Here is a 57,671-nt window from a genome sequence, read left to right on the forward strand (position 1 = left end):
CTAAAATGTCTTCTGGAGAATCACAGCCTTCAAGCAGCTGATCGATAAGTTTTTCTGATATTGGCATTCTGATATCCTTCTAAGGAGTTGATAAGAATGCCATTTACACAGATATTTTTACACTCTCCCTATGCCTAATGTATGCCCTTGAAAGCGGGCGTCAACATCGCTGGTCGAACGGTTGAAGCTATTTGCTTAGGATGAGCTGACTCTGAGTGTTACTTTCCCTTATAAAGTGTGTTAACAATATATCATCACTTCTGGCAATCGCTTCGACTACCGGGATTGAATGTGTTTTTGCGCCCTTATTCATTTACTTAGCGTCATTTACGTAGCGTGCTATTTCCATAAGGCTTTCATGAAATATCCAGTGAAAAAACTGCTCATCAATTTTGGTGGATACACATTTTGGGGACTACTTTTTGTGTGGGGAGTCGCCGCTCTTCTGCTGAAAAGCTGTGAGTCGCTGTGTTACCACGAGGTTTTGCATACCGAACACTCTCCAAACGGAGCCTTCTCTGCAGAGATTTATATTGGGGATTGTGGTGGAGCTACGACCGACTTTTATGGTGGCGTCAATGTTACGAGCAAAAATGGGGACGAAGTTTTTGAGCGGTTAATAACTTTCAGAGGACGACCTGAAGAAACTGGGCTAGAAGTTAGGTGGTCGAGTGATGAGGAGCTTGTGATTAGCATTTCAGACCTCCATAAAGTGCGCACGTTAAGACCGCGCAGTAAGTTCTCCTCGGGATTCAATACAAATTATGAATTCAGACACGAAGCCAACTAAGATAACAGCAGAATCGCGTCCACGGCTCTTGCGATTTGCTGCAGCGAACACTGTTTTGACAATAAAAATACGAACGAAAAGGAATAAGTTTTGAATCCAGAATACATTGAAGCAAGCAGACAGTATTTCGTGGGTTGGGGAACCCTCATGTTGATTAATGCGGTACTGGCCCAAGGAAAAAACCGGAGTGGTCTCGTCTGGTTCTTTATTTCCCTATTTATAGGACCCTTTGCAACGCTAATTTTAGCGTTAATTCCCAAATTGCCTGAAAGCCGCTGAAACGGACGGGTGAACGAGCACCCGTCTCAGTATTCGGGAGGCTCCCTGCTCCCCTTAGCCGCGCGCTCGGAATATTAGTTTCCAAATATTCTTTCGTGCATCGACGAGTGCCATCCCAAGTCCCATAGCGAGTAGTAAGCCACTTAACCACAGTGCACTCTCGGCGATGACGGCTGCTATGGTGACTACGATAACCGCGACAGTCGTGCTTTCGGTGGCGAAGAAAATGACACCGAGAATAAGCCAACTTACCAACACGGTTCCCCAAATAGTCACTAGAGCGACCTTTTTATTTAGCTTTTTCAATATCTTCATGTGAATATCCTTTGATATGAATGGGTTTCATGGATATCAGTCGGTAAGCCAGCCAAAAAATAACAAAAATATTTTTGTAAGATTTATCTGAGCGGCACGACTAACGTCGTTGTGCTCATTTTTCTGCTACAGGAAGGCTTCTTTTGAAAAATATGCTCCAAGGCGCGCCAGCTCGCGATGAAATTATCCAACACTATTGGCCAAGGATATCTCGGGCGGCTATGGGCTATGAGCATAACCCCACGTTACGCGAGGAGTTGGCACAAGAAATGGCATTTGAAGTTTGGCGTGCGCTTGCGACCTTCTCAAACCAATGTGCACTCAATACCTACATTTATCGTGTGATGCACAATGTAGGTGTCGATCACATCCGTCGAGCTGGGCGCCAACCTATTACCTGCAACGAAGAAGAGCCTGTGTCGCTCTCCCCTTGCCCTGAACGTGTCGTGAGTGATGCGCAGAATCAAGCGCGGTTGCTAAGAGCGGTGCACAGGCTACCGCTTAGCTTACGTCAGGTCGTATTACTCAAGCTTGAGGATCTCAGCAACATCGAAATTGCTGAGACATTGGGAATTAGCGAATCGAATGTGGGTGTGCGGCTAAACCGCGGGAAACGCCAGTTAATGGAATTAATGCAAGGAACCACGCCATGAAGAACGATGATCTAGATGAATTGAGTGCGCTCTGGCAGGAGCAAGCGCCCAAGGCACAGCTTAACCTGACTGATTTGCAACGCAAATACCGAAAACATCGTTGGCTGATGCGTTTCAATTTAGTTATCGAGCCGATGTTATTGGTCATTGTCACCAGTCTCGCGGTTTGGGGGCTACTGAGTGGTGAGACCTTGCATAAGACGCTTTGGATTGCGGTGTTGGTGATTTGGGGCTGGGTATTGTTCGTTCCCTTGACGGTCAGTCGTTGGCGCAGCTTTAGACTGATGAAAAGTAAGTCGTTGCGTGAATCGGTGGACGACCATATTCATTTGCTTGACCAAGAAATTTTGCGCTGGCGATTGAGCTTTTACGCGACAGGAACGCTCCTTGTGGTGTTGCTGGCGCTTACGGTATGGACATTTATTTCTGAACTCCATGCATATCCCTTGTGGGTGGAGATGATTGTTTTCGCTGGCCTCATTCTATTGATGGCTTTCTTTCGGAAGCGACGTCAGGCGTGCGAGGTGCTAAGAGAAAGTTTTATGCAATAGCATGTAAGAAAATAAATGATCGGACGACTGCTATCCCTGAGTATTCACTTCACAGGGATTTTCAAATGAAAAATAGTTTACATGCCTTTGCACTGGGTTGGTTGGTTTTGTCATCGAGTGCGTTTGCTGTCACCGAATCAGAAACGAGCTCTTCGATTTTATATACCAATGCAACCATCGTTCAACCTGACCAACAACAGGTGACACCGAATGGGTACCTTTGGGTTGTCGATGGACGGTTTCGCGCTGTGGGCGCAACCCGCCCTGAATCTTCAACTGACGCACAAGTGATTGACCTCGCTGGTGCCTATGTCATGCCCGGCTTTATTGACACTCATGCGCACATGAGCCTTGGAGCCGTGTCGTTTTCTATGATGGATGGCGAGTTTCTGTTGCATGCGGAGAATCAACTGGAGATTGGGCAGTGGAACGCAAAGAAGCTCTTGGAATTTGGTGTCACAAGCATACGAAATCCTGGGGGTGATACGCGGGCGAACTTGGCCTACCGAGATGCGCAGATTGCCGGTGAACTTCTCGGCCCACGCGCCTACGTGGCGGGAGCTATCTTGAACACGGATCCTTTTGCAGGGCTAGTGGTCAATGTTGATAATCAGGTCGCGATTCAGTCTGCGGTAACGTATCAGGCCGAACAAGGTGTTGATTTCATTAAACTATATACTGGATTGAATGAGCAGCAGGTGGACGTCGCTGTGCAGGCTGCGAGGGACTACAATCTGCCGGTGATCGGTCACCTGGAGTCATTAAGTTGGACCCGTGGCGCCGAGCTCGGTATTCAGCATTTCGTTCATGCGATGCCTATTTCTCCAGAACTCTTGCCATACCATCTTCGAGAGTCTTATCAAGCCGAGCAACGGCCAGGAACCTTTAGTTTTTTTGAGTGGTATGATGCGGTTGATTTGAGCAGCAATGAAATGCGTACGATGATTGACACTCTGGTGCGTCATGCAGTGAAGGTTGATCCAACACTCATTGTCTTCTACAACGCCTTTTTTGGCGACCAGTTGGACGTCACAGCGCATCCTCAGATGGCGCATGCCCATCCTCAACTGGTTGAGAATTGGCGGGACTTCTATCACTTTAATTTAGGTTGGAGTGAGGATGATTTTGCGCGGGCTCAAGCAGTATGGCCCAAAGTCCTTGAGTTGGTGAATACGTTGTATTTAGCAGGTGTCAAGTTGAGCATAGGAACGGATTTGGGCAATCCATGGGTTATCCCCGGCGTGAGCTATTTTCAGGAAATGAGACTTCTCAATGAGGCGGGCATTCCGCCGTTCGAGGTCTTGAGATTAGCGACCGAAAACGGTGCGCTTGTTCTTGGCATGGGCCATGAACTTGGCAAGCTGGAGGTGGGCTACATTGCAGACTTCCTTGTGTTTGAACAGAATCCAGCAGAGGATCTGAGTCATTTAGACACGCTGCTGCAGGTGATTCAGAGTGGCGAAGAGGTTTTCGCTTCCGATAACAAGCGTGACTCCTATTCCCAATAGGCAAGGCCACCATACTTTGTTACTCTTGTGATGCTATAACAATAACAATCGGAGCTACTCCCTCATGAAGAAATCGCTTCCACTGCTGGCTGCGGTGGTCTTGACCGCGTGCGGCCAGGCGCCTGCCCCAGAGCAGCAAACAGGACATAATTTGACGTATCCAGAAACGCACCGTGGTGATGTGGTCGACACCTATTTTGGACATGAAGTCGCAGACCCTTACCGTTGGCTTGAAGATGATCGCAGTCCCGAGACCGCAGCTTGGGTTCAGGCTCAAAATGAACTGACGTTCTCGTTCCTTGAGCAAATCCCTTATCGGGCTAATATCCGTGAGCGCTTGCAGGACTCATGGAACTTTGAACGGGTCGGCGCTCCATTTGTTGAAGGTGATTACACCTACTTCTATCGCAATGACGGGCTGCAAAACCAATTTGTTTTGTACCGCCAGAAAGAAGATGGTGAGCCAGAAGTATTTTTAGATCCCAACACCTTCAGCGCAGATGGCACAACGTCATTGGCCACCATCAGTTTCTCACGAGACGGCAGCCTTGCGGCCTATGCAATCTCTGAGGGTGGTAGTGACTGGCGCAAGATTATCGTGATTGATGCGAAAACCGGTGAACAAATTGGTGATGTGCTAGAAGACATTAAGTTCAGCGGCATTCAGTGGGTCGGCAACGAAGGCTTCTATTACTCAAGCTACGACAAGCCCGATGGCAGTGAGCTCTCGGCCATGACTGAGCAGCATAAGCTCTATTTCCATCGGTTAGGCACGCCCCAGTCGGACGATCAGGTGGTCTTTGGTGAGGCTCCGGGAGAGGAACATCGTTATGTGGGTGCGCAAGTAACCCGTGATGACCGTTACTTGCTGGTTTCTGCAGCGGTTTCAACGTCCGGCAATAAACTATTTATTAAAGATTTAGAGAATCCGGATGCTGGCTTTACGGCGATTGTAGATACCACGGACCACGATGTGGGTTTGCTCACGGCAAAAGATGATCAGTTGTTCCTGTTGACCAATCGTGATGCGCCAAATCGTCGCGTTGTGACGGTCAGTGCTGCAAATCCGCAACCAGAGCATTGGCAAGATGTTATTCCACAGTCCGAGCATGTACTGCGAGCTTCTACCGGTGGTGGTTATCTTTTTGCAAACTACATTGTTGATGCTGTCACTCAAGTAAAGCAGTACGACTTTGATGGCACGCTCGTTCGCGAAGTCGACTTGCCGGGTGTGGGCAGTGCGGGCGGCTTCTCGGGCAAGATCGACGCGGAAGTGTTGTACTTTAGCTTTGCTAATTACACGACGCCGAGCAGTATCTTCAGCTTTGATCCTGCGACTGGCGAAAGCAAACTCTTTAACCAACCCGAGACCTTGTTTGACCCCGAAAACTATGTGTCCGAGCAGGTGTTCTATACCTCTCAAGATGGCACACAGATCCCGATGATTATCAGCTATCGCAAGGATCTTGAACTCGATGGCACGAATCCTACCATCCTCTTTGGCTATGGTGGCTTTAATATCAGCCTGACCCCTTCTTTCAGTGTGGCAAACGCGGTCTGGATGGACATGGGCGGTATTTACGCGGTGGCCAATATTCGGGGCGGCGGTGAGTATGGGAAAGCGTGGCACGATGCCGGTCGCCAGATGAATCGCCAAAACGTGTTTGATGATTTTATTGCGGCTGCGGAGTTCTTGATTGATGAGAATTATACCAGCAGCGATAAGTTGGCCATTCGCGGTGGTTCCAATGGGGGTTTGTTGGTAGCCGCTGTTTCAACCCAGCGTCCTGAGCTGTTCCAGGTCGCGATTCCAGCCGTGGGTGTTTTGGATATGTTACGTTACCACACCTTTACCGCTGGCGCAGGTTGGGCGTATGACTATGGTACATCGGAGCAAAGCGAAGAAATGTTCGAGTACTTGTTAGGGTATTCGCCGGTTCACAATGTGCGTGAAGGCGTAAATCACCCAGCAACCTTAGTCACCACAGCAGATCATGATGACCGAGTGGTTCCTGCCCATTCATTTAAGTATGTGGCGGAGTTGCAGGCCAAAGATGGCGGTGCAAATCCGCAGCTGATCCGGATTGATGTGAATGCCGGACATGGCGCGGGCATGCCGGTCTCCATGGTGATTGACCAAGCAGCAGATGTGTTCTCGTTTATCCTGTATAATATGGGCTATCAAGAATTGCCCCGATAACGTATTACGTAGGTCGATTCAGGGCACCTCCGGGTGCCCTTTGTTTTGTATCGACTCGTGAAATAAAGAATAGGATCCCTCAATGTCAGATTTTCCAAATTGCCCCAGTTGCCAGTCGACGTTTACCTATCATGATGGCCGGATGTTGGTCTGTCCGGAGTGCGGTCATGAGTGGATTGAGGGTGAGCAAAGTAGCACAGAGTCTGACGCGGTGATTAAGGATGCCAACGGAAATCCATTGGCGGATGGTGATACCGTCACTGTAATTAAAGATCTCAAAGTGAAAGGCTCGTCTCTGGTGGTGAAAGTGGGCACTAAAGTGAAAAATATTCGTTTAGTGGACGGCGATCACGACATTGACTGTAAAATCGATGGCATTGGCCCGATGAAGCTGAAATCGGAATTTGTGAAAAAGGCTTAATATCTCACGCTAATGCTCGCTCCATGGTGGGGCAATGTGTTGGCGCTCCACCCGCACCTGTCTATCTTCCCAGCAACCGCCATACAAGAAAGGAGGTGGTTGCGTGGGTAAAACGAATAGCAAATCGGTAAACCAGACACAGCCATCGGCATCGGTCTCCCAGTAGATCGGATACGTCATAAAGGCTCGCACCATCGCAAATTCCTGATGCTCCCACACGCTTCGCGCTTGGGCATGCGGTGTGGTGAGATGTACCTCCCAGATCAGACTATCTGTTGGCTTGTACGCTGTGGCGGTCTGCCGCATCCAATGCAGTGGCCATTGCAGTGGCGAATTAGCTTGGGTGCGAACATAGGCGACCGCATAGCCATTGTCCCGCTCTTGAATTAGCAGCCAATGAAAGACGGAGAAAGGCTGGGGCCACGCGTGAATATGGGTTTGTTCTGGTAGCGCAGCGTCGCCAATGGCTTGGGCGTTTTCCTTTTGTACGTGCGCGAAGGCGATCCAAGCAATCGCCCCAATCAATGCAGGAATCACGATATGTTTGCGTTGTCGCCAGATCCCCCAAAGCGCGAACAGGAGTGTTGCGGTGAAAATGGGGTCGATCACAAAAAGTAGTCCAAATGACAGGCGCTGATCGAACAAAGGGTAGCCAATTCCTACATCCCAGGCGGTGAGCAGATCCGCACCAATATGACTCAAAATACCCAGTAAACTGACCATGAAAAGCAGTCCAAACGCGGGTAGCTCACGCGCTTTGGAACGCTGAAAATAGTGAAAAAGGGAATAGATACCGAATGCATAGAGTCCTGCCCAGAGCGGAGCGAGGAGGAGCGAATGGGTGTAGGTTCCGTGCCACAACGCATGATAAGCCAATGGGTCGATCAGAAAGGTTAGGATATCGATATCGGGAAAGAGTCCGGCACCCGCGCCAATCCAAAGCGCCTGCCCGGGTGTCATGGAGGTAACCTTCTGCAGACGATGTGTTTTGCGTGCATGCAGGCGCTGAACGCCGACACCGGCTAATGCACCGAGGGCGGCATGGGTCACCGGATCCATATGAGCCTACATCCAAAGGCCGATTCGGTCCCCGCGTTTCAGCAGATTTTTTAGCTTCGCGCGGGTGTTGATTTGGTTGGCTGACTGATCATTTAGCCAATACACAAAGATCCCAATAAACAGACTGCTTAACGCAATTTCCTGACCAATCCGTTTGCCATGACTGGCTTTCAGTTCGGCAGCCTCTCGGAACCATTGGACGGTCCGGCTAATACGCAAAAGACCAGCGGCTTGTAGGTGAAAGTGACCGGGTTCTAGTTTATACAGGAGCATTTCACCGGTTAGCTTGTGATGTGACGCCAAGGAATCAAGCCATGTTTGAATGACCTGATAAAGACGTTCCGCACCTGGGGATGGGCGATCAGCTTGATCATCATTTGGACTTTCCGGGGTGTTGTGTGGAAACTGAGCCAGAGTGATAGCGTCGGCCCGATCGAGCCATGCATCTACGAGGTCATCTTTTTGTGGAAAGTGAGTATGAATCTGCGCAAGAGAGATGTGCAGATGCCGAGCAATCTGAGCCAGGGTGAGTTTCTCCCACCCTGATTCATCACCTAGTTCAAGTGCAGCATCAACAAGGTCGTCGCGCGTGACAGCTTTGCGCATTTTCACGGTCCTCCATACGAAATTTAACCTTAAGTATAGAAGCTCGGGCGCAAATTACTTTTGCCGCTTATCTTCCGTGTTTAATATAAAGTCACTAGCATCGTGGCGTTCATGCAATTGCTCATGCGGCTCACCCCACGCCTTATTCACCATCACACCTCGTTTCACCGCTGGGCGATTCGCTATCTTTTCTGCCCAAGCGCGCACATGCGGATAGCTTTGCGCATTCAGAAACTCCGCGGCTTCATACACTTCGTTGCGAACCAGTGCGCCGTACCATGGCCAGATTGCCATATCCGCAATGGTGTACTCATCACCGGCAATAAAAGGCGTTTTTGCGAGCTGCTGATCCAAGACATCAAGCTGCCGCTTGACCTCCATCGTGTAGCGATCAATGGGGTATTGGTACTTCTCGGGGGCATATGCATAGAAATGGCCAAAACCACCGCCTAAGATGGGTGCGCTGCCCATTTGCCAGAATAGCCAGTTCAGACACTCGGTCCGCTTCTGTGAATCTTTTGGGATGAATTGACCGAACTTTTCCGCGAGATAGAGCAAGATCGACCCTGACTCAAACACCCGCGTTGGGGGCGATGTACCATGGTCAACCAGAGCGGGGATTTTTGAATTTGGATTCGCAGCAACAAAACCGCTGCCAAACTGATCGCCTTCCATGATGTTGATCAGCCATGCATCGTATTCGGCGGCCTGAACACCTTGCTCCAGTAATTCCTCAAGCAAAACGGTGACTTTGACCCCGTTTGGGGTGGCTAGCGAATACAATTGCAACGGATGCTTACCAATGGGTAGGTCGCGATCAACCCGAGCACCGGCAGTCGGACGGTTAATGTTTGCAAACTTTCCACCGTTGCCCGGCTCCCATGTCCATACTTTCGGTGGAGTGTACTTTGTATCAGCCATAACCCTCTCCTTGCAAAAGAAAAAATAAGGATGCGGGTTATGGGTACGCGGTGCAAGCGCAAAAAGTTTCTTCTGTTACGCGTTCTCGTTCTTAAAAAGCACTAGCGGTTCACGCCTCGTCCGAGGGTCAGCAGCACTAATATACCGATGGCGACCATGCCGTTCACCACCCAGATCGGGTGGGCATTTAGTGGGCCAAGATCGAGAGGAACACGATTTAGGCCATAGATGACAGAGACGTTAAAGAAAGACGCGATAAACGTATGTAACAGGGCGCTCGTAAAGAAGTAGAAACGTTCTCGTAGTGCACCGATCAGCGCGATAATAGGCAATAAGATAAAGAGGACTTGCCCCACACTAGTCAGTACGCTTTGCCAGTCTCCGAAGAACACGTTCGGGTATTTCATCGGAAAGGTATAAATACCATACCAGGGAATTGCACTTAACAAGAGCCCAGCGGCCAGTACCACGATTACAGCCCAATAGATGCGTTGCATAAAAATGTCCTTGTCGAATGTTTCCTTACTCACGCACTAGCATAGCGCGTGAATGCTTATCAGACGAAGGTTTACTTATTTTTTAATCACATCGAGAGGAGTCGTTGTAGGTTGAAAATCAATCCACGTCAGTGGGTTGGGGACTTTCGCTTCGGAATGGGTGGAAATTTAACGCATCAACTATCATGGTTATAAGACTTGTTTTTGCATGAATTCGGAACCCGTTTCTCGTTGTCCCGTTCGTTCGTATCCGCGTTTGTCCATGGCTTCCAGTTGCATTGATTTGGGTTACACCAAACGGAGGCTCTCATGAAAATTAAACTGTCCGCTGCCGGTGCCATGCTGACATCAAGTCGCGATCAGGCGCGTTACATCCCGCTTGGTAAGCGCGTGCGCAGCAATCGAGTCAGTCAGCGCGATCGAAAACGCCTGATGCGCAAAGAATCCGGAGTTCCTGAGCGAATTTGGGGAACGCTCGGTGGCTGGGAATCCCGCCATCCACCGCTTCGCGGCATGATTGAATGTTCTGATTATGGCTGTACGCAAAGCAGCGCAGAGCTCTCTGGTGAGGCGACCATGGAAGAAATCCGTTTGGTGCGCATGGGGCGGGCGGCACATTTCAATCAAGATGAAAATGCACCCGTTATTGAGCGCTATGTCAGCTTTACGCCAGCCCCACTTCCACAGTTGAAAGCTGGATTTACCCTCGACGATCTCCCGTATTTACGGCTCACTTTATTCGTCAAACCCGATGAGGGCGCCCTCGTCTTCTACCAACGCATCGAGGCGGGGCCATGGAAGGAGCGACTTAAAGAACCTTATGACACCGCGGTCGAATATATCTTACCGGAAGCTACGGAGAATCATGATTGTGAGCATCGAGACCGGTTGAATTACCGCATTCCATTGTACCCTTCGGCAGACTTTGAGGCGGTCGAGACGGAGGATGGAATTCGTTTGAAAAGTGCCGCTCGCTCACGCTCGAAGTTAATTGTGAAGGCCCTGATTTTTAAACGCCAAAACAGCACAACCCATGACATTCTGAATCGCGTGGCAGAGCGCCTGAATCTGAGTCGTCATACACTTTTGAAGTGGAACCCGATTCCTGGCAGCTATTACTTTGAGGAAATCGATGCCAATGATATTCGGTTTGACCAACGCACCTTACTTTTACTGCACGGCACTTTTTCTTCCACTCGCGGCACGTATGGCGGCTTGTATGAAAAAGCAGATGAGCGTTTTGCGGACAGTCCAGTATTCCTTCAGTACCTATTGGATGCTGGCCATTTCGAGCAAATCATTGCGTTCGATCACGACACGATATTTTCCTCGCCGCAACGGAATGCAGACAAACTTGAGTCGATTCTCGGTAGCCATGTCTTTGAACATCCCGTGACGGCGATGGGCTTTTCACGCGGGGCTCTCTTATTGAAGTGCCTCGCTACCCGGGGTCATAATTTTCAGATTAGCCGAGCAGTCACCGTGGCCGGAGCCAATCATGTGGAGTACACCCGGCTTCCGCAAAACTTAGCGGCGTTTTGCAATGCACTTCGACGTATCACGCCGCCGAGTACTATGCTGACGTTTGTTAATGCGTTGGCGCAGCATTCGGGGCGCGCACTGAACTACTTGGAGGGAATTCGGGCAATGAATCGCGATGACCCAATGAATCAGGCTATTCTCGCACCGGAGACACCACCACAAACGATACTCGTGCCGATTGCGGGTCGATTCACACGGGATACCGTGCAAGGTGGACGTATTCGCCGTATCGGTGCGGTGGCGTTGCATGGGGTGTTGTCTATCTTGCTGCGGACCTTGCGTCATGACTGGGTCGTGACCGAAGAGCGGCAAAGTGAAATTGCCCCATGTGCTGCGCTTCATGTCGACCCAGTCATTTATGTGGAAAGTCGGCACACCAGTTTTTTTGGGCAGAACTTAGCGAATCGTTTGCTACTAAAAGCGCTGACGGGAAAGGAACGATAAGCAAGTGCGAACCGAGTTCATTGTGTGATCTTTAGGTGCTTGGTAAGGCAACAAACGCGCCGCGATTGCGATCCACCACCGCTTTCATAAAGGCGGCAAACTGAGGGGCGTCGCCCCAGCGCTCGCGGTGGAATCCCACTCCATGGATGCGCCAACGGGGCTGTCCATCAGGGCCGCGATTTAGATCCGTAATTTCGGTCACAATGGCATCCATGGTGCCAGGGCGGAAGTCATCCCCGAACACATACATACTAATCTTGCCGGGGGAGTTTCGATACAGCTGGAGCGCCCGCTTCATCCCAACTTCGGGCGCACTGCCGCCGCCGCGGAAGTTTTGTAACCCTTGGATAGTTCGGCGCCGCATACTTTCGGAGTCCGTTAACCAGCGGCCTGAGGTATTCGAGAACATAAAGTCGCCATCTGCGGACATCACTTGAAAACCCTTCAGCTCAGGATGGTTACGAATAATATCACCGACAACACTGGTTACTTGCTGCCACCCGCGACCAACGGACATAGAGCCGGAGGTATCAATGACGAAAATCACATATTCCGCATCGGTAGGGATTCCCCCGACGTTAAGCGATGGCGTCTCGGGCACACTTGCAACATTCAGTCGTGCTTGCTCGCGCCGGATTTCTTCGCGCAGCGATTGGGCTTGTCCCTGCAATCGAGCCAGACTTTGTTGAGCACGCGGAATGGAGGATTCAAGCAATTGCTCGGCGTCTAAGGTGCTTGCAGCTTGGGTTTGCGCGCTGATTAACTCATCTTGTTGGGTTTCAAGTTGGCTTTGTAGGGCCGCCACCCGATTCTGTGCCGCCATCAACTGCTCAATGCGAATCGCCACATCTTCTGCTGAGAGCTCCGCAGGTACTTCATTATTTTTAGCGAGCAAGACGAGCAACACAATGGCACCAAAGGCACAGGCGATAATATCCAAGAACGACAGATTAAAAATCTCAATCGGAGGGCGCTTGATGCGCTGGCGCTTACTCATTGTGGCCATTCCTCACTGGGGGCAAGTAGCCGACCTTTGGATGCATTAGTCCATTCCCAATACATGGAGGCTGCGTACGGGTCGCCTTCGAGCGGAAGCAGAATCACGTTCATCCGATAACGTCCGGCAACTCGTTGGACGGTCTGCACGGTCAGTTGTCGGCGACAATCTGAACTGATGGAGCGCGTTCGCGAGATAAAGTTGCGACAGGCTAAACTCAACCCCTCACCCAACGAGGGTAACCCGTCGGTGACTAAGTAAATATCGGTCAAATTTGGATTCGCATCCAATAGGGTGCGCATTCCGAGCAATAAATTGGTGCCGCCATCGGGTACCAGCTCATCGATTTCTCGGGCGATAGCGGTCAACGCGCTGCTGTCGCGCCCAGGACTGGTGGTGCGTGGACCAAGCACTTCTGCTGTGTCCGAAAAAGCGACGACGGTCACATTCGATGCCTCGGGTACTCGCGCCAGCAGCCATTTGCTTGCTCGCACGGTTCGTTGCCATTTCGGACGCTGTTTTCGCTGCTCTGGTGCTAATGCCAGTGAGCGGAGAATCGACACGAGGTTGGTGTCCATCATCGAGGCGGAGCGATCAATTAAAATGCCGATTTCTCGGCCTTCGACCACCATCCCAGTGATGTAATTCTCTTCCCCCGTCCCAGCCAACTCAATGGCTGAATCAGGTGTTTCAATTTGGGCTAATGCATTGAGTTCTTCTTGCAGCTCGGCAATCACGGCGAGTTGGGAAGAGACTTGGTTCAGTAGTGCTTGTTGTCGCTGAATTTGCTCATATTGTGCTTGTTCAGAGTCGGCTTGTTGCGCTTGCGCTTCGGCAATGGCATCGAGGATATCGGCCACCGCTTCGTTCATATCTTGTTCGGCAGCGGAAGCCGAGGCAATTTCTGCATCAAGACGCGCGAGCTCGTCACTCGGATCAACCCGTGCTGCATAAAAGTCGACCAGGATGAAAATCAAAATAACCGCGCCAAGGCCACAGGCCATGACGTCAATAAATGACATATTAAAACCATCGGTTGCGCGGCGTTTCTTCGACATGATGCTTACCGGTGCAAGTGAGACAGCAAGCTCTTCTCACAGGAGTTTTGAATATTGAGAACCATGGTATCTTGGCGGTTGTTGAGAAGATGCATCAAGTACATCAGTAAGAGCGAAATCAAGAGTGCCACCAGGGTCGAATTAAAGGCTAAACCTAACGAGGCGGTCATTCCCGCAATGTCGCCCGCCAGTGCATCATCCGCCTGCGCCAGCGCTTGCCCTATACCGCGCACGGTCCCCACAAAACCAATACTTGGAATGGCCCAAATCATGTAACGAATCATGTTGTTGCCATTTTCCAATTGCGATGCCACGTTCTCGACCGAAGACTCAATAGCATCTGCGGCATGTTGCACATTTTTGGTGTGCTTAAAGCGTCGAATACACATGATCCAGGTATTTAACGCGGGGTTGTCGCGGTAGCGCGAGCCCTCAAGTTGTGCCAAAGCTGCATTGACGTTCAGTGGTTTATCCTTGTCGTGATCAGCCAGGAAATCCCGCTGATAGAAGGCTTCCTCATCGACCAAACGCCAAATTTTGTAGCCCATGAGGAAAATAGCGACGAGCATGAGTGAGATACAAATTTGTTGCTCGACTCCATTCAAGATCACCCAAATGGACGCGACGGACATGGTTCCCTCGGCTGCAATTACTTGATCGGCCGCGGGACGAATGATTCCTGCATACACCAATTGCACCACAGTAAAGGCAATCAGCAAGACAATCACGCTGGTGCCCATGCCGGGATTCATGGCCGCATCGTTGCGACTCGGTTTCATAGTCCGTTCCTTCTTAGATGTTTACGGGAAAGTCTTGAGGTGCATCGAGGGAAACAAAATAAGCTCCCGCAGTTGCTGCAGCGAGCAACAACACAATACCCAGTATAATAATGATCCGGCGTTTCATAGCGCCCTCCTATCAATGATAACGCGCAATCCGAAAGCCCACGTCAACCATGGGCTCGGTGCCTTGATAGCGCACGCTTGCGCGTAATAAGTTCATCTGGCCCGTGAGGTATGACGCACCCTTAATCACATGGCCACGACCACTTTCGGGACCTAAAAAGTCACGTTCCGACGGCAGGGGTCCAGCAGCGTTTACTGGAATCAGACCATAGCGGTCGTGTACCCACTCTCGGACATTGCCATCTAGATCGTAAAAGCCATTGCGATCCGCTGGATAGCTGCCGACTGGGGCACGCTCTTTATGGTCATCTTGATAGCCCATCAGAACTTGCGGTTGTTCATTTCGACGGGCTTCATCCGCAAAGTTAGCCATGTTGTCCCGAAGTACTGATTGATTGCCCCAAACGTATGTGGTGCGGGCAGCGCGGCGAAAATGTTTCGCGATAAACTCCCACTCGGCCTCGGTGGGCAGTCGATATCCCCGTGACTCCCGCCGCACACCGACGAGCTCATTCCCACGAATCTCGTAGAAAGGAATGAGGCCCTCCTGCTCACTGAGCCAATTGGTAAAGCGAGCCGCATCAAGCCAGCTGATGTTGGTCACAGGAAGTGTGCTGTTGGTATCCCCTTGGCCTCGGAAGCGTGCAAATTGCCCTTCGGTGATGTGCTGACTGGAGACCCATATTTGTGCCCGCGAGAATGTGACGGGACGCTCAAGTTCGTTTCGTTGGCGCCCTGCTTCGTGCATGGGAGCGCCCATGGTAAAGGCGCTGAGTTGCACGGGGAGGAGTTCAATGCCCATGCCCGTCGCAACGAGCGGCTGATTCTCCCGGCGACGCGCATCAAACTCCTCGAGTAAGTCCACATGGGTGCGTCGTGTGGCCCCCGCTTCAGGCAAAACCGAGACCGTTTGCGCACGATAGTGCGGATGGCTTACGCGAATATCGTGAGGAACGGTTTGCAAGCGGATGGTTTGGGGTGCGGTTCCACGTGTTTGGCCATTAATCGTAATGGTCGCTGGAACATTGGCAGTAATCTGAACCTCGCCATATTCTGGTTCAAGTTGGAAACGCACGTGAACGTCCCGATTTGGAGCAACTTCAACCGTTTGTGACGCAGTTCGATACCCGGCTTTGCTGTACTCAACCCTCAGCGCTTCATTCGCATTTACGCGCCCTGGGTTCGCAATCGGACTTCCGTTGACCGTTAAGACACCCCCACTGGGCGTGACATCCGCTCGAAGCGTCCCACCGAGCAACTGCAGCTGATAGTCTCGCGAATCGAACGGACGGTCCTCTCGGATGAACAGCGCATCATAAATGGGTTTATAGCCGGGCGCTTCGATTTGCACTTCGTACCGGCCCCCGGGCTGTTCAAGCGCGAGCGGTGTCTGCCCTGCCTCGGTGCCATTTATCGTCACGGTTGCACCGGTTGGTTGGCTGGTAATGCTCAGTTCGCCCAGAACCGGTTCGGGTTGAATATGGCGATTGATCACCTCACCTTTCATGGCGTTAACCAGCAATGTATAACTTTGAAAGTACGGATGGCCGAACGTGATTTCGTGAGTCCCCTCGGCTAACTCTGCGACTAGCTGCTCGCCCTCACCGGCGAGATGATCATTGACCCACCAGCGGGCGTCTTCAAGTGCTGGATTACTGGTGACTGTGAGTTGAGCGGGCAAGGGCTCAAGTTCAAGATCAATCCGGGATGGACTGCGGCGACTAACTTCCACTTGTTTTGAGTAATATAGGGGTGCGCTCGCCTCCAGGGTGACGGATCCACCAAAGGTGTAGACCGTGTGACCGCTGGTGAAACCGACCCCGTGAGCTACCCGAATGCTGGCCTCCTGCCGTGCGTCTTCGGGCGCAATCACGACTTGGTACCCTTGCAGCAACATCAGCCAGCTCAGATAGCCGAACAGCAGCGCAGCTAGCACCGACGAGCTGATGATGACCCAGCGCCGGCGTTTTCTCTGATCATGTTCAATGTCGGAATCAAATACGCTCATCACACACCACATGGACTTGGACCGGTGCATCTTGATGCGTCACCGTGACCGAAACGATTTTAGAGCGATAGCCGTCGCGACGCCCCTCAAACTGATATACCCCAGGGCGCAAACTAAACTGGTATTCTTGGTGCACCCCCACATTTCCAACGCCCAAAACGCGTACAAAGGTGCGACCGTCACTGGTCAGGACGACGGACACTGGGCGGTTGGCTTCTTCCACCAAGTCATGCAAGCGGTCAATATCAAACGCGAGTTTGGCACTGTCGTTGGCCAGGGCTTCGGCATTGCGCAACGCCTGCTGCGCATTTTGCAAAATACCAAGATCCGTTAGCCGTTCGGGCCGCTGAATGTAGCTTTGCAGACGCGCTTGAGTTTGGGTGATTTGCTGGGCTTTGCGTTGGGCATTTTGGGATGCTTCGTGGCTTGGGTATTTTTGCAGTGCATTTCCCGCGACCATCGCGACTGTCGCCCATTCGTCCGCCGCCATAAAGGCCGTCAATTGTTGTTCGATTGCGGCAAGCTCTCGGGCGGTTTGCGCGGCTTGAATGCGGGTACGGACATCACGGACTTCCGCGCGTCCCGATATAAGATTATCGGCGCGATTCGCCGCACTGGAAGCCTGGGTCAACTGCCCTTGCTCAAGGTGGCGTACCGCATCATTCAATGCGGAAAGAAATGCGCGTTCTTGCAAGGTTGCTTGCACTTCGGCTAAGGCTTCTTGCGCATCCTGATGTGCGGGATCAAGCAAGACAACTTGTTGCAAGTAGTCTCGTTGTGCATCGAAGCGATTTTCCATCATCGCCACATGGGCCCGCTCAAGGAGTGCTTGAACATCATCATAGACATCAAGACGTGCTTGTAATGCGAGGGCCGGGGCAAACTCTGGGTTGAGCGTTAAGGCGCGTTGGTTGTCCCGCCGAGCGCCGGAAATATTCTCCGCTGCAAAGGCTTGTGATGCGGCCTCGTAAGCCTGAGTGTAGGCGCTTTGATACCGTTGTGTTTGCGTCCGTAAACCCTCTTCAATGAGGTTAAATTGTGCAAGTGCTCCTGTGTAATCCCGCTGGGTATAAAGAATGACACCCTCATCGAGTTTGGCTTGCAACGACACAAAGGCATCGGCCATAAAGTTCACAAATGGCCGCTTTGCCTCAGTTTCTTGCAGTCGCTGACGCATTGCTGCAAGACGTTGCTGTGCTTCAGCTCGAAGCGCTGTGTCCTCAGCGCTTTCTTCGGTTTGTACAGGTGCGCGCTCCCGTGCATCGGCAGAAGGGCTTGCGTCACGATCCCCAATCAAGCGCGTTGACAGGATCAGCAGTGCCAGCACCAGGATGGCTGCACCGAGAATGATACCAACTTTTTGCAGACGAGCACGCCGCAGTGCGTGCTCTTGTTCAATCGTATGGTCAAAGTCTGCCACAGGGACTCCTTACAACGTGGTCGACACGGCGGAATATATCGCCTTAAAGCTGCTGATCAGGGGTCGCTTCAAGGCGGTAGATTGCCTGGAGCTGCGCCCGGAGCTGCGTGTATTGCTCAAGCGCCGTTCCCTGCAGTTCAATCCGTTGATTATTAAATTCGACCACCTGTGGGGTCACCTTAATATCCAGACTGTTGCCCATCTCACTGAGTTGCTGTCGTTGGAAACGCAAGTTCCGGTTGGTTTCTATCGCTTCACCCAAGTTGTAAAGTGCAGTGGCTCCGAGCACATAGGCACCAATTTCACCTGCGGTAGAGTCGGAGTTGCGCACCAGTAAAGCGGTCCCAACTGCAGCTAACAGGACATTGAATTGCTGTGCAGAACGACGCGCTTTTTCACGGCGGATTTCCGCAGCAATCGGCAAGGTTTCCCGTTGATAATCTTTGTAGCTCGCATCGCTTTCGCCATGAAAGGCAGCATAGTTTGCTTGCAAGCCGTCGAGGAAGGCTTGATCCTCTGCTTGAATCAGCTGAATACGCTGCCACATTGGATCTTCTTCCGCCGGCATGCCGTTGATCCGATAACGCACGCCATTGCGTGTGCTGCGCTCTTCAAGGTAGGACGCCATCGATTCTGGACTATACATTGCTGCGTAGCGTAATGAGGCAACCCGTTGGACGTGGCGGCGATCTTCGTCTGATTTCCGCATTAAGAGATCGTACACGTACCCAGCAATGCTCTTAAACATGGGCTCATAGGGGTCTTTATTTTGATTGAACGCATCACGATAAAAGCCTTCGTGGACACGGTATTCAAAGGTACGCTCACCCCAGACTTCATTGGTTGCATCAACGACCCGGATTGAGAGGTTTAAGGTCTCGGTGTCTGAATGATTTATCGTTCCGAGCACATACACATCCGCTGCTGCGTCCGCACCGGGCGTCACAAAGATGGTATTGAAGGCACGCGTTTCTTCCAACGCCGTTTTGGTATCAACCGCAAAGCGATTGGCTTCTAACCGACGCACTTGTGGCCAGATATCGAGCTCTTGGACTTTCCCATAATCAAGGTTTCCTTGACGATCGAGAGGAAGGCCTGGGTCGAAAACTGGAATTGCCACATTCAGATACACTTCGCCTGGATAGTCATAGGTGCGGGCTCGCGGACCGCCAATGGTGTTTCCCGATGGGCCTGTGATGCTCGGACCGACACTTTCGACCCGGTGTGGTGTGCTTTGACAAGCGCTCAAGAAGAGGCTGATCAGGAGCACGCCGAACATGCGGAAACTGGCGTTTGATAGATTTATGTCGATTTTCATATTCACTCCTTGAATCGCCCAATGGCGATCCTCGTCTTATTCTTAGCACCCGTATTCTTTGGCGAGGGCTTCAAAATGTGCTTTCTCTGACTCGGTGGTGGCAGAGTCGAGTCCAGTTAAAATGGCATCGCAAACTGCCGTGGTTCCTTGCCGACGATCACTCCCTTGATGCGCACGCGAGCTTTCAGATGTTTCCCGTTGGTCCTGCTCAGTCGTTTCCTGCTGTGATTCCGCTTGCTGAGCTAACGCAGTTTCTTGTGATTCGGTTGATGCTTGCTCGCTTTGCGCTGCACTGCTTTGATCCGAACCACTTTGATTGGATTGCGAGACGTTGGCAGCGGCACGCATTCGTTGCTGACTTGAACTCAGCGCGGCTTCCATACAGGCTTCGTAGTTTCCGACGTTGGCTTGAATATCCGCGTTCAAGATGGCAATGCGCTCGCTCCGGGTCAGCTCTTCGCCCTCATGGGAGTCAAACAGTAAATGCGAGCAATCTGAGAAGAAAAATGGCAAAGGCTTGCTTTCAGTGGCTGCATTTGCTGACTGAGCCTGCACAACAAGCGTTCCCGAGAGCGCGAGACCCAAAAAGCTGGCGGCAAGTGTATGATGCACTCGCTTGGTTTGCTTCTTTTGCTGTGTCACGTTGCGCATAATCAACTCCTTAGTGCCGAACTTGAAACGCATCACTATTTCTTGGGCTCGATGATTTCAGTAAAGCACTGCTTGGTTATTCTGGCGAGTACCGACGCGATTACGAGTATCTTTGTGGTGACTTGCTCAGATTTTCCACCTGTTTAAAGTGAAACCGACTATTCGGTATATAAACACTTGGATACGCTTATAGTAGTCGAAGTTCATCATCTGTTTCATGTGACAATTTGTATAAAAATGTAGAGCACCTCGACGAAGGTTGTACTGTAAGGCCTGCAAGGGTGTGAGACACTTACCAAATGCATGAATTCTTCATGGTTTGTGCACATTTTTACTGGGTTTACGCCGTGTTTGAACGCAAAACTGAGGAGCAAACATGAAAGCTGTTGGATTTTTCGAATCAAAGCCAATCTCAGAAAACGATGCCCTTGTGGATATCGAAGTAGCCAAACCTAAAGCATCGGGTCGCGATTTGTTGGTAAAAATTGAAGCGATTGCGGTCAATCCGATCGACTATAAAATGCGTCAACGCTTGAAACCAACGCCGGAGTCTCCCGCCATTTTAGGTTGGGATGCAGTGGGAACCGTGGAGGCGGTCGGCTCCGATTGCTCACTTTTTAAACCTGGCGATGCGGTTTACTATGCTGGCGCTTTGACTCGCCAGGGATCCAATGCGGAGTATCAGGTCGTCGATGAACGCATTGTAGGTCGCAAACCAACCACATTGAATGCGACGCAAGCGGCTGCACTCCCCCTTACGGCATTGACCGCATGGGAGCTTCTATTTGACCGGCTGCAATTGGATGTGCCCAACCCGCAGTTACCCAACCCCGTACTCCTTGTGAGCGGCGCCGCAGGTGGCGTGGGTTCTATTTTGGTGCAATTAGCGGTGGCAAAAACCAACGCGATCGTCATTGGGACAGCTTCACGACCTGAAAGTAAAGCATGGGTGGAGAAACTGGGCGCGCACCACGTGATTGATCACAGCAAGCCATTGGCAGATGAATTGAAACGGATTGGTATTGCGTCTGTCACTCATGTGGCAAGTTTGGTCGATACCTCGGCCTACTATGACGCGTTTATTGAGGCGCTTGCACCCCAAGGGCGGTTGGCACTTATCGATGATCCGCAGGAGCCTCTTGATGCGCGTCCACTCAAGCGTAAAAGTCTTAGCTTGCATTGGGAGCTCATGTTCACGCGCTCATTGTTTGCCACTGAGGATATGCAGGCCCAGCATGTCATCTTGAATGCGGTAGCCGATTTAGTAGATACGGGCGTAATTCAGACCACCTTGGGTCAGGCGCTTGGGCCGATTAATGCGAAGAACTTGAAAAAGGCCCATCACATGCTGGAGGAAGGTCGAACGATCGGCAAATTGGTGCTGACGGGCTTTTAGTGGTCTGGCAACGTCAAGGTAAAACGAGCCCCGCCTAAGGGGCTCGTTCCAATAACCATGTGCCCATGATGCCATTCCATAATGCGTTGAACGATCGTGAGCCCAAGGCCGACGCCGCCACTGTGTCGCGATCGGCTCGGCTCGAGGCGCACGAATGGCTTTAAGATGCGCTCTCGTTCGTGCTCCGCAATGCCCGGACCGTCATCATCAATATGGATCATGACCGTTTTTGCGCGTCGTTCCAGTGTTACGCTCACTCGCCCTTGTGCGTGGCGGCGTGCATTCTGGATGAGATTTTGAATGGCGCGTTCCATGTAATGGCCGTCGCATTGCCAAATCAGCGTCTCGGGAACATTTAGGGAAATTTCGGGGCCCGGCAACGGATTAAGCTTTTCCGCGAGGTTCTCCGCAAGTTCGCTCAAGTTGACGGCACTTAACTCCAAAAATTCTTGCTGTCCCTCAAGTCGAGCATAATCTAGCAGGGTATCGACCAAGGTTTCCATTTCTTGCACATTGTCGCGCAGCGCTTCGCGAAACTCCGGGCTATCTTGCATCTCGAGAATAAACTTCATCCGCGCTAAAGGCGTCCTTAAATCATGGGACACGGCACTGGTGAGCTCTCGTTGCAACCCGAGCAGATGCAAGATTTGCAATCGCATTCGCTCAAAGCTCTGTGAGAGCCCTTGAACCAGACTCCGCTTGGGGAGATGTAGGGAGCGAGCGGGATCCTTCGCAAAGGTGTTCAAACTGCTTTCAAGCGCACGTAAATCTCGAGCAAGCGGGCGCAGCCACAGGGTCGTCAAAAGCGCGAGCAACACAAAGAACAGAATGTGATACCAGTAATTCGACGATGGCGTTCCATCAGCAATTGGGCCGATACGCCATACTTCCTCTCCCTTTTTCACGTAAAGATAGAGTGATTGATCGGCGCTAAATACGGTCAGTGCCTCGCCACGATCTAAGCGTTGTTGTTCTGTTTCAGGCCACCCGATCCGGCCATCCCCAACGACGAGCACCGACAAGTCGAGGGTGCTCTGCAGCGCTTCGGGCGATTCAGCTTGTTGTGTCAGGGTCAACACACTCTGTTCGAGAGCGGAAAACCAAGGAGGAATCTCGGGTTGGTAATCCCGCCAGACTTGCTCAAGACTCCAGCCGAGCCCGATGATGGCAAGCAGCAGAAATACATAAAAGTGAACAAGTAAGCGGCGCATGTTTGATTATTCCCAGGCATCCGGCACAAAGAGATAGCCTTTACCCCAGACGGTTTTCAGTCGCTCGGGTTGTTTATGATCGTCACCCACTTTTTTACGCAGGTGAGATACCCGCATGTCCACGGTGCGATCGAGCCCATCGTATTCCCGACCGATCACGTCCCGATGAATAGACTCCCGCGTAACAACCGATCCAGCACGCTCGCCCAAATACCAGAGCAATTCAAATTCGTGACTCGTCAGCGATAAGGTCTCACCGGAGAGGCTCGCCGTTTGAGATCGTGCATTTAAGCTCAGTTGTCCAAAAGTGAGTGTTTGCTTGTCATCGGCTCCGAGACCTCCCGAGCGTCGCAAGAGTGCGTTCACGCGCGCCAATAAAACACGTGGCTCGACCGGCTTAACCACGTAATCATCGGCTCCCAGCTCCAGGCCGAGGACCTGATCAATATCGCTCTCGCGCGCGGTAAACATCAAGATCGGCCCACGAAAGCTAGTGCGCATCGCCCGACATAAGTCAAAGCCATCGCGGTTTGGCAACATCACATCAAGAATAAGTAGGTCAGGCTCATGCCGTTTCACCGCCGCTTGCACACGATTGCCATCAGCTTCCCAAAAAACTTCGAAACCATTCTGTTTCAGATAGTCGACGATCAACTTCGCCAAACGGGTGTCATCTTCGGCAATTAAGATTCGTTTTGTCATTAAAATACACTCCAAGGGGAGCCGAGCCGACGCCGCTGGCGAGGGCGTAAACTTTGAATCGATAATTCGAGGGAGATTAAAGGCTGCCCGTGTGCATTGGTTAAGGCGAGCTCTCCGTGTTGTGGCCAGTCAATCTTCTCTTGATAAGAACCGGTTTCAACATCACTCCAACACGCGAGCGCCTCCCCTTGTAATGATAAACACAGGGGCTGGATCTCTGTGGCGATCCAATGCACACGCAGCTCTTGTTCACATCGATCTCCGGCTCGCTGAACGATGCAAACTTCCGGCGTCGCCGACAGGCAAAACGCCTCCTCGCACAGCTCGGTAGCCTGAGATGAGGTGGGTAATAGGAACAAGAATAATCCTAAGGGGGTGTAGTTAAAAGCGATAACTCACCCCCGTGAAAAAGGTCGAAACATGCCTCCGCTCGGCCAATGGGCTGTCACTCATGCCTGATCCGAGCCATTGCAATCGCCCAGAACTGACCCAAGACCATTGGGCGTTTAATGGGTAATGCCACGATGCGGTGAGCGCCGGTTGCCATACCGCACGGCCCTCGTAATAAAATGCAGTCGGAACCCCGCTATCACGTTCGTTTACACCGTAGTAGTAGTCAATCAGGTCGCGGCTTTTCCAATTTAGTTCTGCGCCAACCTCAAGCAGGCCAAGGTGACCTTCCCGTGCTGTGGCCAAGCGAATGTTCATTTGCTGCCCATGATGCACACCGGTGAGATCTGTGAGGAGTTGCATGCGCACATGAATCAATTTATGTGGATACATATCGAGCTGCACGCCCCCGTCAAGGGCCCAGCGACGAGATGCAACATCGTCAATCCGCAGCGGTCTGATTTCTGTCTCATCGCTTCCACCCGGGGGATCCGTCGGGGGCATCAGCGAGACGTCACCGGACCCTGATGTCTGATTGCCGAGCCAAATTCCAGTTAAGTTGCTTGCAAAATAAGCACGCTCCAGATTCAATTGAGTCACCAAGCTGGTTTCCACCCGGGACCGCTGCTGAAGACTGAGACCTAGGATTCCGTTGTCGAAAAAGAATCGATCACCATAGTAATAAATATCAGGGACGAGATAGATAGGGAGCGCCTTGCCGCCCCGCAACGGATTGCTCCGCTCGCCATAGCCGATGGATGCAGAAAGATGCCAGGTGCGCGTATCTATGCACCCGGTCTCGTATTCCTCGCAGGGGACTTCGAGCACCTGCTCTTGTGCGCTTATCGTGGCAGAGAACAGCGCAAGCATACTGATCAGCAGCACAAGTGGGGCCCGTTTCACACCGATATCCTTGTGTGAGAGTCCTTGAAGGGTGTTCCTTAACAAAGGTTTGTTTCCTTTTGTCTGACTCGTGTTTGTGAGGCGCAGCTTAAAAAATTGCTCGAGCGCGAATGGTCAAAACTCTATCAGACGGGCGGTTTTTCTGCATCTGTGGGTGACAAAGTTTTACAAACAAGTGGGTAGGTATAAATAAAAAACCCTCCATGGAGCAGAAGTCCTGGAGGGTTTCTCTGGTGAATTAAATCACCTCGTTCGGAAACTCAAAACATCTTGAATCACGCCGCGAACCGCTTTGTGATGATCTTCTTTGAGGGCATCGGAGTCGGTAAACTGCTCATGTGCTTTGCCGAGAGCGAACTGGGTGGGCGCGACCCACATGCCCAGTTTCGCGAGTTGGTCGCGCAGCAGCAGGAGTGACCGTAAACCACCAAGCGCACCGGGCGAAGCTGAACAGAGGCCCGCGACTTTTCCTTTGAAGAGCGCTCCACCGGATTCACCGTCCGCTTGTTGCCGAGAGATCCAATCCAACGTGTTTTTTACCAATGCTGGGACCGCACCATTGTACTCAGGCGTTGAAATCAAAAAGCCGTCGTGGGCCTTCATTAAGCTTTGCAGTTTTCGCACATTATCAGGCATCCCCGCATCCTCAATGTCACCGTTGTAAATGGGCAAAGGGTAGTCATTGAGATCCACATAGGTAATTTGTGCACCCTCAGCTTCCGCTGCGCGAGCAATATGCTTCGCGAGTTTTCGGTTGAGTGACGCTTTGCGAAGGCTTCCTGCAAACACGAGTAACTTCATGGTTCCTCCAAGTTAGTTTGATTTTTCGCGGCGCGATTTTTTCTTGTTTACAATGACATTGTAGACCGGCTTCATTTGCGGGATGTGGCTGATAAACACCATGATCACTGTCATAAGCGGTACGGCAATCAACACACCAATTGGCCCCCATAACCATCCCCAGAAGAAGATGGAGACAAAAATAATCACCGGATTAACCGCAAGCCGTTGGCCATGAATGTAAGGTTCTAAAAAGAACCCGACGATACTGGTGATTACGGCAAAACTCGCCGGCGCGATCAGCATCATCCAATAGGTATCGAAGGTTGCGACCGAAACAATGGTCAGTAGGCCAAAGGCAATGAATACACCAATGTAGGGGATAAAGCGAGTCAGTGCAGCCATAACGCCGAGGACAATAGGGTTGGGTAGTCCTATCGCCCAACTGACCAATCCGATAGCGATGCCGATACTACCATTGACGCTAGTAATGACCGCAAGGTAGCGGGCAATTTGTTCCTGACCGCTGCGTAATATCTTCAGGGTAATTTGACGTTTGGGTCGATCCATCTGTCGTGCGAGGTTTCGCACCAAGTTATCGCCACTAATGAGGAGGAAATAGGTTAACGCGAGTGCAAGAGCAAGACCGGCCACCGCTTCATAGGCGCCAGCGGCTAATTGGTTCCGCCAAGAGTCGGTTTGCAGCACGACTGTTTGGGCACTTGCCGCATCGTCGCCATTCCCGAGTTGCTCCTCAAGCTCTTCTTCAACCCGTTCGGCAGTCTCAGTCAGTTGATCAAGTTGACGCTCGACGGCGCTGTCCCCCGGTAACAGCTCACCGAGGGTTGCCGGGGCGCGCTCAGCCCACTCGGAGATAGGCTGCAGCATGGCGTAACCCACGCTGATCATGCCAATCACCAGCGCAGCAAGAAACGTAAGTGACGAAATAGCACGATGAACTTTCCAATGCTTTTCAAGCCACGCGACAGCTGGTGAGAAGAGCAAAGTGACTAAGATCGCGAGTACGATCGGCAGGAGAATGGCGTGCGCCAAATAGAGTGTGTAAAGCAGTGCGAGAATAAATAACCCATAGATGGGCGTTCGAAGTTGTTTCGGAATCGTCGACTCAGAATCTGCCATAAAAGCCCTATGCTCAAAGAATGATGAAAGATGTGCGGACGGCATCTCATTGACGTTAAGTGTGGTCTATTTTGCTCAACTTTTCATGGTGATAGCGATGAATAGTCGGTGCTGCACGCGAAAATAAATAGAAAACTTCAAGAATACAGCGTACCGGTGATATTCTTAACTTATTGATTTAATTGAACTGTCATAGAAGTGGCGTATGTCATTTATGAGTCAGTCACTAAAGTGTCGGCGCGATCTTTAAGCGAGCGTGTTTCACTTGCTAGCGTCAACCCCACGCTTACAGGAGCATATGACATGAATTCAAATGATTCAAAACAAACCCCAGAAGTCGAGTCACCCAAGAGTGGTTACAGCATCAGCAAAGGCGGCAACGTTTATTTTGACGTGCAAGGCCACCCGATTCGGGTCTGGTTCTCGGGTTGGAGCGGAGGCGAGCGCGTTTACGTGAATGAAACGGAGGTCTCGCGCACGCGGAGCTGGCGGTTTATGACCACCCATCACTTTGAGATTGAGGGACAACCACATCGCATCGAACTCGGTGTTGACGGCTGGAAAGATCTGTTTGGCGGCAAATATTTTGCTCGCTTGTATGCGGGCGACGACCTGATTGACCAAGATTGGGTTTTGATCATGGGCAAGGACAAAAAAGCTTTCTCTTGGAAAAGCTTTATCGTTTTCTTGCTCGCAGGCGCCGTGACTGGATTCCTGGTCGGAGGCTTCGTCGCGACCTGGCTTGGTTAACGGAGACCGGTTATGGAATTACAATCAAACGTCATCCGTGAAGCGCGTATTCAAAAAGGCTGGACCCAGCAACAACTGAGTGAAGTCGCCGGTTTGAGTTTGCGAACGATCCAGCGCGTTGAGAGTGCGGGTCAAGGTTCGTTAGAGACGTGCAATGCGTTGTGCGCGGTCCTGGACATTTCACGGGATGATGTGTTGCAACCTGAGCGGTCCGATCCACTGAACCCAAAAGGACTGATTTTTCCCATTGTGATGATGGCCACGGTGATTGGCTTTGTCTTAGGTGTCATGGTCACGCTGGCGGTCCGATAAATGGAATAACGGGCCGTTGATGGACGGCCCACTCACTGCTCATTCAAATTATGCCTCGCCCGCGACACGGGTGCGGCGCTGCCACTGTTGAATCAGTAGGCCGCCGACTATCATCATTAAACCAATTACGGTCGCGGGATAAATAGTTTCCCCAATGATTAGGGCGAGCAATAGCAATGAAATAAACGGCGAAATAAATATCAAGTTGCTTATTTTAGCTGCATTTGACGTTAACTTCATGGCATTTAGCCACAAAATAAAGGTCACTCCCATCTCAAATAAGCCCACATAACTGACCGCGAGCCACCCCTGCCACGGGATATTTGACCAGTCTGACCATATGAGTGACGCGACAACGGCAATGGGGAACGCAATGCCAAAACACACGGTAAGTGTAAGAACAGGGTCTGTTTTGTGGCGGGTATTTAGAATCCAATAACCCGCCCAAAGAAATGTCGAAAGCAACGCGAGTCCAACCCCAAGTGGATTGGTGAATTCGAGCCCGAGTATATCCCCCCGAGTCGCAATCACGAGGACGCCGCTATAGCCCAACCCGCAGGCAATCCAATCACGCTTCCGGATTTTTTGCCCTAAGAAGAGAGCGGCCATCAGCGTCAACGCAATCGCCCAGGTGTAATTTAGGGGTTGTGCCTGTGATGCGGGGAGTAAACGGTACGCCTCAAAGAGGATCAAGTAATAAATGAGGGGGTTCATAAGCCCGAGGAAAAGATAGTACTTTCGATGCGTGTTGAACTCAGGCCCAATTGCACGCAGTCGCCCCTGTTTCGCAAGAATTAAAATAAACAGACCGAGAGATACACCGCTCGCTGCTGTGACCATTTGCAACGGGGTGAGGTACGTCAGGGTGATTTTGAAGGCGGTCGCCACGGTGGACCATAATAGGACCGCGGTGACCGCAAACAGCAGGGCTTTCTTATCTGGCTGCATAGTCCGCGCTTACTGAGGGGGTGCTGATGCGGTAAACGTCGGATTCTGCTGTGCAGTCTTCAATAATGTCAGAAGGTTTGGGTAGGGGGTAAGGTCCAGTCGATTCCGAAAAAGTACCCAGTCGAGATAGCAACACAGGCGTAACATCCCATCATCTGTCACGACCACTTTGTGATCGGTGGGCCAAACCTGACCATTCAGATTCTCTAGGGTGGTCCCCAAGCGGGCCAATTGACGCGCCAAATACGGTGTATTGTCCGGTGTGCACCCATCTTTTTCTAACAAAAATAAATTGATTGTGGTGTCGAGCAAGGTATTGGCGGTTGCGTAAAGCTCACATTCAGCAAGCGAGGGAAGAAAGTCCTGACTTTGCTGTGCACGAATAAACTTCAAAATGGAGGTGGAATCGGTGAGTTTGGTTTCTTCCCATTCCAGATAAGGAACACGCTGAGTCGGCGACCCTTGGGCACTTTGCTGGTAGTTAGTTTCGACGAATTCGTAAGGCAATCCAGCTTGTGCAAGTGCGATACGACAATGACGCACGAAGGGTGAAGTAAAACTTCCAAATAACCGAATCATGTATGCAGCCTCTTTGTATCTGAATGGTCTCTTAGGTTCAGCGAGTCAGGAAAACCGCCACATCATGCCTTGAGATGTGGGGAAGCACAAGCGCCGTTGAGACGACCGGCTGTGTGAAATTTCACCAAATCATCATCCCGGTGTAACAAAAGTGTCACGCATGACGCCTAGACTTGCCGCAACAACCGATATGAGGATTGCCTGATGAGATGGCTTGCCCCGATCCAACGCGCAGATGAAGCGGCTTTTTATTGGCTTAGTACCCAGTTAAGACGCCCAACCGGTGGAACGCTGGCCCGATGGATTTCTCGCAGCGGCGATGGATACGGATACCTCATTGCTTGTTTACTCGCCTTTGCTCTGCAAGACCCCGATGCCACACTGTTGCTCATTTTATTGCTCGCCGCATTCTTGGTTGAAATCCCGGTGTATTGGGTTCTTAAAAACACCCTCCGACGCACGCGTCCCTATGAGCGAGTCAAGCATTTTACCTCCCTGATCCAGGCCAGCGATAAATTTAGTTTTCCTTCTGGCCACACAACGGCTGCTTTCATGTTCGCTGGGATCTGCGCTGTGATCATGCCATCGCTCGCGCTTTGGGTTTATCTCTGGGCGGTGGCTATTGGTCTCTCTCGCATTGCACTTGGGGTGCATTACCCCACGGATATTGTCGCTGGCGCATTACTTGGCTCTGGCCTGGCTACCTTCGTTCTTAGTTTCGCAGCAGGATACCTCGGATGAAAATATTGATCGGTGTGCAAGGAACCGGAAACGGTCATATTAGCCGCTGCCATGCGCTGGCTGAAGCCCTCGAACAGCGTGATGACATTCATGCCGACTATTTGGTTTCGGGTCGTTCTCCAGAGAAACTTTTTGACATGGAAATTTTTGGCGATTTTCAATGGCGGCAGGGACTAAGTTTTGCAGTGCGCGACGGACGCGTGTCTATGTTGGATACCTTGAGTACGAATCCGTGGAGTCAATTTTGGAGTGACGTCCGCGCTTTAGATTTGTCCTCGTATGACCTCGTCCTGACTGATTTTGAGCCAGTTACCGCATGGGCGGCCCGACGTCAAAAAGTTCGTTCCATTGGTATGGGGCGGCAGTATGCGTTTTTTAAAGCAACCCAGGCGCTCGCGCCAAATATCCTTCAACGGGCGATGGTCAAGCAGTTTGCACCATGCGATACGTTACTGGGAATGCACTGGGAAGATATTGGACCGCATGTGATTCCACCATTGATTCATGGCGCACAACACGCGCAGCCCTCGCTGCATAAAGAAGTTTTGGTGTACTTGCCCTTTGAGCCTTTAAGTGAAGTGACGGCCTTGTTAAACAATTTTCCGGAATATACCTTTGTGGTGTACCACCCCGATGCCCAGCGGGCAGAACAAGGACATATCCAATACTTTCCACCTTCACGGACAGGCTTTGCTCAGGCATTTGCACGGGCTGAGGGGGTCATTTCAAATGCCGGATTTGAAACGAGTAGTGAAGCGCTCGCGCGTGGGAAAAAGCTCTTAGTCAAACCGCTTCATGGTCAATTTGAGCAGCTAGCCAATGCACGTTGTTTGCAGAATCGTCAGTTGGCATCGGTGATGGATAACCTCAGCGCACATCATGTCGAGCATTGGCTTGAGCAAGATAGTCAGGTACGCATGGAGTGGCCGGACGTCGCGCCTGTGATAGCGCAATGGTTGGCCGAGGGTGCGGTGGAATCGGTTGAGAGTCTGCATCGTCGTTTGTGGCAACGAACGGAACGGATTGTGGCGGTAGCCTAACCACTAGGGCTTCTTCAGGCATTAAAAAAGGGAGGCGTTTGAGCCTCCCTTCGTCGTTCCAAGTGCAAGGAATTAATTGCGACGGTCTTCGGTTTCGAGGCGAAGTGCTTCGAACTCGTTGCCGGGTGCCCAACGAGGCCACGCGCGACTATTGGCCAATTCATGGCCGACACGGAAGTAGATCCATAGGTCTTGATGGACGCCACGCAAATCCCAGTCTGGGTTATATTCATCAGCAGGCTTATGGTATTTCTCTGCGTATAGACGAGCTTGGTTTGCTTCGCCGTACTCACGCCCATTGAAGAAATGATCGACACCACCTTTCGCATACAGCACTGGGATGCCTTTCTTGGCCATGCTGAAGTGATCAGAGCGATAGAAAATGCCGGCCTCTGGGTTGTTTTCCGGAGCGAGATAGCGGTTCTGTGCGACGACATGCGGCTCGGCATACGCTTGCATATCTGAGTTATTCCAACCGACCACGACAAAGTCTCGGACAGGGCCATACATATTCAGCATGTCCATGTTAATACCCGCAACGGCTTGATCAATGGGCAGCAAGGGGTTGTCTGCATACCAAGCGGAGCCGAGTAAGCCGCGCTCCTCCGCACCGACTAACGCAAACACAATCGTCCGCTCAGGCTGCGGTCCTTGCGCAAACTTTTCTGCAATTGAGAGCACACCAGCGGTACCGCTTGCGTTATCTTGTGCTCCGTTGTAGATGTCGCCACTGATCGGATCGACACCGAGATGATCCCAGTGAGCCATGTAAATCACATGCTCTTCCGGATAAGTCGACCCCTCGATATAACCGATAATGTTGTGTGTATCGATATAAGAAAACTCATTCTCGACAATCATCGACAATGACGTATTCAGGTCCACAGGCGCAAAATCGCTGGATAATGCGAGTTCATGTGCTTCAGCCAATGTCATTCCGGCGTTGGCGAAGAGCTTTTCTGCACTGTCGGCAGTGACCCAGCCTTCAAGCTCTACACGGTCCATGTTGTTGTTTTCGGTCTTCATCATAAAGCGAACTGGCGAGCCACCCGCGATCACGCCCCAACCATAGCCGGCAGGGCCGTCTTCGTGAATGATAATAGCGCCGGTGGCGCCTTGGCGGGCCGCCTCTTCAAATTTGTATGTCCAACGACCATAGTAAGTCATTGAATTCCCGTTGAAGAGTGCTGGATCTTGCGTTGCATAACCGGGATCGTTGACAAACATGACGACTGTCTTGCCTTCAACATCAAGGCCTTCATAGTCATTCCAATCAAACTCAGGGGCAACAATTCCGTATCCGACAAACACCATGTCGCTTTCTGAGACTTCAATGGCATCGACCACGCGACTTGTCCAGCCCATCATTTGGGACCGATAGGAAAGTTCACTGGTTTCACCTTCATGGGTCAGCGTCATATTGGTCACGCGACTTGGAGCAACGCGCACCAGTGGTACAGGTTGTGTGTAGTCTTCGTTGGTAAACGACTTAATCCCATGCTCACGAAAAACGTTTGCGGCGTACTCGATGGTGAGCTCTTCACCGCGAGTCCCCGGAGCACGGCCTTCGAATTCATCAGAAGCAAGGGTACGTAAATGGTCGCGATACGTATCGCTAAAGTGACTATCAACTAATCCATCCGCATCGGTTTGCGCGGGATACAACGGTTCTTCCACTTGGGGAGCTGGAGAGCACGCTGTCGCGAGCACGAGTGCCGATGCGCACAAGGTAAAGTAGCGCATGAAGATTTCCTCTTTCTCGTTATTTGAACGGGCATTGTTTCATCAACACTTCATCATACCCGAAATCCATGCGGCGGGCATCTCCCACTTGATGGGCGACCTCGCGGGCGTCTTGTCTCGATAGACGCGCACAAAAAAGGAGGGCCGAAGCCCCCCTTCATCATCACTTCCCAACAGGGAAAGAGGAAGTTAGATGATTAGTACGAATCAGACTCACGCATTTCTTCGACAGCCTGCTGGATCTCAGGATCGTTTTGCAGACGATACGCAAGCGCGTTGTACTCTTCGACGGTCAAACCTGTGTCTTCAACGGCTTCAACCATTTCACGCTGAGCGTTAATTTGGAGCTCTTGCGCTTGCTCCTGAGTCTCTACACTTTCCAGTGCAGTGACAAACTCTTCATTAATGCGCTCGATGTGACCAATCGCATAAACAAACTTTTCCAGTTGTTCTTCGGTCACTGGCTCGTTCGCCATTTGCTCCATTTGCTGCTGAGCATATGCAGCTTGGTCATCTTGCTGAGCAATCGCTGGCATAGAAAACATTGCAGCGGCAATCGCAGAGAGTGCAAAAGTACGTTTCAACATAGTGTCCTCCTTCAAGAACAAAAATAATTTTATGTGTTCACTGAAATACGTTGCGAAGACCGTGCCAACTTTCATGTATTTTTAATAAATAATTGATTTGTATGGATTATGTTTTGTTTTTCGAATTGTTTACGCTGCGCCACGCCTTAAAAGAACGATGTTATGTGTATACTTTTGTCACATGTGTCATTTTTATACGTGTCAATTTGTGTCACAATAGCCCTGCTGATTATTTTTTCATCAGGGAGAGTTTACCCACCTCAAAGTACTAAACAGAGCATTAATTTATGGAATCGAGCACATTGCAAACCGCCCCGCCCCCACGTCCTCCTGTTTGGCGATTGACAGGCATTCAGCGAGCCCTCCTTTTATATGTTGTTCTGCCAATTTTGGCTGTGATAGGGATTGGTTTGGGTGTCGGGCTCGAGCGAATGAATAGTCAGGAAACCGAGCGATTGAAGAGTGATCTTGAATTGCTCGGGCGCGCAATTCGCTTGCCTGTTCAAGAAGCATTGATGGCGGGTGATTTTGAGGCGGTGGAACGCGCTTTGGATTCGGTTTTTGATATTGGGCGGGTATATGGCGCCTCCGTTTATGACATCAACGGAACGCAAGTTGCCGCCGCGGGGATTGCCTCACGGGATCTCACTCGAAGCCGAGTGGCACAAGAAGTCGTTGTTACGGGGGAGCAGCAAGATCGGGTCCGTGAGATATCAGGTGTTGATATGTACTCGCAATTTTTGCCAATTTTTGATGCGCTTGGACAGCCCAATGGATTTATCCAGATCAACCGACAAGCAAGCGACTTTGATGCGAGCTTTCGCCGTTTGAGTCTATGGGCTTGGACTATATGGGCGGTGATGGCAGTCCTTACCATCACGATTGTCATTTTCGGTCATTACCGAGGGCTTGGGCGGCACATGGATTCGCTGAAACATACCATGAACCGGGTTGAAGCTGGCTATCGTGAATCCCGCGCACCGGAACAAGGGCCAAGTGAATTGGCCGACATTGCGCGTGGGTTAAATCAGATGCTCGATAGTATTGAGCGTAAAGATGAAGCGCTTGAACTCTCCCGTCAGCATGAAGAGGAGATGGCCCAACGGCTCCAGCATCAAGAGCAAATGGCCGCGATTGGCCGCGTTGCAAGTGGCATCGCCCATGAGCTCGGGGCGCCATTAACAGTGATCGACGGACGCGCTCGACGATTACAAAAATCGACCGGCGATGAGGAGCAATTGCGTCAATTGAATGCAATTCGCGGGCAAGTTGCCCGCTTGACGCGAATCGTTCAACAACTTTTGAATTATTCGCGGCCCGGTCAACTAGGTGACCCGGCCGTTTTCACGCATGTTAAGCTCGAGACCTTGCTCACCGGTGTACTGGAAAGCGTCCGCCATGAGCTCCCCGAGGAAGCGCCGAAGTTAACGCTGCATGCCCCAGAAAAATCAGTACCGCTCATCAAAGGAAATAAGGCGCGTCTCGAACTCGCGTTGGTGAATCTCGTTCGAAACGCGGCTCAAGCTGCTGAACATCATGTGGATGTCGCCATTGAGGCGATAGGCGTGGAGCCAAGTTTGCACGAACGTCGCCAGTCGGAGTTGCTTATTTGGGTGCTGGATGACGGTGCTGGATTACCTATCGATGTGGATGCAAAAAAATTGATGGAGCCGTTTTTTACAACCAAAGGTCAAGGGGAAGGAACAGGACTCGGATTAGCGATCGTGGACAATGTGGCGCGAGAGCATGGTGGTTTTGTGCAGATTCGGAACCGGCGTGACCGGCAAGGGTGTGAAGTCGTCATGCGATTGCCGATCCATTTGGATGTGGCGAGTTAGATAATTGAGACTATATGAAAGAGCGAATCGTTGTAATTGAAGATGACCCAGGACTTGCAGAGCTTCTCGTCGAAGAGCTTGAAGCGGAAAGTTTTGAGGTTTGGCATGCAGAATCCGTAGAAACCGGTTGGCCGCTGACCGAAAATCACCAGCCGAGTTTGGTGATTAGTGACTTGCGTTTACCTGGGGCCGATGGGATGAGCTTAATACCGCGATTAAAAGCCTTACCCGATGCGCCAGCCATGCTTCTGATCACAGCGTTTGGAACGGTGAATCAAGCGGTCGAAGCACTGAAGCAAGGAGCCGACGACTTTTTAACCAAACCGCTCGATATTGAACATCTCTTAATCAGCGTACAGCGCTTGTTGGACAATCGCCGTTTACGAACCGAGGTGGCCAGTATGCGAGCGGAACAACGGGCAGATGACTTTCATGGAATGCTCGGTAAGAGCCGTGTGATGCGCCAGCTTTATCAACGGATTGCTCAAGTCGCTGGGTCAGACGCGCCGGTTCTAGTCCTGGGTGAGAGTGGCACAGGGAAAGAGCTTGTTGCTCGGGCAATTCATGCAGAAAGTCAGCGCGCTGAGGGGCCCTTTCGGGCGGTGAACTGTGCAGGTATTCCCGCAGAGCTCATGGAAAGTGAGTTTTTTGGCCATGCGGCAGGGGCGTTTACCGGCGCGCAAAAAGCGCGTGCAGGCCTGTTGAAAGAAGCTGAGGGGGGAACGTTACTGCTTGATGAAATAGGCGAAATGCCGTTGGACCTTCAAGCGAAGTTGCTGCGTGTCCTGCAAGAAGGAAGTATGCGACCGGTTGGCTCGGACCGTGAAGTAACGGTCGATGTGCGCATTGTTGCGGCGACCCACCGAGACCTCGAAGCAGATGTTGCAGAAGGGAAATTTCGGCAGGACTTATTTTATCGTCTCGAAACACTGAGCTTACAGGTTCCTGCATTGCGTGAACGGGGTGATGACCGAGAACTACTCGCCCAAACAATTTTAGCGAACTTAACCAAAACACAAGAAAATCCTCCGGTCTTCAGCCCGGAGGCAATGGATCGCATTTACCGTTATCCATTTCCGGGAAATGTCCGTGAGTTGCAGAACGCAATTGAGCGTGCTGTAACCTTCTCAGAAGGACCGGTTATTGAGGCTCATCACCTGCCGGAGCGGATGCAACAGACACTCGAATTTCCAGAACCTGCGGCAAATGAGACACAAAAACAGCCGCTGCGAAGTCTCGATGAAGTACAACAGGAATATGTGCAATACGTACTGCGAGAGACGGGAGGAAATAAACGAAAAGCCGCCGAGATTCTTGGGGTTACTCGGCGGACTTTGTATCGTTGGTTAGCGCAGACCGAGGAGTCAGAGTCCGATACGGATGACTAGCTAAAAGCGGCGTGTCAGCTCGAATCCAGCGAGCCAGATCCGACCGGGTGCCGGTTCAAACGAGCGACCGTTGCCTTGATTGACCACCACGGAACCCACATAGGTTTTGTCCGTCAGGTTTTCTAACCGGAACCAAGGTAAAACCTCCCAATCACCCCACTGCATTGGATGCTGGACCGCTGCGCTCCAGACCGTTGCGGATGGCGCATATTCATCGTTCGCATCCGTGGTCGCAACGCGCGAGCGATACTGTGCGGCTAGCTGGATACGGAGTCCACTTTGAGTCAGCGGACGCCACTCAACTTGCGTATACAGATTCGAGCGCGCGAGCCCAGGCAGACGATTCCCATCGTTCGCTTCCCCAACATAACGTGCATCGAGCCAGGTATAAGCACTGCGCAAGGACCAGTTCGGACTCCAATCCCACTGGAGACTTAACTCCGCACCGTCGCGGCGAGTGCGCGCCGCGTTACGGTAGGTCGTCCGACCGTCGATACTTTGGTCTACGACAAGATCATCTCGCGTGTCGATGGTAAAGATAGACGCCTGACCACGAATTGTGGAATAAAACCATTTGAGGCCAAGCTCATGTTGATCAAGTTGTGCAGCACGGAGCTCGGTGTTCAATCCAGTCCCTTCATTTTGATAGGCCATTTCCGTCAGCGTTGGCGTTTCAAATCCGCGTCCCGTTGCTACAAAAGCGCTCATTGTCTGCGAGATCTGATAGTTCAGACCGGTACTCCAACTCCACTCAGCGTATTGCGTTTCTCCGCTATCGTCCGGGTTGCCGGGCACGATAAAGCGGTCATCGACACGAAAATCAAGGTCGCTATAGCGGACACCAGCAAGCCAAACGAGATTGGAGGTGAGCTGCACATCACTAATGATGGAACCGTCGTAACTGCGGACTTTTCCAGTCTCATCGCGACGGAGATCGCCCCGTACGCCCATATCATTGATAAAACCTAAGCGCTCATCGGTTTGTCGTTCGAGATCAACACCCAGGGTGAGACGCCAATCGATGTCGCGCAAGGGCTGCCACGCGTAACTTCCATGAAGTCCTGAAAAGCTGCGTTCAAGGTCGACAACTCCTCCGCTTGCGGTGATCGCAGAGCCCGGAAAAGCGAGATACTGCACCACATCCCGCTGTCCGTTCCACACCCCCACTTGCCATTCATGCTGGGGAAGACGTTCCCGCAAGGTAACGGACTGCTGTCGATGGCGAATGGTTTTGCGCGTTCCGAAGGTGAGGGCCGGTGCTGCTATTTGATTTGGATCGGCGCGCCATTGTTCAGGGGTTAAGGCAAGGGGATCTTCAAGCAATGGTGCATCATTGTCGTCCCAGCGAACAATCAGCTCCATGCTATCGGTGAGGTCGTAGTACCATCGACCGGCCCATTGATCGCGTTTAACCTGACTATTCGGGCGATCCCCAGCGGTGCGGAAGCGCACGTAATCCAACGTGACGGCGGAACGATCCGTACTGTATACACCCCGCGCTCGTTGCTTCTCGCGGGACGCGGAGCCTGCACTTCCATCGAAGCGGACGAGACGCTCTTGGGGACGTTCACTTTGTAGATCAATCACGCCACCGGCGGAGTTTCCATAAATTGCTGCGAAGGGCCCCCGAAGTACCTCGACCCGAGCGGGTTCGTCGAGCAAAATGCTGGACGTTTGTGCTTGTCCATCGGGCATCGACAACGGAATGCCATCGAGGCGCAGACGCACACCTCGAACTCCGAATGCCGCACGGGCACCAAAGCCTCGTAATGTGATGCGTGTGTCTTGGGCGAAGTTATACCGCGTGTCGACTTGAACGCCCGTTAATCCTTGTAGCAGCTCCGCTGCATCGGTTCGTTGGCCAGGAAGTTGCTGATCGACTTCCACGCGCTCAACCGAAGCAGGCGTTGCAAGCCAGGGGCGCTCTGAACGGGTTGCGGTGACCACCACATATTCATCGGCGCGTGCTGCCGCGTCGGATTCCTGTGATTGCTCTTGTGCTTGTGCAGCCGCCCCAGAAATAAACAGGCTCGCCAAGATAGCGAGCCTGATCGGGTTGACGGCGAAGCTGCTTAGACTCGGCACTACAAAAGCCTGGGTCATTGCTTACTCCTTGGTCGGTTTAATTCGCTGGACGCATCCGCAGTACTTTGGCGTTTTCGCGCTCATCGGTCAGCAGGTAAAGATAACCGTCGGGACCTTGACGGATTTCTCGGATACGATAGTCCATATCCATACGCTCTTCGTGAATGACGCGGTCGCCATCAATTTCGAGACGCGCGATAACTTCACCTCGTAAGCCTGCTGCTAGCACATTCCCTTGCCACTCTGGGAATGCATCACCGTCGTAAAAGGTCATTCCAGCAACGGCAATGGAAGGTGTCCAATGCCAAACGGGCAATTCGGTCCCTTCGACATAAAAGCCGACTGTCTCGCTCATTTGCCCACCACCGTAGGCCTCTCCGTGAGTAGCCAGTGGCCAACCATAGTTTTTACCAGGCTCGGGCAGATTCAGTTCATCTCCGCCTTGAGGGCCATGCTCAACGGCCCAAACTCGGCCGGTGCTAGGTTGAATATCAATGCCTTGAATGTTCCGGTGGCCGTAAGACCAAATTTCAGGCAGTGCACCCTCGCGTCCAACAAACGGGTTATCCTGTGGAACGTCGCCGTTTGCATAGAGACGGATCAACGTCCCGGTATGGCTGTCGAGATCTTGCGATTCCATCATTTGATGACCGCGGTCACCCAAGCCGACGAAGAGATAACGACCGTCTTGGCTAAAGACCATACGTCCGCCATAGTGACGCCCGCCTTCCACTTTTGGATATTGGCTGAAGATGCGTTCAAAGCCGACAAGCTCACCATCCCCAAGAACGGCATGCCCAACAGCTGTGCTGGTAATGTTGCTGCCGGATGCTTCAGGTTCAGACCATGAGATGTAAATTCGATTCGATGTTTCGAAATCAGGTGCTAAGGCGACATCAAGCAGGCCACCCTGATTCCGCACGATCACTTCAGGAACACCACGAATCGGATCGCCCAAGGTTCCGTCTGCTTCAATAATGCGCAAACGGCCTTCCATTTCAGTTACGAGCATCCGCCCTTCTGGCAGAAAAGCGATACCCCACGGGCGGACCAAACCATCAGCAACCGTTTCAACTTCAACATCGGCCCAACGGGTTTCGATGGTTTTCGCCTCGGCTTGGGAAACAAGCAATGCAGATGTGCCGAGTGCGAGGGATGTAGCCAACGCAATGGATGCGATTTTCATGTGTCACTCCTTGGTTGAAAACTTCTCAGTTTTAGAAGTAGTCAGCGCCATCTTTGGCGCTGACTTGGATTAATAACAATAGATCATTACCATTTTCCTGCAAAATTCGATCAGTTCAGACGTTGACTCGACGATTTTTTAGGATGGTTCGCAAGGACTTACTTTAGTGTTGAGATGGGTAACAATGCAGCCAACTCCTCTGCAAGTTTTCGAAACGTCTGACGACGGCTGGTTGTCGGGCGGAACACCAAACCAATTTCTCGATAGGCTTCACCATCGGTTGGGTCGACCGTGGTCAATTCGGTTCCATTGAGAATTCCGGCATCGATCGCCATTTGAGGGACAAAGGTTGCCCCATTGAGGGATTCTGCCATTTGTACGAGGCTGTGGAGACTCGAGGCAGTAAAAGGGTTTACTTTCTCGCGATTACCAAGACGACAAGCCGTCACCGCGTGCTCCGTCAGGCAGTGTTCTTTCTCAAGCAAGAAAATGCTTTTATCAGGTAGCTTGTTGTAGATGACAGGATCCCCCGCGATGCTCGCCATTTCTTCAGTGAGTACCATTTTGAAGGGGTCTTGGCCAATAACCCATTGCTGATTTCCCTGCAGATCGATCGGCAACGCCACGATAAGCACATCGAGTTCACCATCTCGAAGTAAATTCATGAGCTGCTGGGTGGTGTCTTCGCGAATCAGCAGTTCGAGCTTCGGGTATTGGTCTCGAAGCCGGCGACTCAAAGGACCGAGCATAAATGGGCCTATGGTGGGAATGCAGCCAACGCGGAGTGGGCCCTCCATAATTTTTCCCTGACTTTGCGCATGATTTACGAGCTCTTCGGTGCTGGTCAGGATAGCGCGAGCGCGCTCCACAATTTCCTCACCCATGCCCGTGAACAAAAAAGACTTATGATCACGTTCAATCAGCTGGCATCCGAGCTGCTCTTCTAAATTTTGAATCCCACTACTCAACGTAGACTGGCTTACAAAGCACGCCTGAGCTGCCCGGTTAAAGTTTTGGTGTTGGTGCAGTGCCAACAAATAGCTAAGGTTTTTCAGGCTGGGCAATTTACTCATATTTCACTCCGACGGTGACGCTCAAAGCAAGGCCAAACGTCTAATCATAATATCCGATTATATTAATAGCTTTTATTCGTTTTAATCAATAGTCACTGATCGCTACTATGCATCCCGAGTTTAAGACCAACCCCAAACTTTTGGAGAAAATACAATATGTTAACAATTGGTGATACGTTGCCCGAGTTTTCTGTAGTCGCCGCGAAGCCTGGCTTTAACATGCCAGAGGAAAACGGTGAGAGCGCGTTCGAAACTATCACGCAGGACAGCTTCGCAGGGAAGTGGAAAGTCATTTTCTTCTATCCAAAAGATTTCACCTTCGTGTGCCCAACTGAAATCGTTGAGTTTGCGAAGCTGAACGAAGAGTTCGCAGACCGTGATGCAGTTGTACTCGGCGGCAGCACAGACAACGAATTCGTGAAGTTAGCATGGCGCCGTGAGCACCCAGATCTGAACGGTTTGAACCAGTACTCATTCGCTGACACGGCAGGTGATCTGGTAGACGGCTTAGGTATTCGCGACAAAGCGGAAAACGTTGCGCTGCGTGCGACCTTCATCGTCGACCCGCACAACGTTATTCAGCACGTATCGGTCAACGCCTTGAACGTGGGTCGGAATCCAGCGGAAGTCCTGCGGATTCTTGACGGTCTGCAGACTGACGAGCTGTGTCCATGTAACCGCCCTGTTGGCGGTGACACCCTTCAAGTCGCTTAACTGCAGCTGATGGCCAGCGCTTCGGCGCTGGCCCTTTAAAAGATGAACTAGACACCCCCCAACACGAGATTGAGAGACATCATGGCAATTGCAGAATACAAGCAGAACCTGGGTGACCACGGTAAAGATATTAAGCTGAACCTATCGAATTTGTTCGGCAATGTTGATTCCTCAGGCATGACCCCAGTGCAGTTTTATGGAACTGCCCTCTCTCTGGTCTATGCCCTCGACAACCGCGAATTGATCGAAGCGGTTGAGACTGAAGCCCACGATAAAGTGGATGCCAACGTATTTGGAGCGGCAAAAATTGCTGCCACTTTGATGGCGATGAACAACATTTACTATCGTTTTGTCCACCTCAGTACCGATAAACAATTTGCGAAACTGCCTGCTGGCTTGCGCATGAATGGTATGGCGAACCCCGGTGTGGACAAAGCGGATTTCGAACTTTATTCCCTCGCGGTTTCTGCATTGAACGGCTGCGGGATGTGCATTGATTCGCACGTCGGTGTGCTTTTGAAGCACGGCGTGAGTGCTCAAGCCATTCAGACATCGGTGAAGCTGGCAGCGGTCTTGAACGCTGCGAAAACAGCGCGCGCATTGTCATAATTTTGCAATCCCAGGGGAGTACGCTCTCCACACATGTTTCCCCTGGGGCAAAAACTGCGGTTTTCCCCAAAGACCGTGAGCTTTAGCCCGTCACCCCCTGACGGGCTTTTTTTTGGGTGGCTTGTCAGGGAATTCCATGCCGGCGTTATCCATAAATCTCAATCGGTTACGTACCATCTAGGTACGCGCCCTCAATCGCTTCACGGATGCCTTGGCCTGAAATCACCTGCCTGCGCTTCGAGCCAAGATGGGGTGGCTTGTCAGGGAATTCCATGCCGGCGTTATCCATAAATCTCAATCGGTTACGTACCATCTAGGTACGCGCCCTCAATCGCTTCATGGATGCCCCTCAAAGAACGTTGGTATCGTTCATAATTTTGTAGGGCTCTGGTACACTATGCGCACAGGTTTTCATAGAGCAGCCGTGGGGGCTGCTTTTCTCGTTGTAAAAGGTTTTTAATGGATTACATAACCGCGTTTTGGCTTGCCATTGTGCAAGGATTGACGGAGTTCTTACCCATTTCTAGCCAAGCGCACCTCGTGTTGGCGGGTCAGTGGCTTGGCGAGGTGTATCAAGGTCTGGACTTTGATGTGATATTGCACGCGGGGTCGCTCGTCGCGGTAATTACTTATTTCCGTAAGGAGATCTTCACCATGATTCGGGATTGGATGGGCGCAGTCAGTGGTGGCGAAAAAACCAAAGATTCGAAATTGGCGTGGTGGGTCATTATCGGAACGATCCCCGCCGGTGTTCTCGGATTGATTTTCAAAGATGCCGCTGAAGGATTGTTGCGTAGCGAAGTGATCATGGGTGTCGCACTTATCGTCTTTGGTTTGTTGCTCGGTTTGGCTGATTGGAAGGGACGTGGCGATCGGGACGAGTATTCGCTAACTTTGAAAGACGTCTTGATTATCGGGTTTGCGCAAGCCATCGCCCTGATCCCAGGCACGTCACGTTCGGGTATTACCATGACCGCAGCGCTGTTTTTGGGAATGTCGCGGGAGGCCGCAGCACGCTTCTCATTTTTGTTGTCGATTCCAATTATTGCGGCAGCGAGCTTACTTTCAGCGGTAACGCTATTGCGCAACGGCACCGAAATGCCGTGGGACATTCTGCTGTTAGGTTTCGTGGTTTCTGCTGTGAGTACCTATGCATGTATTCACTATTTCCTCGCGTTTATTAAGCGCATTGGTATGCAGCCGTTTGTGATTTACCGCCTTGCGTTAGGCGGCTTATTACTTTGGTTCTTTTTGTAAACCATCCCGTTGAGAGGGTTTCGTGATGATGAAGTTGAAAACTGGATTCCTGCTACTCATTGCCGTGCTCCTATTGAGCGCTTGCGGACCACGGATGGAACCTGCGCCAAAGGTGCTTGAAGGGCGAATCTTTGGGACGTTTTTTCAGGTAAGCATTGGTACACAGCATGACTTCGATGAAACTGAGATCAAAGAAGGCGTTCTCGCAGTACTGAATGAAGTAGACCGCCAAATGTCGACCTACCGAGATGATTCGGTACTCAACCAAGTGAACCGTGCTCCATTGGGAGAGGCTGTGGAAGTTCCAGAAGCACTTTTTTATGTGCTGCAACTTGGGTATGACATCGCTGAACTCTCGGACGGTGCATTTGATTTCACGGTTGGTGGCTTGGTGAATCTGTGGGGATTTGGGCCGCAAGGCCGGATTACTTCGGCTCCGGACGAAGATGAGCTTCAACAACGGTTACAAGAAGTCGGATATCGATTTGTTACATTAGATGCGAATAATCGCACGGTGACTCGACATGCCGATGTATTTATTGATTTATCAGGTATCGCCAAAGGTTATGGAGTTGACGCGGTAAGTGAGTACTTACTTGAGCAAGGGCTTGATAATCATCTTGTTAACATCGGGGGCGACTTAATTGCTCGGGGTCAACGGAACCCAGATCGGACGTGGCATATTGGGATTGAAGCCCCGAATGATGCACAACAGGTTGTCCGACATATTTTGCCGTTGTACGACATCGCCATGGTTGGTTCCGGAGATTATCGAAATTACTTTGAAGAAGATGGGGTTCGTTATTCCCATACGATCGATCCAACCACGGGCCGACCGATTGCTCATCGGCTCGCGGGTGTGAATGTGCTCGGAGCGAACACCACCGAGATTGATGCGCTTGCAACAGTATTCATGGTTCTAGGAGAAGAGCGCGGACTTGCGTTTGCCAACGAACATGACATCGCGGCGCTCTTTCTCTACCGAGCAAATGGGACATTCGAGTCGGTCGCATCTGATCGATTTGAACGTGAACATAGCGACAACATGGTTGTTCCCGAGGTTCACTGATATATTGCTAGCTCACAGGTTTAAATAATCGCGCAGGCTCGTTTTGACGGGCCTATAATCGCCCATGACAGAGGAGCAAAGATGTCATGACATATGAAGGCTATGAACATCTGATAGATTTGATTGCTCAAGGCGATGAGCAAGCATTGCGCAATGCATTGGAAGAAATCCCTCCTGCGGATATTGCCGAATACATTGACCAGAATTTTGAGGTGTACAGCACCCTCACTTTACTCGAGAAAATGGACGCTGAGCAGCAAGCGGAAGTTTTCGGTTATTTGCGTCCGCAGAATCAGCAAGAACTCGCCTCTCATATGGAAGTCAGTGTGCTCGCACAACTATTCCGCGATATGTCTTCGGATGAGCGGGCGGACGTGTATGCACTGCTTGATGTGAAACTTCAGGACGCGGTTATGCGTCGGCTTGCCAAACGTGATCGGGAAGACCTGTTGCGTTTGGCAAGCTACGAAGAAGGGACTGTTGGTGCCGTGATGACGTCGGATTATGCGACTATTCCGGAATCTGGTGTAGTTGAAGATGCGGTCCGACGATTACGCCAATCTGCACCCGAAAAAGAAACTATCTATCAAGTGTACGTGGTGGATAAAGACCATCGTCTTGCCGGTGTAGTCTCGTTGCGAGAACTGATTACCGCGGCCCCAACGGAAAAAATTCAGGATTTGATGACCCGTGATGTGGTCGCTCTAAAGCCGGAAATGCCTCAATCAGAAGCCGCACGGATCATCAGTCGTTATGACTTGATTGCGATTCCTGTGGTCTCTGAGGAGGACGTGCTGCTCGGTATCGTAACCTTCGATGACGCGATGGACGTGGTCCAAGAAGAAGACACAGAGAGCATGCACCGCTCGGCAACCGTTGGAAAGCTCGAGTCGAGTATTAAAGAAGCAAGTCCGGTGTTGATTTATCGCAGCCGAATTAACTGGCTAGTGCTTTTGGTGTTTGCCAACATCTTCTCAGGGCTAGGGTTGATGTATTTCGAGGAGACGATCGAAACCCACATTGCCTTGCTGTTTTTCTTGCCGCTTCTGATTGCTTCGGGGGGCAATACCGGTGCACAGGCCGCCACTCTGATTGTGCGGGGGATGGCGACCAATGATGTCGAGCGACGCGATTGGCTGTATATGCTTGGGAAAGAAATGTTGGTTTCGATGGGACTTGGAACCACCATGGCAATTGCGGTTGCTACAGTCGCGTTTTTCCGTGTGGACTCAGTGATTGTACCCATTGTCGCACTCAGTATGTTGAGTATTGTCCTCGTGGGGAGTCTGATCGGCGTCTTATTACCGTTCATTCTCAAACGTCTTGGCTGGGATCCCGCGGTTGCTAGTGCGCCCTTGGTGACGACCATTGCTGATGCGAGTGGTGTTCTCATTTATTTTGGTATTGCCGCGTCGTTCTTAACATTAACACCGCCTGCTTAATTGTTGATCCAGATCTTATCGATAGCCCTGATCTTTGAGGGGAATGGGCGTATAATGAGCCCATTCCTGAAGATGCAGAACGGCGGTTGATAACGTGGTGAAGCAAACCATTGAAGTACAGGATGCCCCTCCCAAGAATCATGGGGTACAGATGCAACGACCTGAAATCAAAAAGCCAGACAAAGGCTCAGGTCGGGGTAAAAATCATATCTATGTCCGTGAAGCAGAGGGGCGTGTGGAAACCACTCGTCGGGCACTCGGCTTCGTTTTGATGGCTCTTTTTCTGATCCTGCCTTGGCTGACCTGGAACGGTGAGCAAGCCATTCTTCTGAACCTTCTTGATCAACGCTTTCGTATTTTCGGCATGACCTTGTGGCCACAAGATCTCACTATATTGGCATGGATCTTTATGGTCGCAGCCTTTGCGCTGTTTCTTGTGACGACGCTATTTGGCCGGGTATGGTGCGGATTTACCTGCCCCCAAACCACATGGACGTTCATTTTCATGTGGTTCGAACGCAAGATTGAAGGGGGGCGTCATCAGCGCATGAAGCTCGATGAGCGGCCAATGGATGCGGACAAGTTTTTAAGAAAGTCAGCGAAACACACCGCTTGGGTTCTAGTTGCCTTATTTACTGCGTTGACCTTTGTCGGCTATTTCACGGATATCCGAACGCTCTTTCAAGAATTCTTTATTCTTCAAGCCTCTGCCTGGGCTACCGGCTCCGTGCTGTTCTTTACCTTTGCGACCTATGGGAACGCGGGATGGATGCGCGAGATTATGTGCACGCACATGTGTCCTTACGCGCGGTTCCAATCGGCCATGTTCGACAAAGACACTTTTATTGTGGCGTATGACGTCGATCGGGGCGAGCCGCGAGGACCGCGCAAGCGCAAAATCGATCCAAAGTCCGAAGGGCTTGGCGATTGTGTCGACTGCAACTTGTGTGTTCAGGTGTGTCCGACCGGTATCGATATTCGCAACGGACTACAATACGAGTGCATTAATTGCGGTGCCTGTATTGATGCCTGCGACAGTGTGATGGAGAAGATGGGCTACCCGAAGAAGCTCATTAGCTTTACCACTCAGCGTCGACTCGAAGGGGGCAAAACGAAAGTGTTCCGCTTCAAGAGTGTGGGCTATGGCGCTGCCCTTCTGGTGCTCACCGGCCTCTTGGTGGCGGATATCATTCTGCGGGTCCCACTTGAGTTTGATGTGATTCGGGACCGTGCAAGTTTGTACCGGGAAAATCAAGAAGGATGGATTGAGAATGTGTACACCTTGCGTGTGATTAACAAGTCACAACAGGCGCAAGAATATAGCTTCTCAGTCAGCGGTGTAGAGGATATGCAATGGTATGGCCCACAATCTTTGGTACTTGAGCCCGAGAGCTCGGAAGTGGTTCCGGTGACGATTGCGATTGACCCGTTCTTCTTGGAAACCCCGATCAAAGAAATCACTTTCACGATTCAATCGGTGGACGAAGAACGGATCCGGCGCCGTGTGCGCACTAACTTTATTTATCAATAGCGATTGATTCCTATACAACAAACAGGGCGTATATATTGTCGGATTTTAGTTTTCAAGGAGTCACCCCAGATACCATTTTGGATGCGATCGAATCCATCGGGTTGTATCCAACGTCCGGGCTTCTGCCGCTGAATAGCTATGAAAATCGGGTCTATCAGTTTCTTGCCGATGATCAAAAGCGTTACGTGGTGAAGTTTTATCGGCCGCAACGCTGGACGGATGCGCAAATTCTCGAAGAGCATGCGTTTACTGAAGAGTTGGCCATTGCAGAAATCCCTGTCGTGTGTCCCCTTAAGCTGGAGGGTCAGACCTTACACCATTGGCAAGGCTTTCGGTTTTCTGTCTTTCCTAGTATTGGAGGGCGGGCGCTCGAACCAGAGCAACTCGAGCAGCTCGAAGATCTTGGGCGTCATTTAGGGCGTTTACACTTGGTGGGCAGTGCGCGACCTTTTTCATCGCGACCCGCATTAATTGATGCAGAGAACCTGACGGAGGCTGTGCACGTATTAAAAAACTGCCCGCTGATCCCGGATTCGCTACACGTCCCATTTTTCACAATTTTAGATGTGGTGGTGGCGCGTTTAAAGGCGCTGGATTGGACTGCATATCCCACGGTGCGACTGCACGGAGATTGTCATATTGGTAATTTATTGTGGCGTCCAGAAGGTCTGACATTGGTGGATTTTGATGACTGTCGACAAGGCCCTGCGGTGCAGGATCTGTGGATGATGCTCTCGGGCGATCGGATGCAACAGCAAATGCAGCTTGAAACGCTGGTCGAAGGGTATGAGGAATTTATGCCATTTGATACGCGTCAGCTGCGCTTAATTGAACCTTTGCGTGCATTCAGAATCATTCAATATATGGCATGGTTAGCACGCCGATGGGAAGACCCCGCGTTTCCCCACAATTTCAGTTGGTTCGCGGAAGCGCGGTACTGGGAGCAGCAAATACTTGCGTTGAAGGAGCAACTTGCCGCTCTGGATGAAGCTCCTCTGCGCTTGCAGCCGGGTTTCAACTGACGGCATAATGCTATACGGATCGTATGAACTTAATTATTGGACGTTGTTCGTTCCATAGGACTTAAGAAAATGCAGAAACTCGCAGTCGTACTTTTGGCCATCGGCCTGTTTTTTACCTCACTTTACGCAGAAGCGTCATCAAGCCGTTTCCAAGAGGGTGTGCACTACACCGTCATTAGTGATCAGCGCAGCCGGAATCCAGAAATCATCGATTTCTTCTCACTGTATTGTAATGCGTGCTATCAATTTGCAACCTTCAGTGACACGTTAAAAGATGAGTTTGGTGACGCGTTCCGGAAATATCATGTAAATATCGTGGTGCCAAACAACACCATGCGCGATAACATCATGCAGATCTGGGCTACTGCTACCGTGCTGGGCGTTGATGAAGCCTTTGCAGAGCGTGTATTTCAGCGTCATTTCGTGCGCAATAGCTGGGTGAACTCAGTTTCCGATGCAAAAGCCGTATTTGCCGATCTCGGTGTCGATGAAGAGCGCTTTGATCGTGCGTGGAACAGTATGCAGGTGCGCAGTCTGACGAATCGGATGCGTTCGTTGCAAGATACCTTTAATGTACGTGCAACTCCGACGTACATCGTCAATCGGAAATACCAAATGAATCCACAAGGATTCCAAAACTCACGTAATTTCTTTGACGAATACTTGGCGCTGGCGCGTTACTTGATGGAAAAAGAATAAGCGACTCGCCAGAAATACCTAATTCGGCTGATTTGAGGCGCGGTTATGGATGACGTCATTACGGTTGTCACAGACTCGTTGCAGTGGTTAGAGCAACACCCTGATTTGCATATGGCAGCGGGATTGTTTGTTCTCCTGATCGTTGCATGGTTTGGTAACGCCGTTGTGAAGCGCCTGCTTGTGCGGGGCTTGATGAGAGCCCTGCGTGCATCGCCCCTTGGCCGCGATGAAACCCTCTCCAAAAACACCGTTATTGCTCGCATTGCTAATGTTATTCCTGCATTGATTATCGCAGTCGGGATTGCCCATGTCCCGAATTTACCGGATGTTCTGATTGCAATTATTCAGAATGTAGCCAATGCCTTTGTGGTATTGACGGTTGCGCTTGCCATCGTCAATGCATTGACGGTCATTAATACCATCTATGAGAAGCGCCCCGGCGCACATCTCAAACCCATTAAAGGGTATATCCAAGTTCTCAAGATTGTCGTGTATGTGGTTGCTGCCATCTTGATCATTGCAACACTGATTGATCGTTCGCCAGTTATTCTGCTCTCCGGGCTAGGAGCGATGGCGGCTGTGTTGATGTTGGTTTTCCAAGATACTTTGTTATCGCTTGTTGCGAGTATGCAGATCTCCTCAAACGACATTGTGCGTGTTGGTGATTGGGTCGAGATGCCATCACTGAATGCGGATGGTGATGTGATTGATATTGCGTTGCATACAATCAAAGTGCAGAACTGGGATAAAACCATCACCACTATTCCGACTCGGCGCTTTATCACCGACTCGTTTAAAAACTGGCGGGGCATGCAAGAGTCTGGAGGGCGCCGAATTATGCGAAACCTCCTTCTTGATCAGCAGAGCATAGGGTTTCTGGAGCCAGAAGAGAAAGAGCGGTTGAGCCAGTTTCGTTTGCTGCGGGATTATCTTGCGACCAAACAAAAAGATATTGATGAGTGGAACGCTAGTCTTGAAGACGATGGAAAGGTACCCATCAATACCCGTCGAATTACGAACCTTGGGACATTTCGTGCCTATGTACTGAACTACCTGAAAAACCACCCAGGTATCCATCAAGAAATGACGATGATGGTGCGACAGTTGTCGCCAACATCCGATGGTTTACCGTTACAGGTGTATGGTTTCACCAACACCGTTGCATGGGTAGAGTACGAGGCGATTCAGTCCGATATTTTTGACCACCTCTTGTCGATCCTTCCGGAATTTGGCTTGCGCGCATACCAACACCCAAGTGGCCTTGATGTGCGCGAGCTTGGTGAGCGCATCCGTGGCTCTGGTTTTACGTCCTTAAAAGAGTCGAGTGCAGATGAATAAAGGGCTGTGTTAGAGCCCTTTACTTGTTTACTCAATGACCTCTATTTTTACTTGCACCAGTCCGGAATTCAGATCCCCTATCCGACTAAATGCCGAGCGTGAAAGATCAATAATCCGACCTTCAATAAAAGGGCCTCGATCATTAATTCGCACCACAACACTCTGATTATTTGTGAGGTTTGTAACGCGTACGCGAGTCCCAAAAGGCAGCGTCTTATGCGCAGCGGTCATGGCCAGTTGATTGAAACGTTCACCATTCGCGGTTTGCCGGAATTGATACTTCATGGCGTAATAAGAGGCCACTCCTGTCTCGGTATATCCGACTAGTTCAGGGTTTGAGCGTGGAGGTGTGCTCGAACAGCCGCTTAACAGCGCACTCAATAACACGAACCCAAGTAATAGGTATCGAGACATACAATGTGTTCCCCAACTGATAAAAGCGACGCTGAATCTAGCATGCGGCTTTTAGGGATGCATGAATCTATACAGAATTTTGACACTTGGGATTAAACGGACTCGCGCTCGAGGACCTCTTGAATGCGCTGATCTTTGAGACTCCAGCGGCCGTTGAGCCAGTTTTGGAAATGATCACGAAACCTAGGATCATTGAAGTAATCACCGCGTAAATCATCGGTGACGGGGATGCGGTCGATATAGACGTATATCTTTTTTAGGCGCCCGGCTAATAGGTCCAAAACGATCGAACGTTCTTCATTACGCTCGGGGTAAACCAGGGTGATATCAAGAATTTCTTGGAATTGATTACCCATGGCTTGCAAAGTGAATGAAGTTCCACCGGCTTTTGGTGGCAACAAATGCTGAAAAGGACTTTGTTTCTTTTGATGTTTCTCGGGCGTGAAACGTGTGCCTTCACAAAAGTTAATGACCGTGGTTGGGATATGCCGAAACTTCTCGCATTTCTCACGAGTCGTTTCGATATCCTTGCCTTTCAATGCTGGATTTTTCTCAATTTGCTCTCTGCTGTAGCGCTTCATAAACGGCATGTCTAACACCCAGCAGCCCACTCCAATCACAGGAACCCAGAACAATTCTTGCTTCAAAAAGAAGCGTGGCATAGGGAGCTGTTTGCGGGACAAGTGCATCAAAGCGGGAATATCAACCCAACTTTGATGATTACACAGAATCATGTACCAGCCATTTCGGTCGTCGGGTAAGTCACCCTCAATAATCCACTCAATGGGGTAACTGATTTTAAACATCCATGACACAGAGTATGCCCAGCCTCGGAAAACACCATTCGCTAACCGAGAAACAAAGCGTTGGAATGGAGGAATTGGAATTAAAAACTTAAATATGCCGAGCAAGATGACGGTAAGCCCTATCACTAGGGTCGCAATTGCTCCCCAGAGGAAATTAATCAAGACGCGCAAAGGTGCGGGTAGAAAACTGAACATGCCGGCATTTTCTCCATGATCTTATTCTTTTCTTAGATGATACCTGAACTTAGCAGGAACAGGAGAGCACTGCTTGCAAACAAAGAATATTTCTCTACACTACACTGTATAAACATACAGTATTGAGGTGGTTATGCAGCCGCAGTTACAGCAGTTAATGGAGTCGGGTGCTTTATGGCAAGGCCATCAAAGTCAGGCACATGATGCCGTGCGTGCCTCAACCGGTGATGCCCTACTCGATCAAGCATTGGCGGGTGGCTGGGTTCGTGGTCGCGTGCATGAGTTACAACTTCCTCACTCCTTTTGTGGGGAGCTGACGCTATTTGGACCCGCCATGCAACAAGCCGCAAAGCAAGGAGTCCCGATTTTTTGGATAGCACCTCCGGCCATTCCTAATGCGCCGGCATTAGCGTCGATGGGTGAAAATGCTCAGCATATTGTGTTATCTCCCATACAGGCTTCAGATGCGCTATGGGCGGCAGAAACCATTTTGCATAGTCGCCAAGCGGGTATGATTTTATTGTGGGCCAAGGATCTTTCCGCCACTGCCACACGGCGCTTGCACTTGGCGGCCAGTGAAAGTGATGCGTTTGTATTTGTTCTAACCGGATGGCAGCCAGAAGATGCACGAAGCTACGGAACTCGCCTTCGGTTACATCATGAGAATGAATATATCCAGTGGCAACTTCTTAAGCGCCATGGAGGGTGGCCGATTCGCATGCCACGCCAGCCATTGCCGACTTGGTTGCGTTACACCGACAAACCATCCTCTAACACTGCGGGTGCAATGATAAACTGAGAGTGGCAGGTGATGTGGATGTATCTTGATTTCCCAACGCTCTTGTTGGACCGGATGCAAGTTTTGCAGCCGGAGTTGAAAGAAAAACCTGTGGTGCTGTTTCATGAGCAAGAGCAGCGTGTATTGCAAATGAATGGGCCAGCCGAAGCGCTAGGAATTCAGTCGGGGATGTCGCTTTCCGATGCGTGGTTGCTCAGTGATGCGCTGTACACATTGCGTTGGCGAGAGGCGCGACAACGTCATGTACTGCAGCAAGTGGCAACCGATTTATACCAAGTTTTTGCTGTCATCAGTTTGGATCCTCCCGCAGGGCTTTGGCTTGATTTGACGCCCATGCAAAAACTCTATCCTGATCCGCAGCAGCATTGTGTACAGCTGCAACAGCAATTGTCCCCATGGGGAGTCCGTTATCATGCTGGGCTTGGGAGCACTCCCCTACAAGCCAAAATGCTCGCTCAATCCGGTGTTTCTACGGTGGGTGATATCCCAGTAGTGTACTTACCTTGTTCCCCAGTTTTACATGAAAAATTGAGCCGTATGGGGCTACATACATTGGGCGCCTTGCAAGCGGTTCCTCGCGCATTGGCAGGCCGACGGTTAGGAAAAGAACTCGTACTTTTACTTGCGCGGGTGCAAGGAGAACAAATTGAGAAGCTCCACTTCTTTCGCCCCCCAGAGTGGTTTTTTCAACGCTTAGAGCTCTTGGCAGAGGCGAGCAGTTGGCAAGCCTTGCGATTTCCGCTGAATCGTTTACTGCAGGATTTGGAGTATTTTCTGGAAAGTCGCCAGCAGGAAACACGTCAGCTAAAACTTTGTTTTCACCATCGCGATATGGAACCTACGGTACTGGACCTCGGCTTTGCCCATGGTAGTTACCAGGCACAGGAATTGGCTCAGTTTTGTCAGCTGAAAATGGAAAATTGCCAATTAAATGCGCCGGTTCTTGAAATCAGTATTCAGGCGCGCCAACTCGCGCCGCGGACGACAGGACAAACTGATTTGTTGCGAGGTCCTGGGCGTCAGAATAAATCGCTTCCTCGTTTATTAAATGAATTGCAGCTTCGGCTTGGGCAGCAGCGTGTGTGGGGTATTCAAAATCAGGCCGAGTGGTTACCGGAAGCTGCATGGAAGCGGGTACCTGCTGGGCAAGTCATTGGCGTTGCGCAAACAGAACAACGTCCCCTTTGGCTCTTGCCTGATCCTTGCCCCATCGATATTCGCGAGTGGCAGCTACTAAAAGGGCCTGAGCGACTGAGTACACCCTGGTGGTCGCAAGAAGTAGCAGAAATTTACGACCGTGATTATTGGTATGCGCGCCATCAGAAAGGTCAACCGGGTTGGGTTTTTTACGATTATCGACAGGGTTGTTGGTGGTTGCATGGATGGTTTAGTTAATGGCTTACGCGGAACTTCATTGCTTAACCCATTACAGTTTTCAGCGGGCGGCCTCAGCACCTGAAGTATTGGTCGAGCGAGCTGCGGAACTCGGCTATGCCGCTTTAGCAATCACCGATGAGTGTTCTGTTGCCGGGGTTGTAAAAGCATGGCAGGCAAGTAAAGCGCATAAAATGAAGCTGATCTACGGCAGTGAGTTTAACTGCCCAGAGTTGGGTTTATTTGTGGTGTTGGCGAAAAACCGGCAAGGATATGCCCAGCTGAGTGGCTTGATCACTCGGTGTCGGCGCGCTGCGGACAAAGGAAGTTATCAGTTCTCTGGCGCGATGCTTTGGGAGCTGCCGCTGAAGGATTGCATTGTTCTTTGGCGCCCTACTTTTGAAACTAAGGTGGATTTGTCTGCATGTGCGGCACAACTAAAGGGGGCTTACCCTAAACATCACTGGCTGTTGTATCACCGGCAACTTACGGTGAAAGATAAGCAGCAAACGAGACAGCTTAAAGTGTGGAGTGAGGCGTGGGAGTGGCCTATTGTTGCAGCAGGAGGTGTGCTCATTCATGCGCCAGAACAATTACCGCTATTGCACGTAATGCAAGCAATACGAGCCCGCTGCAAAGTGACGGATTTGGGCGCCAAGCGGTATGCAAATGCTGAGGTTTCGTTGCGCTCTATCGCGGACTTAACCCAGATATTCCCCGCAGCATGGCGCGAGGCGTCTTTGCACATTAGTGCGCAGTGCCACTTTGATTTAGGTTCTCTTCGTTATGAATACCCTGCGGAAGTTGTGCCACAAGGTTTCACGCCAAATGAGTATTTGCGGCAGTTAGGATATCAAGGGTTACGCTGGCGATATCCGCAGGGTGCTCCCGATAAGGTCCGAGACCAGTTAGAGAATGAATTGGCATTAGTTGCAGAGTTACATTACGCCCATTTCTTTTTGACTATCTACGATTTGGTGGTTTTTGCTCGGCAGCAAGGCATTCTTCATCAAGGCCGAGGTTCAGCGGCGAATTCTGTCTTGTGTTATTGCTTAGGCATTACAGCGGTAAACCCTGCCCAATCAGATCTCCTTTTTGAGCGTTTTATTTCGCGCGAGCGTAATGAGCCGCCTGATATTGACGTGGACTTTGAACACGAACGACGCGAGGAGGTGATTCAATATATTTATCAAAAGTATGGTCGTGAGCGTGCAGCATTAGCGGCGACTGTGATTACTTATCGTGTGCGCAGTGCTCTCAAAGATGTTGGAAAAGCGCTTGGGTTTCCAGAAGCACGGATTCAACAGTGGATTGACCGCTTGGATCGGCGCGACAAAGAGGATGATTGGCGCACGCAATTGCAAGAAATGGGGGTGATGAATCACCCGCAGGGGCATCATTTACTTCGGTTGACTGAATGTATTTTACGCTTTCCTCGGCACCTGTCTCAGCATGTGGGTGGCTTTGTGATTGCGGCGGGTAACCTTTCTGATTTAGTGCCTGTGGAAAATGCATCGATGCCGGAACGGACGGTGATTCAATGGGATAAAGACGACATTGAAGCCCTCTGTTTATTGAAGGTCGATGTGTTAGCGCTGGGAATGCTGACTGCCATTCGCAAAATGCTTGCCCTACTCCCGCGCTTCTATCAGATGAACCATACGTTGGCGAGTATCCCGCAAGGCGATGACAAGGTGTATCGCATGCTACAGAAAGCGGACTCGGTTGGCGTATTTCAGATTGAGTCGCGCGCGCAAATGAATATGTTGCCTCGCTTAAAGCCACGTTGCTTCTATGACTTGGTGATTCAAATCGCCATTGTACGGCCAGGCCCCATCCAAGGTGACATGGTGCATCCGTATTTAAGGCGTCGTGAAGGGAAAGAAGCTGTGACCTATCCGGGGCCGGAAGTTAAAGATGTGCTCGAACGGACTCTAGGCGTGCCTATTTTTCAAGAGCAGGTGATTAAGCTTGCTATGGTCGCGGCAGGGTTTACCGGGGGTGAGGCCGATGCGTTGAGGCGCGCGATGGCGAGCTGGCGCAGTAAAGGGAAACTCCTCGTATTTGAAGATAAATTGATTCGTGGGATGCTTGCCCGAGGATATACCCGTGATTTTGCCGAGCGTTTATTCGCTCAGATCTGCGGGTTTGGAGAATACGGTTTTCCTGAATCGCACGCCGCTAGCTTTGCCAATTTGGCTTATGCATCTTCATGGTTAAAGCACCATTGCCCTGCGGCTTTTTATGTCGGCCTGTTAAATAGTTATCCGATGGGTTTCTACTCCCCATCACAACTTGTGCAAGATGCGCGTCAGCATGGTATTGAGATTTTACCGATCTGTGTGAACCACAGTGAGTGGGACCACCAACTGATAGCGCGTGCTGGGGAGCCAGCAATTCGGTTGGGCTTTCGTTTGATCAAAGGGCTCTCACAAGTTGAAGCTGAGGCCTTGGTTCGAGTACGTCCGGCACAAGGGTTTTCAGATATCGATGCATTAGAAACGCGGCTAGGCGCCGCCAATCTCAGTCGTCGAGCTTATGAACATCTTGCGAGCGCGAATGCTTTTGCTGCTTTGGCAGGTCATCGGTATCAAACCCGTTGGGATATGACCAAGCTTGAGTCTTCAAAACCAGACACAAATCAACTCTCGTTATTGGCAGTTGCAGAGAACATGCGAGGTGATTACACCTTACCTGGTCCCACAGAGTTAGATGATATGTGTGAAGACTACAGCACGCTTGGTCTTACATTGGGCCGGCATCCGGTTGCATTACTTGATGAGATGGGAGAACTCCCTGTTCATCGCAAAGCGCATGAGTTAAAAGCACTCAGGCATGGTCAGTTGGTGACGATTGTCGGTGTCGTTACGAATCGCCAACGGCCTGGCACCGCATCAGGGGTTACCTTTATGACACTTGAAGATGATACGGGCACGATGAATGTGGTGCTGTGGCAAGATTTAGCGCGCCAACAACGTCGTGAGTGGTTAAAAGCATCGCTACTCAGCGTAAAAGGAATCTTAGAAATGGAGGGAGATGTCATCCATATTGTTGCGGGTGATATGCGGGATTTAAGCGCACGCCTGCCGGTCGCGCGCATTAAATCACGGGACTTTCATTAGCCTTGGGCGTTTTCGCGCAAGTACTCATTCTTTAAATAGACATAGTTCTCGGCGGACTTTTGTAAGAATGCCCTCTCCTGCTCATTGAGTGGCCGAGCTTTTTTCACTGGGCTCCCCACATAAAGATAACCACTCTCTAAACGCTTGCCTGGTGGCACTAATGAACCCGCCCCAATGATGACATCATCCTCTACAACGGCACCATCCATGACGACAGCAGACATGCCCACCAAGATGCGATTACCGATGACGCAGCCATGTAACATGCAGTGGTGTCCAACGGTTACATCGTCTCCAATCAGCAAAGGATAGCCATGAGGGTCATCTGGACCTGTTCGGGTCACG

54 protein-coding genes (1 of these 54 running past the window's edge) are annotated in these 57,671 nt (G+C 51.0%); 26 read left to right on the forward strand and 28 right to left on the reverse strand.

The window, feature by feature from the left end; genetic code table 11:
* Window positions 1–358 precede the first annotated feature (358 nt).
* Complete coding sequence (locus CWE11_RS09525; RefSeq protein ID WP_126777392.1) at window positions 359–790, forward strand: DUF5412 family protein; 432 nt, start codon at window positions 359–361, stop codon at window positions 788–790.
* A 333-nt stretch (window positions 791–1,123) separates the two neighbouring features.
* On the opposite strand, the gene CWE11_RS09535 is transcribed toward CWE11_RS09525, so the two are convergent.
* Window positions 1,124–1,384 carry a hypothetical protein gene (locus CWE11_RS09535; RefSeq protein ID WP_126777394.1) on the reverse strand — a complete coding sequence of 87 codons (261 nt, stop codon included), beginning with the start codon at window positions 1,382–1,384 and terminating at the stop codon, window positions 1,124–1,126.
* 152 nt (window positions 1,385–1,536) lie between these two features.
* Between CWE11_RS09535 and CWE11_RS09540 the strand changes: the two genes are divergently transcribed.
* The 5 genes from CWE11_RS09540 to CWE11_RS09560 all read left to right on the forward strand — a co-directional run bounded on the left by CWE11_RS09540 (window position 1,537) and on the right by CWE11_RS09560 (window position 6,717).
* Complete coding sequence (locus CWE11_RS09540; RefSeq protein WP_241971774.1) at window positions 1,537–2,037, forward strand: RNA polymerase sigma factor; 501 nt, start codon at window positions 1,537–1,539, stop codon at window positions 2,035–2,037.
* The gene (locus CWE11_RS09545) at window positions 2,034–2,588 is read left to right on the forward strand and encodes a hypothetical protein (RefSeq protein WP_126777396.1); all 555 of its coding nucleotides are present in this window, start codon (window positions 2,034–2,036) and stop codon (window positions 2,586–2,588) included. Before CWE11_RS09540 ends, CWE11_RS09545 begins: the two co-directional genes overlap by 4 nt.
* Before the next feature lie 65 nt (window positions 2,589–2,653).
* A complete protein-coding gene (locus CWE11_RS09550; RefSeq protein ID WP_126777397.1) occupies window positions 2,654–4,096 on the forward strand; it encodes an amidohydrolase family protein in 1,443 nt (480 codons plus the stop codon).
* Between the two features lie 64 nt (window positions 4,097–4,160).
* On the forward strand, window positions 4,161–6,296 hold the full coding sequence (locus CWE11_RS09555; RefSeq protein WP_126777398.1) for a prolyl oligopeptidase family serine peptidase: 2,136 nt from the start codon (window positions 4,161–4,163) through the stop codon (window positions 6,294–6,296).
* 82 nt (window positions 6,297–6,378) lie between these two features.
* Window positions 6,379–6,717, forward strand: coding sequence for a zinc ribbon domain-containing protein YjdM (locus tag CWE11_RS09560; protein WP_126777399.1), 339 nt, complete (start codon window positions 6,379–6,381; stop codon window positions 6,715–6,717).
* Between the two features lie 9 nt (window positions 6,718–6,726).
* On the opposite strand, the gene CWE11_RS09565 is transcribed toward CWE11_RS09560, so the two are convergent.
* The 4 genes from CWE11_RS09565 to CWE11_RS09580 form a co-directional block, all read right to left on the reverse strand.
* Window positions 6,727–7,776, reverse strand: coding sequence for a metal-dependent hydrolase (locus CWE11_RS09565; RefSeq protein ID WP_126777400.1), 1,050 nt, complete (start codon window positions 7,774–7,776; stop codon window positions 6,727–6,729).
* A 6-nt stretch (window positions 7,777–7,782) separates the two neighbouring features.
* Window positions 7,783–8,382 (reverse strand): TetR/AcrR family transcriptional regulator, encoded by a 600-nt coding sequence (locus CWE11_RS09570; RefSeq protein WP_126777401.1) that lies wholly within the window; start codon window positions 8,380–8,382, stop codon window positions 7,783–7,785.
* 54 nt (window positions 8,383–8,436) lie between these two features.
* Window positions 8,437–9,303: a glutathione-dependent disulfide-bond oxidoreductase gene (gene yghU / locus CWE11_RS09575; RefSeq protein WP_126777402.1), complete on the reverse strand. Its 867-nt coding sequence runs from the start codon at window positions 9,301–9,303 to the stop codon at window positions 8,437–8,439.
* A gap of 101 nt (window positions 9,304–9,404) precedes the next feature.
* Window positions 9,405–9,800 (reverse strand): hypothetical protein, encoded by a 396-nt coding sequence (locus CWE11_RS09580; RefSeq protein WP_126777403.1) that lies wholly within the window; start codon window positions 9,798–9,800, stop codon window positions 9,405–9,407.
* 309 nt (window positions 9,801–10,109) lie between these two features.
* Between CWE11_RS09580 and CWE11_RS09585 the strand changes: the two genes are divergently transcribed.
* Window positions 10,110–11,786 carry a DUF7379 domain-containing protein gene (locus CWE11_RS09585; protein WP_126777404.1) on the forward strand — a complete coding sequence of 559 codons (1,677 nt, stop codon included), beginning with the start codon at window positions 10,110–10,112 and terminating at the stop codon, window positions 11,784–11,786.
* A 31-nt stretch (window positions 11,787–11,817) separates the two neighbouring features.
* On the opposite strand, the gene CWE11_RS09590 is transcribed toward CWE11_RS09585, so the two are convergent.
* The 7 genes from CWE11_RS09590 to CWE11_RS09620 all read right to left on the reverse strand — a co-directional run bounded on the left by CWE11_RS09590 (window position 11,818) and on the right by CWE11_RS09620 (window position 20,143).
* Entirely contained in the window at window positions 11,818–12,783 is a 966-nt protein-coding gene (locus CWE11_RS09590; RefSeq protein WP_126777405.1) for a VWA domain-containing protein, read from the reverse strand.
* Window positions 12,780–13,841: a vWA domain-containing protein gene (locus CWE11_RS09595; RefSeq protein WP_126777406.1), complete on the reverse strand. Its 1,062-nt coding sequence runs from the start codon at window positions 13,839–13,841 to the stop codon at window positions 12,780–12,782. Before CWE11_RS09595 ends, CWE11_RS09590 begins: the two co-directional genes overlap by 4 nt.
* Before the next feature lie 5 nt (window positions 13,842–13,846).
* Window positions 13,847–14,620 (reverse strand): MotA/TolQ/ExbB proton channel family protein, encoded by a 774-nt coding sequence (locus CWE11_RS09600; protein WP_126777407.1) that lies wholly within the window; start codon window positions 14,618–14,620, stop codon window positions 13,847–13,849.
* Window positions 14,621–14,759: 139 nt separating this feature from the next.
* On the reverse strand, window positions 14,760–16,754 hold the full coding sequence (locus CWE11_RS09605) for an SUMF1/EgtB/PvdO family nonheme iron enzyme (RefSeq protein ID WP_198675633.1): 1,995 nt from the start codon (window positions 16,752–16,754) through the stop codon (window positions 14,760–14,762).
* Entirely contained in the window at window positions 16,741–18,174 is a 1,434-nt protein-coding gene (locus tag CWE11_RS09610; protein WP_126777409.1) for a hypothetical protein, read from the reverse strand. The genes CWE11_RS09605 and CWE11_RS09610 overlap by 14 nt, the downstream gene beginning before the upstream one ends.
* 43 nt (window positions 18,175–18,217) lie before the next feature.
* Entirely contained in the window at window positions 18,218–19,492 is a 1,275-nt protein-coding gene (locus CWE11_RS09615) for a hypothetical protein (RefSeq protein ID WP_126777410.1), read from the reverse strand.
* Between the two features lie 42 nt (window positions 19,493–19,534).
* Window positions 19,535–20,143 carry a hypothetical protein gene (locus CWE11_RS09620; protein WP_126777411.1) on the reverse strand — a complete coding sequence of 203 codons (609 nt, stop codon included), beginning with the start codon at window positions 20,141–20,143 and terminating at the stop codon, window positions 19,535–19,537.
* A gap of 376 nt (window positions 20,144–20,519) precedes the next feature.
* Here CWE11_RS09620 and CWE11_RS09625 point away from each other — a divergent pair, with 376 nt between their 5' ends.
* A complete protein-coding gene (locus CWE11_RS09625; RefSeq protein ID WP_126777412.1) occupies window positions 20,520–21,539 on the forward strand; it encodes a zinc-binding alcohol dehydrogenase family protein in 1,020 nt (339 codons plus the stop codon).
* On the opposite strand, the gene CWE11_RS09630 is transcribed toward CWE11_RS09625, so the two are convergent.
* The 6 genes from CWE11_RS09630 to CWE11_RS09655 form a co-directional block, all read right to left on the reverse strand.
* On the reverse strand, window positions 21,536–22,750 hold the full coding sequence (locus CWE11_RS09630; protein WP_126777413.1) for an ATP-binding protein: 1,215 nt from the start codon (window positions 22,748–22,750) through the stop codon (window positions 21,536–21,538). The two genes, CWE11_RS09625 and CWE11_RS09630, sit on opposite strands and share 4 nt — an antisense overlap.
* Window positions 22,751–22,756: 6 nt before the next feature.
* Window positions 22,757–23,452, reverse strand: a complete 696-nt coding sequence (locus CWE11_RS09635; RefSeq protein WP_126777414.1) for a response regulator — start codon at window positions 23,450–23,452, stop codon at window positions 22,757–22,759.
* On the reverse strand, window positions 23,452–23,811 hold the full coding sequence (locus tag CWE11_RS09640; RefSeq protein ID WP_157981339.1) for a DUF3019 domain-containing protein: 360 nt from the start codon (window positions 23,809–23,811) through the stop codon (window positions 23,452–23,454). Before CWE11_RS09640 ends, CWE11_RS09635 begins: the two co-directional genes overlap by 1 nt.
* 22 nt (window positions 23,812–23,833) lie before the next feature.
* Window positions 23,834–24,745, reverse strand: coding sequence for a MipA/OmpV family protein (locus CWE11_RS09645; protein ID WP_126777416.1), 912 nt, complete (start codon window positions 24,743–24,745; stop codon window positions 23,834–23,836).
* 243 nt (window positions 24,746–24,988) lie between these two features.
* Window positions 24,989–25,546, reverse strand: coding sequence for an NADPH-dependent FMN reductase (locus CWE11_RS09650; protein WP_126777417.1), 558 nt, complete (start codon window positions 25,544–25,546; stop codon window positions 24,989–24,991).
* 12 nt (window positions 25,547–25,558) lie between these two features.
* Window positions 25,559–26,665 carry an AI-2E family transporter gene (locus CWE11_RS09655; RefSeq protein ID WP_126777418.1) on the reverse strand — a complete coding sequence of 369 codons (1,107 nt, stop codon included), beginning with the start codon at window positions 26,663–26,665 and terminating at the stop codon, window positions 25,559–25,561.
* Between the two features lie 303 nt (window positions 26,666–26,968).
* Between CWE11_RS09655 and CWE11_RS09660 the strand changes: the two genes are divergently transcribed.
* Both CWE11_RS09660 and CWE11_RS09665 read left to right on the forward strand, forming a co-directional pair.
* Window positions 26,969–27,415, forward strand: coding sequence for a hypothetical protein (locus CWE11_RS09660; protein ID WP_126777419.1), 447 nt, complete (start codon window positions 26,969–26,971; stop codon window positions 27,413–27,415).
* A 12-nt stretch (window positions 27,416–27,427) separates the two neighbouring features.
* Window positions 27,428–27,727, forward strand: coding sequence for a helix-turn-helix transcriptional regulator (locus CWE11_RS09665; RefSeq protein WP_126777420.1), 300 nt, complete (start codon window positions 27,428–27,430; stop codon window positions 27,725–27,727).
* A gap of 48 nt (window positions 27,728–27,775) precedes the next feature.
* Here the strand turns inward: CWE11_RS09665 and CWE11_RS09670 are convergent, their stop codons facing one another.
* Both CWE11_RS09670 and CWE11_RS09675 read right to left on the reverse strand, forming a co-directional pair.
* A complete protein-coding gene (locus tag CWE11_RS09670; protein ID WP_126777421.1) occupies window positions 27,776–28,675 on the reverse strand; it encodes a DMT family transporter in 900 nt (299 codons plus the stop codon).
* Between the two features lie 9 nt (window positions 28,676–28,684).
* Window positions 28,685–29,254 (reverse strand): glutathione S-transferase family protein, encoded by a 570-nt coding sequence (locus tag CWE11_RS09675; protein WP_126777422.1) that lies wholly within the window; start codon window positions 29,252–29,254, stop codon window positions 28,685–28,687.
* A gap of 204 nt (window positions 29,255–29,458) precedes the next feature.
* Here CWE11_RS09675 and CWE11_RS09680 point away from each other — a divergent pair, with 204 nt between their 5' ends.
* Both CWE11_RS09680 and CWE11_RS09685 read left to right on the forward strand, forming a co-directional pair.
* Window positions 29,459–29,995 (forward strand): phosphatase PAP2 family protein, encoded by a 537-nt coding sequence (locus CWE11_RS09680; RefSeq protein ID WP_126777423.1) that lies wholly within the window; start codon window positions 29,459–29,461, stop codon window positions 29,993–29,995.
* The gene (locus CWE11_RS09685) at window positions 29,992–31,035 is read left to right on the forward strand and encodes an MJ1255/VC2487 family glycosyltransferase (RefSeq protein WP_126777424.1); all 1,044 of its coding nucleotides are present in this window, start codon (window positions 29,992–29,994) and stop codon (window positions 31,033–31,035) included. Before CWE11_RS09680 ends, CWE11_RS09685 begins: the two co-directional genes overlap by 4 nt.
* A gap of 72 nt (window positions 31,036–31,107) precedes the next feature.
* Here CWE11_RS09685 and CWE11_RS09690 read toward each other — a convergent pair whose 3' ends face one another.
* Window positions 31,108–32,778, reverse strand: a complete 1,671-nt coding sequence (locus tag CWE11_RS09690; protein WP_126777425.1) for a M28 family metallopeptidase — start codon at window positions 32,776–32,778, stop codon at window positions 31,108–31,110.
* Between the two features lie 197 nt (window positions 32,779–32,975).
* A complete protein-coding gene (locus CWE11_RS09695) occupies window positions 32,976–33,365 on the reverse strand; it encodes a DUF4168 domain-containing protein (RefSeq protein WP_157981340.1) in 390 nt (129 codons plus the stop codon).
* 287 nt (window positions 33,366–33,652) lie between these two features.
* Here CWE11_RS09695 and CWE11_RS09700 point away from each other — a divergent pair, with 287 nt between their 5' ends.
* Window positions 33,653–35,203, forward strand: coding sequence for a sensor histidine kinase (locus CWE11_RS09700; RefSeq protein ID WP_126777427.1), 1,551 nt, complete (start codon window positions 33,653–33,655; stop codon window positions 35,201–35,203).
* A 14-nt stretch (window positions 35,204–35,217) separates the two neighbouring features.
* On the forward strand, window positions 35,218–36,591 hold the full coding sequence (locus CWE11_RS09705; protein ID WP_126777428.1) for a sigma-54-dependent transcriptional regulator: 1,374 nt from the start codon (window positions 35,218–35,220) through the stop codon (window positions 36,589–36,591).
* On the opposite strand, the gene CWE11_RS09710 is transcribed toward CWE11_RS09705, so the two are convergent.
* The 3 genes from CWE11_RS09710 to CWE11_RS09720 form a co-directional block, all read right to left on the reverse strand.
* A complete protein-coding gene (locus CWE11_RS09710) occupies window positions 36,592–38,694 on the reverse strand; it encodes a TonB-dependent receptor family protein (RefSeq protein ID WP_126777429.1) in 2,103 nt (700 codons plus the stop codon). It lies immediately after the preceding gene.
* Window positions 38,695–38,713: 19 nt separating this feature from the next.
* Window positions 38,714–39,862, reverse strand: coding sequence for a PQQ-dependent sugar dehydrogenase (locus CWE11_RS09715; RefSeq protein ID WP_126777430.1), 1,149 nt, complete (start codon window positions 39,860–39,862; stop codon window positions 38,714–38,716).
* Between the two features lie 158 nt (window positions 39,863–40,020).
* Entirely contained in the window at window positions 40,021–40,935 is a 915-nt protein-coding gene (locus tag CWE11_RS09720; RefSeq protein WP_126777431.1) for a hydrogen peroxide-inducible genes activator, read from the reverse strand.
* A gap of 156 nt (window positions 40,936–41,091) precedes the next feature.
* Between CWE11_RS09720 and CWE11_RS09725 the strand changes: the two genes are divergently transcribed.
* The 9 genes from CWE11_RS09725 (at window position 41,092) to CWE11_RS09765 (ending at window position 50,616) form a co-directional block, all read left to right on the forward strand.
* Window positions 41,092–41,649, forward strand: a complete 558-nt coding sequence (locus tag CWE11_RS09725; protein WP_126777432.1) for a peroxiredoxin — start codon at window positions 41,092–41,094, stop codon at window positions 41,647–41,649.
* A gap of 81 nt (window positions 41,650–41,730) precedes the next feature.
* Window positions 41,731–42,258 carry a carboxymuconolactone decarboxylase family protein gene (locus CWE11_RS09730; protein WP_126777433.1) on the forward strand — a complete coding sequence of 176 codons (528 nt, stop codon included), beginning with the start codon at window positions 41,731–41,733 and terminating at the stop codon, window positions 42,256–42,258.
* Window positions 42,259–42,717: 459 nt separating this feature from the next.
* Entirely contained in the window at window positions 42,718–43,515 is a 798-nt protein-coding gene (locus CWE11_RS09735; RefSeq protein ID WP_126777434.1) for an undecaprenyl-diphosphate phosphatase, read from the forward strand.
* A 25-nt stretch (window positions 43,516–43,540) separates the two neighbouring features.
* On the forward strand, window positions 43,541–44,584 hold the full coding sequence (locus CWE11_RS09740) for an FAD:protein FMN transferase (protein ID WP_126777435.1): 1,044 nt from the start codon (window positions 43,541–43,543) through the stop codon (window positions 44,582–44,584).
* Window positions 44,585–44,670: 86 nt separating this feature from the next.
* Entirely contained in the window at window positions 44,671–46,026 is a 1,356-nt protein-coding gene (gene mgtE, locus CWE11_RS09745; protein ID WP_126777436.1) for a magnesium transporter, read from the forward strand.
* Between the two features lie 97 nt (window positions 46,027–46,123).
* Window positions 46,124–47,557, forward strand: coding sequence for a cytochrome c oxidase accessory protein CcoG (ccoG, locus tag CWE11_RS09750; RefSeq protein WP_420808393.1), 1,434 nt, complete (start codon window positions 46,124–46,126; stop codon window positions 47,555–47,557).
* A 35-nt stretch (window positions 47,558–47,592) separates the two neighbouring features.
* Window positions 47,593–48,579: a serine/threonine protein kinase gene (locus CWE11_RS09755; protein ID WP_126777437.1), complete on the forward strand. Its 987-nt coding sequence runs from the start codon at window positions 47,593–47,595 to the stop codon at window positions 48,577–48,579.
* 69 nt (window positions 48,580–48,648) lie between these two features.
* On the forward strand, window positions 48,649–49,278 hold the full coding sequence (locus tag CWE11_RS09760; RefSeq protein ID WP_126777438.1) for a thiol:disulfide interchange protein DsbA/DsbL: 630 nt from the start codon (window positions 48,649–48,651) through the stop codon (window positions 49,276–49,278).
* A 45-nt stretch (window positions 49,279–49,323) separates the two neighbouring features.
* Window positions 49,324–50,616, forward strand: a complete 1,293-nt coding sequence (locus tag CWE11_RS09765; protein WP_126777439.1) for a mechanosensitive ion channel family protein — start codon at window positions 49,324–49,326, stop codon at window positions 50,614–50,616.
* Between the two features lie 27 nt (window positions 50,617–50,643).
* Here CWE11_RS09765 and CWE11_RS09770 read toward each other — a convergent pair whose 3' ends face one another.
* Together CWE11_RS09770 and CWE11_RS09775 are read right to left on the reverse strand one after the other, a co-directional pair.
* The gene (locus CWE11_RS09770; RefSeq protein WP_126777440.1) at window positions 50,644–51,030 is read right to left on the reverse strand and encodes a septal ring lytic transglycosylase RlpA family protein; all 387 of its coding nucleotides are present in this window, start codon (window positions 51,028–51,030) and stop codon (window positions 50,644–50,646) included.
* A gap of 92 nt (window positions 51,031–51,122) precedes the next feature.
* A complete protein-coding gene (locus tag CWE11_RS09775; RefSeq protein ID WP_126777441.1) occupies window positions 51,123–52,031 on the reverse strand; it encodes an acyltransferase in 909 nt (302 codons plus the stop codon).
* Between the two features lie 133 nt (window positions 52,032–52,164).
* Here CWE11_RS09775 and CWE11_RS09780 point away from each other — a divergent pair, with 133 nt between their 5' ends.
* Genes CWE11_RS09780 through CWE11_RS09790 form a run of 3 tightly spaced genes read left to right on the forward strand, consistent with a single transcriptional unit; the run spans window position 52,165 to window position 57,326 of the window.
* Window positions 52,165–52,830, forward strand: a complete 666-nt coding sequence (locus tag CWE11_RS09780; protein WP_126777442.1) for an ImuA family protein — start codon at window positions 52,165–52,167, stop codon at window positions 52,828–52,830.
* Between the two features lie 18 nt (window positions 52,831–52,848).
* The gene (locus tag CWE11_RS09785; RefSeq protein ID WP_157981341.1) at window positions 52,849–54,225 is read left to right on the forward strand and encodes a Y-family DNA polymerase; all 1,377 of its coding nucleotides are present in this window, start codon (window positions 52,849–52,851) and stop codon (window positions 54,223–54,225) included.
* Window positions 54,225–57,326, forward strand: a complete 3,102-nt coding sequence (locus tag CWE11_RS09790; RefSeq protein ID WP_126777444.1) for an error-prone DNA polymerase — start codon at window positions 54,225–54,227, stop codon at window positions 57,324–57,326. Before CWE11_RS09785 ends, CWE11_RS09790 begins: the two co-directional genes overlap by 1 nt.
* Here CWE11_RS09790 and CWE11_RS09795 read toward each other — a convergent pair.
* A protein-coding gene (locus CWE11_RS09795) for a gamma carbonic anhydrase family protein (RefSeq protein ID WP_126777445.1) crosses the window boundary here: on the reverse strand, window positions 57,323–57,671 show its 3' portion. The gene runs 209 nt beyond the window's last position; only the last 349 of its 558 coding nucleotides appear in the window; its start codon lies beyond the right edge, outside the window — the gene reads right to left on this strand; the stop codon is at window positions 57,323–57,325. The genes CWE11_RS09790 and CWE11_RS09795 overlap by 4 nt on opposite strands.

It is taken from the genome of Aliidiomarina sanyensis (assembly GCF_003987175.1).
GTDB lineage: Bacteria > Pseudomonadota > Gammaproteobacteria > Enterobacterales > Alteromonadaceae > Aliidiomarina > Aliidiomarina sanyensis.

Excerpts from the sequence above, each read along its gene's own strand:
- CWE11_RS09525 (WP_126777392.1), top strand. The coding sequence starts at position 359 with ATGAAATATCCAGTGAAAAAACTGCTCATCAATTTTGGTGGATACACA.
- CWE11_RS09535 (WP_126777394.1), bottom strand. The coding sequence starts at position 1,384 with ATGAAGATATTGAAAAAGCTAAATAAAAAGGTCGCTCTAGTGACTATT.
- CWE11_RS09540 (WP_241971774.1), top strand. The coding sequence starts at position 1,537 with ATGCTCCAAGGCGCGCCAGCTCGCGATGAAATTATCCAACACTATTGG.
- CWE11_RS09545 (WP_126777396.1), top strand. The coding sequence starts at position 2,034 with ATGAAGAACGATGATCTAGATGAATTGAGTGCGCTCTGGCAGGAGCAA.
- CWE11_RS09550 (WP_126777397.1), top strand. The coding sequence starts at position 2,654 with ATGAAAAATAGTTTACATGCCTTTGCACTGGGTTGGTTGGTTTTGTCA.
- CWE11_RS09555 (WP_126777398.1), top strand. The coding sequence starts at position 4,161 with ATGAAGAAATCGCTTCCACTGCTGGCTGCGGTGGTCTTGACCGCGTGC.
- CWE11_RS09560 (WP_126777399.1), top strand. The coding sequence starts at position 6,379 with ATGTCAGATTTTCCAAATTGCCCCAGTTGCCAGTCGACGTTTACCTAT.
- CWE11_RS09565 (WP_126777400.1), bottom strand. The coding sequence starts at position 7,776 with ATGGATCCGGTGACCCATGCCGCCCTCGGTGCATTAGCCGGTGTCGGC.
- CWE11_RS09570 (WP_126777401.1), bottom strand. The coding sequence starts at position 8,382 with ATGCGCAAAGCTGTCACGCGCGACGACCTTGTTGATGCTGCACTTGAA.
- yghU (WP_126777402.1), bottom strand. The coding sequence starts at position 9,303 with ATGGCTGATACAAAGTACACTCCACCGAAAGTATGGACATGGGAGCCG.
- CWE11_RS09580 (WP_126777403.1), bottom strand. The coding sequence starts at position 9,800 with ATGCAACGCATCTATTGGGCTGTAATCGTGGTACTGGCCGCTGGGCTC.
- CWE11_RS09585 (WP_126777404.1), top strand. The coding sequence starts at position 10,110 with ATGAAAATTAAACTGTCCGCTGCCGGTGCCATGCTGACATCAAGTCGC.
- CWE11_RS09590 (WP_126777405.1), bottom strand. The coding sequence starts at position 12,783 with ATGAGTAAGCGCCAGCGCATCAAGCGCCCTCCGATTGAGATTTTTAAT.
- CWE11_RS09595 (WP_126777406.1), bottom strand. The coding sequence starts at position 13,841 with ATGTCGAAGAAACGCCGCGCAACCGATGGTTTTAATATGTCATTTATT.
- CWE11_RS09600 (WP_126777407.1), bottom strand. The coding sequence starts at position 14,620 with ATGAAACCGAGTCGCAACGATGCGGCCATGAATCCCGGCATGGGCACC.
- CWE11_RS09605 (WP_198675633.1), bottom strand. The coding sequence starts at position 16,754 with ATGAGCGTATTTGATTCCGACATTGAACATGATCAGAGAAAACGCCGG.
- CWE11_RS09615 (WP_126777410.1), bottom strand. The coding sequence starts at position 19,492 with ATGAAAATCGACATAAATCTATCAAACGCCAGTTTCCGCATGTTCGGC.
- CWE11_RS09620 (WP_126777411.1), bottom strand. The coding sequence starts at position 20,143 with ATGCGCAACGTGACACAGCAAAAGAAGCAAACCAAGCGAGTGCATCAT.
- CWE11_RS09625 (WP_126777412.1), top strand. The coding sequence starts at position 20,520 with ATGAAAGCTGTTGGATTTTTCGAATCAAAGCCAATCTCAGAAAACGAT.
- CWE11_RS09630 (WP_126777413.1), bottom strand. The coding sequence starts at position 22,750 with ATGCGCCGCTTACTTGTTCACTTTTATGTATTTCTGCTGCTTGCCATC.
- CWE11_RS09635 (WP_126777414.1), bottom strand. The coding sequence starts at position 23,452 with ATGACAAAACGAATCTTAATTGCCGAAGATGACACCCGTTTGGCGAAG.
- CWE11_RS09650 (WP_126777417.1), bottom strand. The coding sequence starts at position 25,546 with ATGAAGTTACTCGTGTTTGCAGGAAGCCTTCGCAAAGCGTCACTCAAC.
- CWE11_RS09655 (WP_126777418.1), bottom strand. The coding sequence starts at position 26,665 with ATGGCAGATTCTGAGTCGACGATTCCGAAACAACTTCGAACGCCCATC.
- CWE11_RS09660 (WP_126777419.1), top strand. The coding sequence starts at position 26,969 with ATGAATTCAAATGATTCAAAACAAACCCCAGAAGTCGAGTCACCCAAG.
- CWE11_RS09665 (WP_126777420.1), top strand. The coding sequence starts at position 27,428 with ATGGAATTACAATCAAACGTCATCCGTGAAGCGCGTATTCAAAAAGGC.
- CWE11_RS09670 (WP_126777421.1), bottom strand. The coding sequence starts at position 28,675 with ATGCAGCCAGATAAGAAAGCCCTGCTGTTTGCGGTCACCGCGGTCCTA.
- CWE11_RS09675 (WP_126777422.1), bottom strand. The coding sequence starts at position 29,254 with ATGATTCGGTTATTTGGAAGTTTTACTTCACCCTTCGTGCGTCATTGT.
- CWE11_RS09680 (WP_126777423.1), top strand. The coding sequence starts at position 29,459 with ATGAGATGGCTTGCCCCGATCCAACGCGCAGATGAAGCGGCTTTTTAT.
- CWE11_RS09685 (WP_126777424.1), top strand. The coding sequence starts at position 29,992 with ATGAAAATATTGATCGGTGTGCAAGGAACCGGAAACGGTCATATTAGC.
- CWE11_RS09690 (WP_126777425.1), bottom strand. The coding sequence starts at position 32,778 with ATGCGCTACTTTACCTTGTGCGCATCGGCACTCGTGCTCGCGACAGCG.
- CWE11_RS09695 (WP_157981340.1), bottom strand. The coding sequence starts at position 33,365 with ATGTTGAAACGTACTTTTGCACTCTCTGCGATTGCCGCTGCAATGTTT.
- CWE11_RS09700 (WP_126777427.1), top strand. The coding sequence starts at position 33,653 with ATGGAATCGAGCACATTGCAAACCGCCCCGCCCCCACGTCCTCCTGTT.
- CWE11_RS09705 (WP_126777428.1), top strand. The coding sequence starts at position 35,218 with ATGAAAGAGCGAATCGTTGTAATTGAAGATGACCCAGGACTTGCAGAG.
- CWE11_RS09710 (WP_126777429.1), bottom strand. The coding sequence starts at position 38,694 with ATGACCCAGGCTTTTGTAGTGCCGAGTCTAAGCAGCTTCGCCGTCAAC.
- CWE11_RS09715 (WP_126777430.1), bottom strand. The coding sequence starts at position 39,862 with ATGAAAATCGCATCCATTGCGTTGGCTACATCCCTCGCACTCGGCACA.
- CWE11_RS09720 (WP_126777431.1), bottom strand. The coding sequence starts at position 40,935 with ATGAGTAAATTGCCCAGCCTGAAAAACCTTAGCTATTTGTTGGCACTG.
- CWE11_RS09725 (WP_126777432.1), top strand. The coding sequence starts at position 41,092 with ATGTTAACAATTGGTGATACGTTGCCCGAGTTTTCTGTAGTCGCCGCG.
- CWE11_RS09730 (WP_126777433.1), top strand. The coding sequence starts at position 41,731 with ATGGCAATTGCAGAATACAAGCAGAACCTGGGTGACCACGGTAAAGAT.
- CWE11_RS09735 (WP_126777434.1), top strand. The coding sequence starts at position 42,718 with ATGGATTACATAACCGCGTTTTGGCTTGCCATTGTGCAAGGATTGACG.
- CWE11_RS09740 (WP_126777435.1), top strand. The coding sequence starts at position 43,541 with ATGATGAAGTTGAAAACTGGATTCCTGCTACTCATTGCCGTGCTCCTA.
- mgtE (WP_126777436.1), top strand. The coding sequence starts at position 44,671 with ATGACATATGAAGGCTATGAACATCTGATAGATTTGATTGCTCAAGGC.
- CWE11_RS09760 (WP_126777438.1), top strand. The coding sequence starts at position 48,649 with ATGCAGAAACTCGCAGTCGTACTTTTGGCCATCGGCCTGTTTTTTACC.
- CWE11_RS09765 (WP_126777439.1), top strand. The coding sequence starts at position 49,324 with ATGGATGACGTCATTACGGTTGTCACAGACTCGTTGCAGTGGTTAGAG.
- CWE11_RS09770 (WP_126777440.1), bottom strand. The coding sequence starts at position 51,030 with ATGTCTCGATACCTATTACTTGGGTTCGTGTTATTGAGTGCGCTGTTA.
- CWE11_RS09775 (WP_126777441.1), bottom strand. The coding sequence starts at position 52,031 with ATGTTCAGTTTTCTACCCGCACCTTTGCGCGTCTTGATTAATTTCCTC.
- CWE11_RS09780 (WP_126777442.1), top strand. The coding sequence starts at position 52,165 with ATGCAGCCGCAGTTACAGCAGTTAATGGAGTCGGGTGCTTTATGGCAA.
- CWE11_RS09785 (WP_157981341.1), top strand. The coding sequence starts at position 52,849 with ATGTATCTTGATTTCCCAACGCTCTTGTTGGACCGGATGCAAGTTTTG.
- CWE11_RS09790 (WP_126777444.1), top strand. The coding sequence starts at position 54,225 with ATGGCTTACGCGGAACTTCATTGCTTAACCCATTACAGTTTTCAGCGG.